Source organism: Brevundimonas sp. BR2-1, assembly GCF_037626195.1.
Classification (GTDB): Bacteria; Pseudomonadota; Alphaproteobacteria; order Caulobacterales; family Caulobacteraceae; genus Brevundimonas.
Genome location: NZ_JARKMV010000001.1, coordinates 1551314 through 1607870, shown reverse-complemented (window position 1 = coordinate 1607870; position 56557 = coordinate 1551314). Strand labels below are relative to the sequence as shown.

The window sequence follows — 56557 nt, the reverse complement described above, 5'->3', positions numbered from 1 at the left end:
GAAGAGCCGACCCGGCCGCTGAAGTCGTTGAAAGTGAAGACGGTGTCGTCGCGCCGCAGCTTGCCGCTCAGCCGATAGGGCGGGGTGTTGGGCGTGGTGATGCCGGTCAGCAGATAGATGTCGGCCAGATCGCGGCCGCGCAGGCTGAGGGTGGCGTTGAACTGGCCCAGATCGAACGGCCGGGTGATCGAGCCGTCCGCGATCAGGGTCGTGCCCACGCCCGAAAGCTCCGCCTTGAAGCCGTATGGCTTGTTGCGCTTGATGTTGATGAAGGGCCCGCCGCGCACCTCCAGCGTCAGCGGCGTGCCGTTGATCGTGCCGCGCCCGTCCAGGTGGAAGCCGGCGTTCCCGTCCGTGCCCTCTCGCGCGTTTATGGTCGCGTTCAGGCGGATGTTGCGGCCCTGTTCGTCCAGAAAGACGGCGCCGTCGCGGATGACCAGCCTGTTGATCGGCGGCAGTTTCATGGGGCCGGTATCGGGCTTGTCCGGGTCAAGAACCCAGCTCTTGCGGCCGTCGGCGGTCGAGATCAGCACGATCTCGGGCCGGGTGATCTCGACCAGCGGCATCTCGACCTGCCCCGACAACAGGGGCAGGAAGCGTACGGAGGCGAGGGCGTCCTCGACGACCAGCGTATCCTTCTCCTTCGCCCAGTCGGGACCGCCGACGCGGACGTCGCGGATGTGGGCCGAGGGGGTCCAGCTGAACAGCTTCACGTCCAGATCGCCCTGCAGCACGATCTCGCGGTCGTATTTCGCCGAGGCCCAGCGGCCGATGGGCCCGCGCAGCCAGTTCCACTCGAACAGCATCAGGAAGACGACGACCAGGGCGATCAGGACCAGGGTGACCGTCGCGGCGATCTGCTCGGGCCGGCCGGGGCGGCGCAAGCTGGTGTAGACGGGGTCGTTGGCCCTGATCCAGTCGCGTCTGTCCCTGGCCCACGCGCCCGCCGGGACCAGGGCGCGATCACGCACCACCAGCCAGTTCGGATGGTCTTTCAAGGGGTTGGGCACACGCGGTACTCCGTCGAACCCTCCACAACGCGCGAAGCGGCGGAAGGCTCAGGCGCGGCGGCGATTGCCGTTGCGGGCGGCAAAAAGGGCGCGCCCGTCGCGGACGCGCCCCTTCTGTCGTTCGACCTGTCTACTCGGCAGGGTGCAGATATTTGTCCAGCCAGCCGAACACCTCATTGTGCCACTGCAGGCTGTTGGCCGGCTTCAGCACCCAGTGGTTCTCGTTCGGGAAGAACAGCAGACGGCTCTCGATTCCCCGCCGCTGCAGGGCGGTGAATGTCGACAGGCCCTGAGAGGTGGGGATGCGGAAGTCGAGGTCGCCCTGAACCACCAGCATCGGGGTCTTCCACTGGTCGACGTGGTGGACCGGGTTGAAGGCCTCATAGCCGCGCGGATTGTCGTAGTGGGTGCCGCCGTATTCCCACTCGGTGAACCACAGCTCCTCGGTGCCGTAGGCCATGCCGCGCACGTCGAAGACGCCGTCGTGGTTGACCAGGCATTTGAACTCGTCGGACCAGCGGCCGGCGATCCAGTTGATCATGTATCCGCCGTACGAGGCGCCGAGGGCGCAGGCGTTGTCGCCGTCGAGGAAGCTGTAGCGCTCCTGGGCCGCGGCCCAGCCCTTCTGCAGGTCTTCCAGCGGGCGGTCGCCCCAGTGCTGGCTGATCGAGTCCGTGAAGGCCTGGCCGTAGCCGGTCGAGCCGTGGAAATCGATCATCACCACCGCATAGCCGGCGCCGGCGTAGGTCGCGGGATTCCAGCGGTACGACCAGCTGTTGCCGAACGAGCCCTGCGGCCCGCCGTGGATCAGGAAGGCGACCGGATATTTCCGGCCCTCGACGTAGTTGGCCGGCTTGATGACGTAGCCATGGACCGTCTCGCCGTTCCAGCCGGCGAAGCTGAACTGCTCGGGCTCGCCGAAGGCCTGATCGTCCAGCTGCGGGTTCACATTGGTGATCCGGCGCGGCATTTCGCGGCCGCGGAAGGTCTTGACGAACAGCTCGCTAGGACGCGTCAGCGTGTCCTGGGCGAAGACGAAGCCCGACGGCGTCTGGGCGAAGGCCGAGACGTGTCCCGGTCCCGTGACCGGCGTGACCACGCCGTTGCGCGCATCGATGGCGAAGATGCGGGTCTGGCCGATGTCGCCGGCGGTCACATAGACGGTGTTTCCGTTGGCCGACCATTGCAGGCTGTCGGCCGAGCGGTCCCAGTCCGCAGCGATCTGACGCGTCTGGCCCGTGGCCACGTCGCGCAGGAAGATGGCGAATTTGTCGGCCTCGAAGCCCGGGCGGGCCATGGCGCGATACGCCATCGTGCGTCCGTCCGGCGAGAACACCGGGCCGGTGTCCCAGGCGTCGTTTGCGTCCGTCAGGTTCTCGAACCTGCCGTCGCCCGACAGGCCGTTGGTGCGCCACAGGTCGAAATTGGTGCTCCACGGCTCGCTCTGCCCGGCGAGGCGGGCCGAGAAGATGATCGACTGGCCGTCCGGGGCAAAGGTGAATTCGCTCTCGTCGCCGAACGGCTTGGAAGGGGTGTCGCCGTCGAAGCCCCGGGTGACGTGGACCGGCGCCCCCGTGGCGCGACCGTCGGCGCCGATCGACTGGACGAAGAGGTGGTTCTGGGTCCCGTCGTTCCAGGTGTCCCAATGGCGCACGAACATCCGGTCATAGACCTGTCCGGTCGAGGGATCGTCGGCCACGGCCTTGGCCCGGTCCACGGTGCAGGCGAGGTCGCCGCAATCGGGGAAGACGGCCAGTGAGACCGCCACCCTGTCCGCGCCCGGGCTCAGCCGGTAGGCGTTGACGTCCAGCGGCAGGTCGGTGACCTGCACGGGATTGGTCCCGTCGGCGTCGGCGCGCCAGACCTGACTGGTCCCCGAACGTCCCGACAGGAAATACAGCCTGCCGTCCGACCCCCAGCGCGCGGTGTTCGCCCCGCCCTCGCTGATGGCCAGCCTGCGGCCGTCCCCGCCGTCGCGCAGGTCCATGACGTACAGGGAGCCCGCGCGCCGGTTGGCGGCGACGTCGGTCGTCGTCACGGCGTAGACGACCCAGCGGCCGTCCGGCGACACCTGCGGATCGGCCAGGCGGTTGGCCGGGATCATGTCCTTGTAGTCGAAGGCGTCGGCCGCCTGGGCCGGCGCGGGCGGCGCCTCGGCGAGGGCGGGAACGGCCGCGAACAGGGCCAGAGCGGCGCTGGCGCCGGCGAGCAGGGAACGGTGACGCATGGACGGTTTCCTCGGCAGCTTTGTCGTCAGTCTCGGCCGCTGGCGTAGCACCGCGCGACAGGAGGCGGAAGCCGCTTGCCGAGCGGGCCGCGAGCGGCGACAACCGGCGGAAATGACCCAGACCGTCGCCTTCACGCCGACCCGCCGGGAACCGCACGTCTGCGACGTGCTGATCGCCGAGCGCGCGCCGCGTCTGACCGGCTCGATCGCCTGGCCCCTGGTCCGGCCCGTTCTGTACAAGCTGCTGAACTACCGCGCCGCGGTCCGCATGGCCGATGCGGTCCGGCCGCTCTCCGGGGCCGGGGCGCTGGACTATATGAGCGACCTGCTGGACCTGAAGGTGGCCGTCATGAACCCCGAGCGGGTTCCGGCGACGGGCCGCTGCATCGTCGTCGCCAACCATCCGACCGGCATCGCCGACGGCATCGCCGTATTCGACGCCATCCGGGCGCGGCGGCCCGACGCCGTCTTCTTCGCCAACGCCGACGCCCTGCGCGTCTCGCCGCGGCTGGGCGAGACGGTCATCCCGGTCGAATGGGTGGTCGACAAACGCACCCGCGAAAAGACCCGCGCCACCCTCCAGGCCGCGAAAGAGGCCTTCGAGGCCGAGCGCTGCGTCGTCATGTTCCCCGCCGGACGGCTGGCGCGGGTGGCGAGGGACGGCTCGGTCACCGACCCGGAGTGGGCCCCCACCGCCGCCTCCCTGGCGCGCAAATACACGGCCCCCATCGTGCCGATCCACGTCGCCGGGCCGACCTCTCGCCTGTTCCACCTCTTCGACCGGATCTCGCCCGAGCTCAGGGACATCACCCTGTTCCACGAACTGTTGAACAAGCGCCGCAAGCCCTTCCAGCTCAAGGTCGGAAAACCCGTCCCGCCGACCCGGCTCGATATCGACGCGGTCAAGGCGACCTACGGCCTCAAGGCCTTCACCGAACGGGTCCTGCCGAGCCAGCCGGACGCCGACTTTGCCTGAGCCGGACGCCATCCGCCCCCCCCTGACTCTGGCCGACGCCGACGCCACCGCCCGTCTCGGCGCCGCCATCGCCCCGCGGCTCGCGCCCGGCGAGACGGTGCTGCTGTACGGGCCGCTGGGCATGGGCAAGTCGACGCTCGCGCGCGGCCTGATCCGCGCCCTGACCAGGCCCGACGAGGACGTGCCCTCGCCGACCTTCACCCTTGTGCAATTCTACGAGGGCGATCCGCCTGTCGCCCATTTCGACCTCTACCGCCTGACCCGGCCGGGGGAGGCGGCCGAGATCGGTCTGGACGAGGCTCTGGACGATGGCTGCGCCATCATCGAATGGCCTGAACGGCTGGGCGAAGATCCGGCCCGCTGGCTGGGTCCCGACATCCTGACCGTCACCCTCGCGGAAATGGGCGAAGGCCGGGTTGCGACCTTGTCGGGCGCGGGCGCATGGGAGACGAAACTGAAGGACCTTCATGTCTGACCGCGAACAGCAGCGTCTCGACTTTCTGAAAACGGCCGGCCTCGCCGACGCCGTCCGCACGCCGCTGGCCGGCGACGCCTCGACGCGCCGCTACGAGCGGCTGACCACTCCGGCGGGCGTCACCCTGATGCTGATGGATCAGCCGCCGGCGACGGAGTCCCAGCCCTGTGACCCGAGCTGGACGCCGGCCCAGCGGCATGCGGCTGGCTGGAACGCCGTGGCCCGGCTGTCGGCCGGCCGGATCGAGGCCTTCGCCGCCGTCGCCGATCATCTGCGGCACGCGGGCCTGTCCACGCCGGACATCATCGCCGTGGACGTCGAGAACGGCATGGCCGTGATCGAGGATTTCGGCGACGACCTGTTCGTTCGCGTCATCGACGAGGGGGAACCGCAGGCCCCGCTCTATATCGCGGCCGTGGACGCTCTGGCGCGGCTGCATCTGGCGGGCCTGCTGCCGGACGTCATGCCCGGTCCAGGCGGCGACTGGCCGCTGCTGACCTATGACGCGGTCGCGCTTCAGGGCGGGGCTGACCTGTTCGTGCAGTGGATGCCCAAACTCCATCCCGAGCTCGATTTCGGTCCGGCGGCGATCGACGAATGGCGGGCCATCTGGGCTCCGGTCACCGCGATGGGCGAGCAAAAGGCCTGGGTGACGGCGCATCGTGACTATCATGCCGAGAACCTGATCTGGCTCCCCGAGCGGCTGCATCAGCGCCGGGTCGGAATGATCGATTTCCAGGACGCGGTCCGGGCCCATCCGGTCTGGGACCTGCATTCGCTGCTGCAGGACGCCCGCCGCGACGTGCCGCCGGAACTGGAGGCGGTCTGCTTCAACCACTATTGCGATGTCATGATGGTGGACCGCGAAGTCTACCGGCGCGACTACGCCGCCCTCGCGACCCTCAATGAGGCGCGGATCCTCGGCGTCTTCGCGCGGCTGATCGCCCGCGACGGCAAGCCGCGCTACGCCGCCTTCATGCCGCGCGTCTGGGCCCATCTGAACTCCAATCTGAAGAAGCCGGGCATGGAGGTGGTCGCCGCCTGGTTCGACCGGCACGTGCCGTCGGAATTGCGGGGATGAGCGCTCCGAAGACCGCCATGGTGCTGGCCGCCGGCCTGGGCACCCGCATGCGACCGCTCACCGACGATCGGCCCAAGGCCCTGGTCGAGGTCGGCGGCCGGGCCTTGATCGATCACGTGCTGGACCGGTTGTACGACGCCGGCGTCGAGCGGGCCGTCGTCAATGTCCACTGGTTCGCCGACCGGCTCGAAAATCATCTCGCCGCGCGCGGCCGCGGCCCGGAGATCTGCATCTCCGACGAACGCGCCGAACTGCTGGAAACGGGGGGCGGACTGAAGAAGGCCTCGGCGCTACTGGGGTCTGACCCCGTCTTCGTGGCCAATATCGACAGCGTCTGGACCGACCCGCGCGGCGATGGGCTGAATCAACTCGCCCGGTTGTGGAATCCGTCAATCATGGACGCCGCGCTTCTTCTCGCGCGACGCGAAGGCTCGATCGGGTTCGAGGGCGACGGCGATTTCTTCCTCGCCGACGACGGAATGCTGACCTTCCGGGGCGACGCCCCTGCCGCGCCCTTCGCCTATATGGGCGTCCACATCTGCCGGCCCGACTATGTCGCCGACGGTCCCGACGGGCCCTTCTCGCTGAGCGGTTTCTGGCGCCGGTCGGCCGCCGCGGGCCGACTCTACGGCTGCGTGCTGGACGGCGACTGGATGCACGTCGGCGACCCGCAGGCCCGCGACGAGGCCGAGGCGAAACTGGCGGGCGGCGGATGATCGCATCGCGCCTCAAGCAGCGAGACGCCGCGCGTCGAGCGGTAGGCGCCACGTGACCCCGCGCTTCGATCCCTTCCTGCCCGCCGGTCCGCGATGGTACGCCATCGAGGCGCGCCGGCCCTTCCTCGAGGATCTGGCCGCCGGCGTGCTGGACTGGCTGGGCGACCATCCGCCCGAGGCCCTGTCCGACGCCGTCATCCTGCTGCCGAATCGCCGCGCCGCCCGCGCCTTCATCGCCGCTCTGTCGAAACAGGCGGGCGGCCGCCCCCTGCTGCTGCCCCAGGTTCGCCCGCTCGGCGATCTGGAGGAGGACGAGCCGCCCTTCGCCCCCGGCGAACTGGGCCTCGACCTGCCGCCCGCCATCGCGCCCCTGACCCGCCGCTTCGAGATGGCGCGGATGATCGTCGAGGATTTCCGCCCCGGCCTGTCGTCACTGCGCGCGCTGGAGATGGCCGACGCGCTGGGCGGCTTCCTCGATTCCTGCCAGCTGGAGGAGATCGGGGACCTGCACCGGGTCGCGACCCTCGTCGAGGGCGATCTGGCCGAACACTGGCGCGAGTCCGCCGAATTCCTCGCCCTCGCCGTCGAGGCCTGGCCGAAAAGGCTGGAAGCGATGGGGCTGGTCGATCCCGCCTGGCGACGCGCGCGCCTGCTGCGGCTGCTGGCCACGAGCTGGACCGAGCGGCCGCCGACCCGGACGGTCATCGCCGCCGGCTCGACCGGCACCGCCCCGGCCGCCGCCGACGTCCTGGCCGCCGTCGCCGCCGCGCCGCGCGGCTGCGTCGTCCTGCCGGGCCTGGACCGCGAGCTGGATTCCGCGGTCTGGGCCACGCTGGGCGATAACGAACAGCATCCGCAGAACGCCCTGTGGCGGTTGCTCGACGGCCGCGTCGAACGCGACGAGGTCCGCCCCTGGTTTCAGCCGGCGGAGCATCCCGTCGCCGGGGCGCGAGGTCGCGCCCGCCAGCGGCTGATCAACGAGGCGTTGCGCCCGGCCGACGCCACCGACGACTGGCGCACGGTCATCGGCGCCCTGCGCGCCGACGCCTTCCGCGAACAGTCCGCCGATCCGATCGCCCGGGGGCTCGAAGGCCTGTCGGTCGTCACGGTCCGCGCCGAGGAGGACGCCGCCGCCGCCCTCGCCCTGATGATGCGCGAGACGCTGGAGACGCCGGGGAAGACCTGCGCCCTCGTCACCCCGGACCTCGCCCTCGGCCGCCGCGTCGCCGCCCGGCTGGAGCGCTGGGGCGTCGCCGCCGACGTCTCCTCGGGCCAGCCCCTGTCGCGCATGCAGGCGGGCCGGCTGGTCGACCTCGCCGTCCGCTTCGTCGCCACGCCGCTCGATCCCCACGCCCTGCTGGGATTGCTGAAGCACCCGCTGGTCGGGCTGGACCTCGGCGGGACCGACTCCGACGCCGCCTTGCGGGCGCTCGAGCATCACGCCCTGCGCGGCCCGCGCCACCGCGACTGGGCCCGCCTGCGCCGCGCCCTGCTCAAGGCCGGCGAAACCCGCGACGACGGCAAGGCCCCGTCCGAGGGGGTCCGCGCCCGGCTGGCCGCCGCGGGGCGTCTGGCCGACCGGCTGGAGGCCCTGTCCGCCGCCGCCCTCGCGCCTTTCGCGCCCGAGGCGCCGCTGGACGACGCCGCCCGCGCCCTGGCCGCGCTGATCGAGACCCTGGCCGGTCAGGACGCCTGGGCCGGACCCGACGGCGAGGCCGCCGCCGCCCTGCTGTCGAGCCTGATCGAGGGCGGGGCGTCGCTGGGCGCCGTGACCCGGGCCGAGTTCGCCGATCTGGTCCGCGGTCTGCTGACCGAGGAGACGGTGCGCACCGGCGGCGCCACCCAGCCGCGCCTGCGCATCCTCGGCGCCATCGAGGCCCGGCTGGTGCGGGCCGACCGCATGATCCTGGCCGGGTTGGAGGAGGGGGTCTGGCCCAACGCCGCCCCGACCGATCCCTTCCTGTCGCGGCCCATGCGCCAGACCCTCGGCCTGCCGCCGCCCGAACGCCGTCTCGGCCAGACCGCCCAGGACTTCGTCCAGGCCGCCTGCGCCGACGAGGCCATACTGGTCCATTCCGAACGCCGCGGCGGTCAGCCCGCCGTCAAGTCGCGCTGGCTGTGGCGGCTGGAGATGCTGACCCGCGGCGCCCATGCCCCGTCCACTCCCATCGTCCTCGAACGCCCGTCCGCATCGCTCGACGCCGCCCGGGCGCTGGATGTCCCGCCGCCGGGACCGCCGCGCTACGAGCGCCGCCCGGCCCCGACGCCCCCGGTTCATCGCCGTCCGCGCCAGCTGCCGGTCACCGGCGTCGAACGCTGGGTGCGCGACCCCTACGCCGTCTACGCCCAGCGGATTCTCGGGCTTCAGAAGCTCGACCGCCCCGGCGCCTCGGCCGAGGCCATGGCGCGCGGCAACGCCGTCCACCGCGCCATCGAACGCGTGGTGGTCGCCTGGCCCGACGCCCTGCCCGAGGACTGCGCCGACCAGATCGAGACCTTCCTGCGCGAGGAGCTGGACGCCGCCGGCTTCGAGGACCACGCCATGGCCCGCGAGACGCCGCTGGCCCGCAACTGCGCCGTCTGGCTGGCCGGCTGGGAGCGCGAGCGCCGGGCGCGCGGGGCGACCCTGCTGATCGAGCAGACGGGCCAGATGACCTTCAGCGCCCCCTTCGGCCCCTTCACCCTGACCGCCAGGGCCGACCGGATCGAGCTGGACGCCGACGGCGCCGCCATCATCGACTTCAAGACCGGCTCCACCCCCAGCGCGAAACAGGTGGCGCAAGGGTTCGCGCCCCAGCTGACCCTGACCGCCGCCATCCTCGCCGACGGCGGTTTCGCCGACGCCCCGCCGACGCCGGCGTCAGAACTGCTCTACGTCAAGGTCACGGGCCGCAAGACGCCGGGCGAGGCCGTGGACGTCGGCAAGGTCACCCGCAGCCAGCCCCTGACCGCCGCCGAACTCGCCGAGCGCGAACTGGCCCGGCTGATCGACGGCGTCGCCGCCTTCGACGACGAGGCCCGGCCCTATGTCTCCTGGGCCGCGCCGCAGTTCATGGGCAATTTCGGCGGCAACTACGACCATCTGGCCCGCGTCTGGGAATGGCACGTCGTCGGCGGCGAGGACGAGGCGCCCGAATGACCCTCTCCCCCCTCGACCAGGCCCGCGCCCACCAGACCGCCGCCGCCGATCCCGGCCGGTCGGTCTTCGTCACGGCCAACGCCGGCTCGGGCAAGACCACGACGCTGGTGGACCGCGTGGCCCGGCTGCTGCTGCAGAAGGCCCCGCCCGGCGAAATCCTCTGCGTCACCTACACCAAGGCCGCCGCCGCCGAGATGCAGGCCCGGCTGTTCGACAAACTGGGCCGCTGGGCCGTGATGGACGACGCCGAGCTTTCGCGCGACCTGGCCCGCCTCGACGGCCGCAACCCCGCCGCCCTGAACCCCGGCGACCTGCGCGAGGCCCGCCGCCTGTTCGCCCGCGCCCTGGAGACGCCCGGCGGCCTGAAGATCCAGACCATCCACGCCTTCTGCGAGAAACTGCTGCGCCGCTTCCCCATCGAGGCCGGCGTCTCGCCCGCCTTCAAGGTGCTGGAGAACGAGGCCGCCGTCGCCCTGTCCCATCAGGCGCGCGAGGATCTGGCCCGCGAGGCGCTCAAGGATCCTGACGGGGTCGTCGGTCTGGCCTACTCCCATTTCGCGGTCGAGCTGGACTGGAAATCCTTCCACGCCCTTCTGGCCATGATCGAGTCCGAGCGCGGCAAGCTGGCCGGCTATATCGACCGGGTCATGTCGGGCGCCGCCCCCGGCCCGCACATCCTCGCCGGCGTGTCGGAGGACGACACGCCCGCCGCCATCGAGACCGGCTTCCTCAACTGGCTAGACCCCTCCGAATGGCGCGCCGCCGCCGACGGTTTCGCGACCGGCTCGGCCAACGACCAGAAGATCGCGGCCCAGATGCGCGAGGCGGTCCCGCCCCACTCCAGCCTCGCCGCCATGAAGGCGCTCTTCATCGACTCGAAAGGCGAGGCCCGCACGAAGTTCGGCACGAAGAGCGCCCCGCCCGCAGCCGCCGCCTACCTCGACTCGGTCTCGCTCAAATACTGCGCCGTCCTCGACCGCATGCGCGCCGCGAAGGTCGCCGACGATACGGTCAAGGCCTTGACCCTCGCCCGGGCCCACGCCGCCTTCTACGAGACCGCCAAGACGCGGCAGGGCGCGCTCGACTTCTCCGATCTCGTGGTCCGCACGGTCGACCTGCTGACGCAGCGCGCCACCGCCGCCTGGGTCCTGTTCAAGCTGGACGGCGGGATCGAACACGTCCTCGTCGACGAGGCCCAGGACACCGCCCCCGACCAGTGGGCCATCTTCAAGGCCCTGACCGAGGAGTTCTTCTCCGGCGAGGGCGCCACGCGCCGGGGCGACAGTCCGCGCATCCCCCGCACCGTCTTCGCCGTGGGGGACGAGAAACAGTCGATCTACTCCTTCCAGGGCGCGCGTCCCGAGCGGCTGCGGCAGGAGGCCCAGGCCTATGAGGCCCTGGCCCGCGGCGCCGGACGACCGTTCGAGGAGGTGCCGCTGGACACCTCCTTCCGGTCCACGGAAGAGGTGCTGGCCTTCGTCGACGCCGCCTTCGAGGGGCCGGAGCGGACCCGCGCCCTCGTCGGCGTTTCGGGCGACATCCCGACCCACCATCCGGCCCGCGTCGGCCAGCACGGCTCCATCGACCTGTGGCCCCTGTTCCGCGACCCCGCCACGCCCGACCGCGAGGCCTGGAACGCCCCGGTCGACAAGGAGGACGCCCGCAGCGGCCGCAAACAGCTGGCCCAGGCGCTGGCCCGCGACATCCGCAAACAGGTCCAGGCGGGGACCGCCGTTCACGACCGCGAGGCGCCCGGCGGCCTGCGTCCCGCGCGCTGGGGCGACTTCCTTGTGCTGGTCCGCCGCCGCGACGCCCTGTTCGAGGAAATCATCCGCGCCCTCAAGGCCGAGGCCGTGCCCGTCGCCGGCGCCGACCGGCTGAAGCTGAGCAGCCATATCGTTTTCGACGACCTGATCTCCGTCGCCCGTTTCGCCCTCTATCCGGACGACGATCTGAGCCTGGCCGAAGTCCTGCGCAGCCCCTTCTGCGACGTCACCGACTTCGGCGATTCGCACAGCCTGTATCCGCTGGCCGACAAGGAAGGCCGTGAGGGCCGGTCGCTGTGGCGCGAGCTGCGGCTCCGCGCCGACGAACAGCCGCAGTGGCGCCGGGCTCGCGACTTCGTCCAGGCCGCGCTGGACGCCCGCGACCGCGACCCCTTTGCCTTCTTCTCCAGCCTGCTGAACCGGATCGACGAGACCGGCGTCTCGGGCCGCGCCCGCATCCTGACCCGGCTGGGCCGCGAGGCCGAGGAGGCGATCGACGAAACCCTGGCCCAGGTCCTGGCCGCCGAGGACCGCGGCGGCGTCGATCTGGAGACCTGCGTCGCCCTGCTCGAAGCCGCCGACGTCGAGGTCAAACGCGAAATGGAGGGGGCCCGCAACGAGGTGCGGGTCATGACCGTGCACGGCGCCAAGGGCCTGGAGGCGCCCGTTGTCATCCTTCCCGACACCACCTCCCGCGCCAAGCCCCAGGGCCCGACCCTGATGCCCGCGGCGAACGGGGACGGCGAGGAAGGGGAGGGCTGGCTGATGTGCCCCGGCTCGGCGAAGGACGACTGCCCCGCCTCGAAGGCCGCACGCGAGGCCCGCGTGGCCCGCACCGACGCCGAATCCCTGCGTCTGCTCTACGTCGCCCTGACCCGCGCCCGGGACCGGCTGGTGATCATGGGCCGGGCGCTGCGGCGGCCCGAGGAAGGTTTCGAGGCCGGCAGCTGGTGGAGCGTCATCGCCGAAACCTTCCAGCGGCTGGGCGACGACGAGCCGCTGAACGTGCGCGACATCGGCGAAGGCGTGCTGCGCTTCGGGGTCGATCCGGAGACGCTCGCCGCAGCCCCCTCAACCGGGCGCGGCCTGGCGCCCGTTCCGCTCTGGGCCCGGCAGCCGCCGGCGCCGGACGGAGCGGCCCGCTTCGCTTCGCCGTCGAAGATGGAGGAGACGACCCGCATCCCCGCCCCGTCGCCGCTGGCGACCACCGCCGGGCCGGGCGCGCCGCTGGGCCGGTTCCGGCGCGGCGACCTGATCCACCGCCTGCTGGAGCGCCTGCCCGACATCGCGCCGGCCGACCGGGCTGACGCGGCGAGGCGCATCATGTCCCGGGAGCGAGACCTTGACGAGGCCGCCCGCGCCGAAATGATCGGGGCCGCCTTCCGCGTCCTGGATGACATCCGGTTCGCGCCGGTGTTCGGTCCGGGGTCTCGCGCCGAAGTCGCCCTGACCGGCTCGGTCGGGGATATCCCGGTCTCGGGACGCATGGACCGGCTGGTGGTCACCCCCGACCGGGTGCTGGTCGCCGACTACAAGACCAACCGTCCCGCTCCCGACCGGATAGAAGACGCCGATCCGGCCTATGTGCTGCAGATGGCGGTCTACGCCTCCGTCCTGGCCCGGCTCTATCCCGATCGCGCCGTCGAGGCGGCGCTGGTCTGGACCGACGGGCCGCGGCTCATGGCCGTACCCGCCGAACTGATGCAGGCGGCGCTGGCGGGCTGATCCCTGCGACGTTGATTTGCGCCGCGGAACATCCCACATCCTCGGCAACGAGCCGGAATCAGACCAGTCTGACGGCCGATCATTTTCGCGCCGCCCGGGCGGCGCCAGACAGGACTATATCGATATGGCCACCATCAAGGTCACCGACGACAGCTTCGACGCCGACGTTCTGAAGGCGTCCCGTCCCGTGCTGGTCGACTTCTGGGCCGAGTGGTGCGGCCCCTGCAAACAGATCGGGCCCGCCCTGGAGCAGATCGCCGACGATCTGGCCGGTCAGGTGACGATCGCCAAGGTCAATATCGACGACAGCCCCATGATCCCCTCGAAACTGGGCGTGAAGGGAATCCCGACCCTGATGCTGTTCCGGGACGGCCAGATGGCCTCGATGAAGGTCGGCGCCATGCCCAAGGGCAAGATTCTCGAATGGCTGGCCGAATCCGGCATCGGACAGGCCGCCGCCTGATCGGGCCGGGGTCGAACGGCCCCGGATTTGCCCCCGTCGGCGATCGGTGTTCTCCTGCGGTTGCAAAATCGCAGGAGTCTCACGCCATGCTGACCGCCGCACTCATCTCCGCCGCCCTGCTGGCCGGCGGCCAGGTGACCGTCATCGCCACGACCCCGGCCCCCGCCGAGGCCCGTCCGGCCAACGCCCCCGCGGGGCCCGAGGGCGACACCCGCCGCGTCTGCCGGCTTGAGCGCGCCACGGGATCGAACATGCAGCAGCGCGTCTGCCGCAACATCAGTCGCGCCAGCGCCGGCGCCCAGGACCAGCAGACCCGCGAATTCATGCGCAACCTGCAGCGCGTCCGCTTCCCGGACGAGGGCGCCGCCGCCACGCCCGGCGGCCCGAACGGGTGACGAGAATCTGTACGTGGAAGGCGACGCCTGATTGCCTCCGCGACGATGGATGATCTTCTCGATTGAGGTTGAATAACCCCGGAAGGCCAAGCCGATGCTGACTATCGTCCTGATCGCCGCCGCAGCCCTGTCTGTCGACACGGGACAGGCGGTTACCGTCATCGCTCCGACGTCGGGGCCCGCCCAGGCGCGTCAGCCCGCGGATCAGGGCTCGACGCGCCGGGTCTGCCGCCTTCAACGGGCGACCGGGTCCAACCTGCAGCAGCGGGTCTGCCGCGACATACCGATCGCGGGCGTTCAGGATCAGCAAACCCGGGAGTTCCTGCGCAACCTTCAGCGTGTTCGCGTCCCCGACGGAGGTTAGGTCCCTCCCGGGTCCCGGGGGCCTAGTCCGGCCAGGTTTCCCGCGCCGCGCCCAGCACTTCGCCCGCCAGATAGAGCGATCCGCAGATCGCCACCCGGCCCGCGCCCAGCCGCAGGGCCCGTTCCAGCGCCTCATCCACCGAGGTGCACGGCGTCGCGCCCAGGCCGTGGCCGCGCGCCACCGCCGCCAGCGCGTCCGGCTCCGCCGCCGCGCCGTCGAAGCGCACGGTGAAAACGGCCGCTCCCGAATCCTTCAACGCCTCGAAAAAACCGCCCGCGTCCTTGTTGGCCAGCATGCCGACGATCAGGGCCAGCGGCTGCGGCGCCTTCGCCTGGCGTTCGGCCAGGGCGTCGGCCAGCGCCCGCGCCGCGTGTGGATTATGCCCGCCGTCCAGCCAGAGTTCGGCGTCCGCCACCCGGGCAGCCTCGCCGACTGGCCCCGCGGTCAGCCGCTGCAGGCGTGCCGGCCAGCGCACGGCGCGCAATCCCTCCGCTATCGCCGCCTCGGGCAGATCGAGTTCCAGCGCCACGGCGACGGCGAGGCCGGCGTTGGCGATCTGGTGGGCCCCGATGAGCGCCGGCGCCGGCAGATCGAGGAACCGTTCCTGATCCTGAAAGGCCATGCCGCCGCGCTCGGCCCAGGCGTCGAAATCCACGCCCATGACGGTCAGGGGCGCATGGACGGCCTGCGCCGCCTTTTCGATGGCGGCCATCGCCTCTTCTGACTGTCGCGCGACCAGGCCGCGCGCGCCCGATTTCAGAATCCCCGCCTTTTCCGCCGCCACACCGGGCAGCGACGTGCCGAGAAACTCCGCATGGTCCAGATCGACGGGGGTGATGACGCTCAGCAGCGGACGTTCGATCACGTTCGTGGCGTCCAGAACGCCGCCCAGACCGACCTCGACGATGGCCAGATCGGCCGGCGTCTCGCTCATGGCCGTGAAGGCGGCGGCGGTCGTGCTTTCGAACACCGTCGCCTCGACATCCAGCGCCTCGATCCGGTCGAGGATGTCGTTGAGCGCGGCGTCCCCGATCAGCTCGCCGCCCAGACGAATGCGCTCGTTGAACCGAACCAGGTGCGGCGAGGTATAGGCATGGACCTTCAGGCCCGCCGCCTCGGCGATGGCGCGGATGAAGGCGACGGTCGACCCCTTGCCGTTGGTGCCCGCCACATGGATCACGGGCGGCAGGCGCCGCTGGGGATCGCCGAGCGCGGCGCACAGCACCTTCATCCGGTCCAGGGACAGGTCGATTCTCTGCGGGTGGCGCGCCCTCAGCCGTTCGGAGATGGGGTCCACGTCGCGGGCCTCAGCCTGCGGACAGGGGCGTGCTCTGCCCGAACGGAATCACCTTGACGGAGTCCGGCACGGCGCGGGGAGACGGAGGCCGCCCCCGTTCCCGCGTGCGGATCGCTTCCAGGATCCGGAGCATGACCACGCCATCGGGGCGATGGCCGCCGCCCACGATCGCGAAACTGGCGCCGCTCCGCCCGGCCTGACCGGCCAGGGCGTGGAGCGTCTGACCATGCGATAGGGGGACCACATCGTCGGCGAAACCGTGGATCAGGAACCATGGCGCGGTCCCCGTTCGCGCCCGATCCAGATTGCGATAGGCGTCGGGAACCATCGCCCGGGAGAGGCCCGAGACCATGTCCCGCAGACGGGTGAAGGTCCCGATGGTCACCAGGACGTCCGGCGCGTCTCTTTCCGCCAGGGCCATGGCTGCCCCGCCGCCAAGGCTATGGCCGACGATCCACACCTGACGGTCTCCGGCCAGAGCTCTCGCATGGGACAGGAAGGCGTCGGCGTCGGCGGCCAGACCCTGTTCGGACGGCTGGCCGGGGTTGCCGGAATATCCGCGATAATCCGCCGCCACCACGCTGTAGCCGGCGTCGATCGCCGGCGTGAACCAGTCGATCGCGTCCCTGGCGCTGGAGGCGTTTCCATGCAGGACGAGCAGGACAGGCCGATCCGGCAGTCCGGGCGCGACCATGCCGCGCAAATCCAGGCCGTCCCGCGTCCGAACGGAGATCACCTCGGCCGGCACGGTCAGACCGTCCGTGGTCAGCGGCGCCCGGGGCGCGGGATAGATGCGGTCGGTGACCGGGTCCGCCCGGACGGCGCCGGCGTGGATCAGACCGATCGCCAGAAGCAGGACGAACAGGCGGCTCATGGGTTCTGTCCTGTTCATCGGGATCAGGCCGCCCGACGCCGCCCGCCCATCAGCATCGACAGGATCTGGCCCAGCACCTTCGGCAGGTCCTCGCGCGCGACCACCCGGTCGACCATGCCCTTTTCCTGCAGATATTCGGCGCGCTGGAAGCCCGGCGGCAGTTTCTCGCGGATGGTCGCCTCGATGACGCGCGGACCGGCGAAGCCGATCAGGGCCCCCGGTTCGGCCAGATGCACGTCGCCCAGCATGGCGTAGCTGGCGGTCACCCCGCCCGTCGTCGGATCGGTCAGCACCACCACGAAGGGCAGCTGCGCCGCCTTCAGCTCCTGGATGGCCAGGGTGGTGCGCGCCATCTGCATCAGGCTGAGCGCGCCCTCCTGCATCCGGGCCCCGCCGGCGGCGGTGAAACAGACCAGCGGAACGCCCCGCTCGACGGCCGCCCGGGCCGCGGCGATGAAGGCCTCGCCCGCCGCCATGCCCAGCGATCCGCCCATGAAGCTGAAGTCCTGGACGATCACCACCGCGGGCGTGCCGTCCAGTTCGCCGAAGCCGATCGCCATCGTGTCCTTGCGGCCCGCGGCCTTGCGGGCGGCGGCCAGGCGGTCCTTGTAGGGTTTGCCGTCCGAGAATTTCAGCGGATCCTCGAGCACGTCGGGCGTGTCGATGGCCTCGAACGCGCCGTCGTCGAAGGTGTAGCGCAGCCGCTGGTCGGCGTTGATGCGCATGTGCCGGCCCGAGGGCGTCACCCACAGCGAGTTTTCCAGATCCGACCGGTACAGCATCTCGCCGGTGTCGGGGTCCTTGACCCACAGGTTTTCGGGCGTATCGCGCCGGCTGACGATCTTGCGCACGCCGGGGGCGAAGCGGCTCAGCCAGCCGCCGCGTTTTTCCTGGGGAGGTTTGTTCTTGTCGACCATGGCGGCGCTTTAGACGCTTTCTTTCAAGCGCGCACCCCGGACCGCATCGGCGAGGGACCGCACCCTGGCCAGAACGCGCGCCGCGGCGGGTTCGTTCGCCTCAAGCGCGGCCGCGACCTCGTCGACCAGGACCGAGCCGGCCACCACCGCATCGGCCACGCGGGCGATCTCGGCGGCCCGTTCCGGCGTCCTGACCCCGAAACCGACCGCGACCGGCAGGCCCGAGGCCCTGCGCACCCGTTCGACGGCCGGGGCCACCGACAGGGCCTGCGCCTCCTTGACCCCGGTCACGCCGGCGACCGAGACGTAATAGACGAAGCCCGAGGTCCGTTCGGCGATGATCTTCAGCCGCGCGTCGTCCGAGGTCGGGGTGGCCAGCCGGATCAGCGACACCGACGCCGCATCCAGCGCATCCGACAGTGGCCCGGCTTCTTCCGGCGGGCAGTCGACGACGATCAGGCCGTCCACGCCGCTGGCCGCCGCGTCGCGGGCGAAGGCGTCATAGCCATAGCGCTCGATCGGATTGAGATAGCCCATCAGGATCACCGGCGTGTCGGCGTCGCCGGCCCGGAATTCGGCGGCCAGCGCCAGCGTCCCCTTCAAGGTCAGCCCCGCCTTCAGCCCGCGCAGGGCGGCGCGCTGGATCGGCGGCCCCTCGGCCATAGGGTCGGAGAAGGGAAAGCCCAGCTCGATGATGTCGGCGCCCGCGCCCGGCAGACCGCGCAGGATGTCCAGCGCCTGCTCCCGCGTCGGATCCCCGGCCATGACATAGGCGACGAAGCCGGCCCGGCCCTCGGCCTTCAGCGCGGCGAAACGGGCGTCTATACGCGCGGTGGTCATTGCGCGGGCGGAACCGTCGTCGGGCCGGCCGGAGCGGCAGGCGAGGCGGCGCAGACGTCGCCGGGAATCGGGCCGAAGCCGAGATAGCCCAGGGATCCCGGACTGGCCGGGCCCGAGGTGTCGTAGAAGGCCTGCATCTGCAGGCCGTCGCAGCCGCCGGTGTCGCGGCGGCGCACAAAGACCACCCGGTTGTCGTCGCCGCCCGCCGGAAGCCAGCCCTTGGTCCCGAGGTCGGCGATATAGGCCTCGGCGAGGGCGCCGATGCCGGCCAGCGGCGCGCTGACGCAGAAGGCGCGGCCGGCCAGGTTGTACAAGCCGCCGCAATCCGGCGCCAGGGTCGCACCCGGCAGCACCAGGGCGTCCGGCGAGGTCAGGACCGGCGCCGGCGCCGCCGGATCCTGCGCCCAGGCGGGCGCGGCCATGAGAGCCGCCGCGGCGGCCAGTCCTGCGATCTTCATAGTCTACAACTCCACGCCCAGATGTTTCGCCACGGCGAAAATGTCCTTGTCGCCCCGTCCGCACATATTCAGCACGACATCGCCGCCCTTGCCCACTTCCTTCGCGATCTCGCCCACCCGGGCGAGCGCATGGCTGGGCTCCAGCGCGGGGATGATCCCTTCCAGCCGCGAACACAGCTGGAAGGCCTCCAGCGCCTCGGCGTCGGTCGCCGCGCGATACTCGGCCCGGCCGATGTCCTTCAGCCAGGCGTGTTCGGGACCGATGCCCGGATAGTCGAGCCCGGCCGAGATCGAATGGCCCTCCAGGATCTGGCCGTCGTCGTCCTGCAGCAGATAGGTGCGGTTGCCGTGCAGCACGCCGGGCCGTCCGCCCTGCAAACTGGCCGCATGGTCCGGGCCGTCCAGCCCGCGCCCGGCCGCCTCGACCCCGATCAGCCGCACCCCCGCATCCTCGATGAAGGGATGGAACAGGCCGATGGCGTTCGACCCGCCGCCGATCGCCGCCACGCAGGCGTCGGGCAGCTTGTCCTTGCGGGCCAGCATCTGGATCCGGGTCTCCTTGCCGATCACCGACTGGAAGTCGCGCACCATGGCCGGATAGGGATGCGGCCCCGCCGCCGTGCCGATCAGATAATAGGTGTCCTCGACATTGGTGACCCAGTCGCGCATCGCCTCGTTCATGGCGTCCTTGAGCGTCGCCCGTCCCGAGGTCACCGGCACGACCTCGGCTCCCAGCAGCTTCATGCGGAAGACGTTGGGCGACTGCCGCTCCACGTCCGTGGCGCCCATGTAGACGACGCATTTCAGTCCGAAGCGGGCGCAGACAGTCGCCGTCGCCACCCCGTGCTGTCCGGCCCCCGTCTCGGCGATGATCCGCGTCTTGCCCATCCGCATGGCCAGCAAAATCTGGCCCATGCAGTTGTTGATCTTGTGCGCGCCCGTATGGTTGAGCTCGTCGCGCTTGAACCAGATGTTCGCCGTCCCGTAGTGGGCCGTCAGACGCTCGGCCAGATACAGCGGGCTGGGCCGGCCGACATAGTCGGTCAGGAAGCCGTCCAGCTCGGCCTGGAACGTCGGGTCCGCCTTGGCCGCCTCCCAGGCCGCGTTCAGCTCGTGAACCAGCGGCATCAGGGTCTCGGCCACGAACCGTCCGCCATAGGGGCCGAAACGGCCTTCGGCGTCGGGCATGGCGTACTGGTTCGGGATAATGGCGGTCACGTCGGTAGCCTTCGCGCGGGGGAGCGGCGGAAATCAGGCCGACCGCACCGCCTCCAGAAACGCCGCGATCAGGGCCGGGTCCTTAACACCCGGCGCGGTTTCCACGCCAGAGGAGACGTCCATCAGGGGCGCGCCCGAGATCCGGATCGCCTCGCCGACGTTTTCCGGCGTCAGACCGCCCGCCAGGAACCACGGGTGACGGAAGGCCCGGTCCGCCAGCATGACCCAGTCGAACCGCGCCCCGACCCCGCCCGGCAGGTCCGAGCCCTCGGGCGGTTTCGCATCGAACATCAGATGATCGGCGAACGGCTCCCAGTCGTCGGCCGCGGCCAGATCCTCATGCGTCCGGATCGGCAGGGCCTTGATGATCCCGGCTCCGGTCAGCATCCGCACCCGTTCGGCCCGCGCGGGCGTCTCGGACCCGTGCAGCTGGATCAGGTCCGGCTTCAGGATCAGGGCGATTTCGGTCAGCAGGGCGTCGTCGGCGTCGACCGTGACCGCCACGATCCTCGCCTTGCCCGGACCTTGGCCCCGCGCCCGCTCGAACAGGGTGGCGGCGTGCAGCGGCGCGATGTGGCGCGGACTCTTCGGAAACACCACCGCGCCGACGAAGGCCGCGCCGCCCGCCAGGGCCGCGTCCAGCGCATCCGGCGTCGTCAGTCCGCAGATCTTGGCCTGGGTCATGGGGCGAAGATGGCGTCGATCCCGGCGGAGTCCAGCAGCCGCCATTCGCCCGGCGCCAGATCGTCCGGCAGGGCCAGCCCGCCGACCCGTTCGCGGTGCAGCGCCTCGACGTGGTTGCCCACCGCCGCGAACATTCGCCGCACCATGTGATAGCGGCCCTCGGTCACCGTCAGCCGCGCCTCCGTCGGCGACAGCACCTCCAGCACCGCGGGCGACAGCGGCTTGTCCTCGCCCTCCAGCACCAGACCGCCGGCGGCGAAGACGTCGCCCTCGCTCCCGTCCAGCGGCCGCGCCAGGGTCGCGCGATAGACCTTGGCCACATGCCGTTTGGGACTGATCACCCGGTGCAGCAGATCGCCGTCGTCGGTCAGCAGCAGCAGGCCCGTGGTCTGTTTGTCCAGCCGGCCGATGGTCGAGATGGCCGGATCACGCCGCTTCCAGCGCGGCGGCAGGACGTCATAGACTAGGGCCCCGTCCTCCTTGCGCGAACAGGTCATGCCCAGCGGCTTGTTCAGCATCATCACCAGACCCGGAACCGGATCCAGCGGCTCGCCGTCGATCTCCATCCGCGCCGGCAGGTCCGGCGTCACCGCGATCCGCTTCGACACATCGGTCAGATCCGCCCCGTCCAGCACGATCCCGCCGGCCTTGCCCAGCCGCGCCATCTCGGTCCGGGAGCCATAGCCCATCGAGCCCAACAGCCTGTCGACGCGGCTCGTCGGGGTTTTCACTTCACCGCCTCGAACACCTTGTAGCCGCCCGCGTCGGCGGCCATCCGTACGCGCTTGAAGGCCGCGTTCAGCTCGGCCTCATAGGGCAGGTGGCGGTTGGCCACGAGCCACAATACGCCGCCCTTGCCCAGCATCCCCGCCGCCTGCCGGATGAAGGCCTGACCCAGCCGCCTGTCCTCGGCCCCGCCGTCGTGGAACGGAGGATTGGTGACGATGAAGTCCAGATCGCCGGCCGCCTCGACCGTGCGCGCATCGGCCCATTCGAAGGTCGCGCGCGGGTCGGTCACATTCTCCTTCGCCGCCGCGATGGCGCGCCGGTCCAGATCGATCAGCCGCAGCGAGGTCACCGCCGGCGACCGCAACACCACCGTCGCCAGCGCCCCGTAGCCGCAGCCCAGATCGGCCCCCGCCCCCTTCAACGCCGGCGCCGTCTGCGCCAGCAGCAACGACCCCGCGTCGATCCGGTCCCAGGCGAAGACGCCCGGCTGCGACCAGGCCTCCAGCCCCTCGACCAGACGGGGCGCCCCCGCCGCGATGGCCTCGTCGATCCCGGTCAGGGTCTCCGGACGGACGACGACGCAGCGCCGGTGGTGCGCCTTGGCGCTCTCCCCGACCTCGAGGCCGAAGCCTTCCAGCTCCTTCTTCAGCCGCGACCCGCCCTTGTCCTTGGGGGCCATGGCGTCCAGCCGGCCGCCGGGCTTCAGCGCCTTCAGCGCCAGCGCCAGCGTATGCCGCCGCTCCAGCACCCCGGGCGGTGCGTAGATCATGATCTCGTCGGCCGAACCCTCGGCCACGTCCTCGAGCGGCTTCGAGCCGGGAATCAGCGGCGAAACCTGGGTCGCCGCCCCGGGCGGATCGAACACCGCCGGCGGGCGGCCATACAGAAGGGTGGTCATGGCCGGGGCTATAGCGGGAATGTAGGGGCGCAGGAAACGGGGCCGTCTCCACCGCTTCGCTCTCCCTCTCCCATTGGGAGAGGGCTTGAGCGCACGGCGGCGCAGCCGTCGTCCTTGCGCGAAAGGGTGAGGGTCGACTGTGAAGGGCGGCTTCGCCGCTTCGCCCGTCCGACCCTCATCCGGCCCTCCGGGCCACCTTCTCCCGACGGGAGAAGGATCAGGTTATAGATAGTCGCATTGGCGAGAAAACATCTCGCCCGATCAACCCCTTCCGCTTTTCCCAAACTGAATCCTCAGCCCCCCTCCCGGAGCCCTCATAATTCCCCCGTCCCGTCGCGGGGGAGGCGCAGAGGCCTTGCGATCTTTGGCGGCGGGATGTGGAGAAGCGGGGGCCCGGTTCCCGGCTGTTCAAGCAAGACAGCCAACGCCCGGGGCCTGATCGGTCGCACAGTCGCCGGTCAGGTGTCAGGGACGAGGGGGATACTCGTCCGGTCCGGGGACCGTGTCGCAAGCACGGCCCGCCCGCCGGAGGCGCTGCGGTAAGGCGATAAGACCGCCACCGGACGCAAGCTTCCGACCCAATCTCCGCGCGGAGCGTCTGTCTGCGTCGAAACGGTAACCCAAAACGAACTCCGGGCGCAGGCCCGGCGCTCCGCACGCCTTCCCTCAACCGCCTGCTCCACAGGCGGCGTTCCCGTGCGCCCAATTCCCCGCTGACAAACGAGAACAAATGAGGCACAAGCGCACCATGCTCGCGGATACAACCTTAGCGTCAGTCGCCCCGCCGTCGCTCGCCGACGCCCGCGCGACGCTGGAGCGGGTCTGGGGCCACGGCGACTTCCGCGGGCTTCAGGCCGACGTCGTGAGCGAAATCCTCGCCGGACGCGACGTGCTGGCCGTGCTGCCGACCGGCGGCGGCAAGTCGGTCTGCTACCAGATCCCGGCCATGCTGCGCCCGGGCCTCGGCCTGGTCGTCTCGCCCCTGATCGCCCTGATGACCGACCAGGTCGAGGCGCTGAAACAGCAGGGCGTGGCCGCCGCCCGGCTGGACTCCGGCGTCTCCATGGACGACCGCTCGGCCATCTGGCGTCAGGCGCGGGCCGGCGAGCTGGACCTGCTCTATGTCTCGCCCGAGGGCCTCGCCCAGCCGCATCTGATCGACCGGCTGCACGACCTGCCGCTCAGCCTGATCGCCATCGACGAGGCGCACTGCGTCTCCCAGTGGGGCCACGACTTCCGTCCCGACTACCGCACCCTGGGCCGACTGGCCGAACTCTTCCCCGGCGTGCCGCGCATCGCGGTCACCGCCACCGCCGACGCCCGCACACGCGAGGACATCGTCCGCTCGCTGCATCTGGAAGGCGCGAAGGTCGTCGTCGACAGCTTCGCCCGTCCGAACCTGCAGCTGTCGGCGGTGCGCAAGGAGAACGCCTCGCGGGCGAAGACCGACCTGGCCGTCATCGATCTGGTGCGTCAACGGCGCGGCAAGTCCGGCGTCGTCTACTGCGGCTCGCGCGACGGCTGCGAACGCGTGGCGCAGGCCCTCAAGGACGCCGGAACCAACGCCATCGCCTACCACGCCGGCATGGACGCCCGCGACCGCGACCGCCGTCTCGAACGGTTCCTCGCCGAGGACGGGGCCGTCATGGTGGCGACCATCGCCTTCGGCATGGGGGTCGACAAGGCCGACGTCCGTTTCGTGATCCATGCCGATCCGCCCGGCTCGCTGGAAGCCTACTGGCAAGAGATCGGCCGGGCCGGCCGCGACGGCGAGCCCGCCGAGGGCATCACCCTGTACGGCCCCTCCGACATCGCCTGGACCCTGAAACGCCTCGACGGCCGCCCCATGGCCGAAGAGGTCAAGGCCGTGCAGGTCCGGAAAGCCCGACAGCTGTTCGCCATGCTGGATGGCGCGACCTGCCGGCCGCAGACGGTGCGCCGCTATTTCGGCGAGACCCTGGCCCGGCCCTGCGGCGTCTGCGACATCTGCCTCGACCCGCCCGCCGTCTTCGACGCCACCGTCCACGCCCAGAAGGCGCTGGCCGCTGTCCAGAGGCTGGGCGAGCGTTTCGGCAAGACCCGCGTCAGCGACCACCTGCTGGGCAAGACGAAGGATGTCCAGCCGTGGGAGAGCGCCCTGTCGACCTGGGGCATCGGCGCCGACGTCGCGCTGCACACATGGCGCGACGTGGTCGATCACCTGATGTTCGAGGGCCTGCTGCTCGAGGACCCGAACGATGGCAAGCCGCTGGTCCGCATCGGCGAGCCCGAGGCCGTCCGCGCCGTCTATCGCGGCGAGCGCGTCGTCGAGGTCCGCCTGACGCCCGCCCGCGTGGTCGGCTCGAAGGAACGCGTCCGGACCGGACGCAACGCCGCGCTGGAAACCATGGACGCCGACGTCCGCGCCCGCTTCGAGACCCTGCGCGCCTGGCGCCGCGACCGCGCATCCGAACAGCGCGTGCCGCCCTACGTCATCTTCCAGGACAGGACCCTGCTCGAAATCGCCCTCGCCGAGCCCGGAAACCTCGAAACGCTGGGCCATATTTCCGGCGTCGGCCAGACCAAGCTGGACCGCTACGGCAAGGGCGTTCTGGCCGCTCTGGCACAGGCTGTGGATTGAAACCGGCGTTCGCGAGGTAAGGTTCGGTCAAGGTCTTGGAAGGGGCGCCTTAAACTTTCGCCGTCACAGTCCCTCGGTGATCCCGAACCGCGCCCCGATTCCGGTCGACAAACTCGCTCTGGCCGTTGTCCACGCGCCGGACCGCGCCATTCCCGCGCCCGCCGGGGCCCGCGAGGAATCGCTGCGCATCCTGCTTCAGACCGCCGCCGATTCCGGCGTGACCCGCGTCGCCACCCGCCCGGACGGCGACGGCGAACGCTGGCTGGGCCAGTCCTGGCCCTTCCCCTCGCCCTTCCAGGTCTCGGTCCGCACCGTGACGGTCAACGACGGCGTCGACCGCGTCGAGGCCCGCGCCCGCCGCTCGCTGGAGCGTCTCGGCCTGCCGCGCGGCGACGCCCTGCTGATCTCCTCCGCCTCGGATCTCGCGGGCACAGAGGGTCGCGCCCTCTGGGACAGGCTGCTGGCCCTCAAGGACCGCGGCCTGTATCGCCGCATCGGCTTCTGCGCCTCTGTCGAGGACGGCCCCGCCCTGCTGGCCCGCCGCTTCCAGCCCGATATCGTCCAGTTGAAATGCAATCTGCTGGACCAGCGCGCCCAGCACGCCGGCGTCCTGTCCGAACTGGCGTCTCTGGACGTGACCGTCCACGCCTCGTCGATCTTCGCCGATGGCCTGCTGTTCATGAACAGCGAGGCCCTGCCGGTCGAGATGCATCGCCACGCCCCGACCCTGTCGCGAATCCGCCGCCGTCTGGCCGAGGCTCGCGTCGATCCGATGCAGGCGACCCTCGCCTATGCCCTGGGCCTGCCGGAAGTCTCGGCCGTGGTCGCCAGCGTCGCCTCGGCCGCCGAACTGCGCGCCGTGGTCGCCGCCGCCCACGCCCCGACGCCGGCGCTGGACTGGGCCTCAATGCAGCTGGAGCCGGCGACGGCTTCCGCCGCCGGCCCCAATTCTCAAGGACGGGGCCGCATCAGTAGCGCAGCCTGACCCCGACATAGCCCGACCGTCCCGGCTCGCCGTAGCCGAACACCTGCTGATAGCGCTCGTCCGCCAGATTCTCGATCCGCGCCGTCAGCGTGACCTTGTCGGTCAGGGCATACGACCCGTTCAGATTGGCCGTGATGAAGGCCTCGCGCACCCCGCCGGCGTCGTCCTGATCGCCCTCGGCTCGCACGGTCAGGGCGCCCGACAGCCGCTGACCGGTCCAGCCCAGGGTCGCCGACCCCGCCTGCTCCGGCACGCGCAGCAGCCGCGCACCTGTCGTCTCGTCCCGGGCGTCGGTCCAGGCGTATGCCACCGTCAGATCGAACCCGCCGCCCAGCCGGCCGCGTCCCTCGAACTCGACCCCGTCCGTCGCTGTCTCGGCCACATTGACGTAGACGCTGTCGAAAGTGACCGGATCGAAGACGTAGGTGATCTGGTCCTCGACGTTCAGCCGGTACAAAGTCAGACGACCTCCGATCCGACCATCCGCCGATCCCCAACCGATCGCGCCTTCATACCCCTCCGCCGTCTCGGGCCGCAGCACCGGAAACGGCTGTGACGAGAAGCAGAAGTCGCACACCGCCTGGCTGATCGAGGGCGCCTTGAACCCCGTGCCGTACGCCGCCGACAGGATGAAGCCCGCGCCCGCTGCGAACGCGCCGGAAACCCGGCCCGTCGTCTTCGACCCGAAATCATCCGTATCGTCGAACCGCAGGGCCCCGGTCAGGCTGAGCCGCTCCGTCGGATCGATCCGCGCCGTCCCGAACACCGAGGTCGCGCCCAACTCCTCGGTCAGGCCCGTCGACAGGCTGCCCGCGGTGTCCTCGCGCTCGGCCCCGATGACGAAGTCGACGCCCGCCGCCGAGCCGTCGGCCTGCCAGCGGAAGACCTGCCGGTCCGCCTCGAACGCCGAAGGGAAGGCCGAGACGGTCTCGCGCGAGATGTCCGAGGCCGAAACGCTGAACTGATGCGCCAGCCCCAGGGCCTCCAGGCGCAGCCGCCCGAAGCCGGACCATTGCTCGCTGGACTGGGCATCCCGCGTGTCGGCCAGCACGAACGCTGGCGCGGCGTAGCCGTCGAGATCGACGTCGCTGTCGGTCCAGCGGACCGATCCGTCCACGGCGACGTCCGGCCTGAAGGCGTAGCGCCCCCGCGCCCCGATCGTCGTCGAGGTGAAGCCGTCGGCCTCGGTATTGCCGTCGGCCGCGTCGGCGGCGGAGATACCGTCCGTGTCGAAATGCGAAACCCAGGCGCCGAACCCGTAGCGTTCTGCGGAAACACCCGCCGCCAGCCGGCCGCGCAGGGTCTCATACGACCCGGCCTCCAGATCGGCTCCGAAGCCATCCAGTTCGCGTGTCGTGAAGGCGATCACCCCGCCAATGGCGTCGGATCCCCACAGCGACGACTGCGGTCCCGACAACACCTCGATCCGCTCGATATCCGACAGCTCCACGCTGGAAAAGTCGAAGGCTCCGTTCACCTCGGCCGGATCGTTGACCGGCACGCCGTCAATGAGAACCAGCGTCTTGCCGGGCGTCGCGCCGCGCATCCGCACCTGGGCGACGCCGCCGAAGGCGCCGGACCGCACCACCGACACGCCGGGCACGTCATGCAGGATGTCGGCGGCGAACACCGCCCCGCGTTGCTCGATGGCGGCGCGGTCGATGACCCGCGCGCCAGGCGTGTCGGCGACGATGGCCGGCAGGCGGGTGGCGGTGACCACCACCTCGGGCAAGGCCGCATCGGGATCGTCGGCCGATTGGGCGTGGGCGGACAGGGGAAACAGCACGGCGGCTGCCGTGGCGTAGAGGATGGATCGCGTCATGCGCGGGTCTCCGTCTGCCCCGCGCTGGCGCTGCGCGGCGGCGTGTGAAAGCGACCGACCCGTCCCCGACGAAGGGGTACGGCGCTGGGGTCGGGTCGCTTCGACGGAACGGCTTCCGCGCGAGCGGAAGGGTTGGCCCCACGCCTCTGTCTGGTCCCGGACAGCGGACGAGCGACGTCGGCGGCCAGGTCTCCTGGCTTGCGGGTCAAAAAACGGAGGTTCACGCCTTCCCGGTTGCCCAGTGACGCCGAAGCCGAAGCCCCGGAATGATCGTCCGTCTCGCCGCCTACAGTTGCGGGCACAGCCGCGGTTTCTCACCGCGTTCCCTAAACCGCCTGCCGGGCTTGTCGCAGTGCGGCGCAGCTTGCGCAAGACGCTTGAGGCCAAAGGCGCTTGAGACGGGGGCCGCAATCCTTCACCTTGCGCCCCTTCCATGAACGCCCCCCTCGTCCACCCCCCGAAAGCCGACGCGGTCCCGTCCAGCGAGGGGACGACGCCGGTCATGGCGCAATTCCTGGCGGCCAAGGCCAGCCAGCCCGACGCCATCGTCTTCTTCCGCATGGGCGACTTCTACGAGCTGTTCTTCAAGGACGCCGAGATCGCCTCCGCCGCCCTCGGCATCACCCTGACCAAGCGCGGCAAGCACCAGGGCGAGGACATCCCCATGGCCGGGGTGCCGGTGCATGCGCTCGACGGCTATCTGGCGCGGCTGATCCGGCAGGGCTTCAAGGCCGCCATCTGCGAACAGCTGGAAGCCCCCTCCGAGGCCCGCAAGCGCGGCTCCAAGGCCGTGGTCCACCGCGACATCGTCCGCGTTGTCACCCCCGGCACCCTGACCGAGGACAGTCTGCTGGACGCCCGCGGCGCCAACCGTCTGGCCGCCGTCTCGGTGCGCAAGGGCCGCGCCGCCGTGGCCGTGGTCGAACTGTCCTCCGGCTCGGTCGACGCCGTCGCCTGTTCGCTTGAGGATCTGGGCGCCACCCTCGCCTCCTTCCGGCCGTCGGAAGTCCTCGTTCCCGACCGCCTGTTTTCCGACGAAGCCACGAAGGCCGCGCTCGACGGCTCGGGCGGCGTGGTCCAGGCCCTGCCTCAGGCCCTGGCCGAACCGGTCGGCGCCCGGGTTCGGGTCGAGCGGCTGTACGGCGTCGCCTCGCTGGACGGCTTCGGTGCCTTCGAGGAGGCCGAGGTGTCGGCGCTGGGCCTCATCGCCGCCTATCTGGAGACCACCCAGGCCGGGAAGATTCCCGCCCTGTCGCCCCCGCGCCGCTCGGGCGACAGCGGCTTCCTCGCCATCGATCCGGCCACCCGGCTCAGCCTCGAGATCGACCGCACCCAGCGCGGCGAGCGCGAGGGATCGTTGCTGGCCTGCATCGACCGGACCGTGACCTCGGGCGGCGCGCGGGCCCTGGCCGAACGGATCGCCCGACCGCTGCGCGACACCGCCGCCATCAACCATGGACTCGACGCCGTGGAATGGCTGCTGGAGCGCCGCGACCTGCGCCGCGACCTGCGCGACGGCCTGCGCGCCTCGTCCGACGTCGCGCGGGCGACCTCCCGCCTCGTTCTGGGCCGGGGCGGTCCGCGCGACCTCGCCGCCATCCGCACGGGCCTGTCGATCGCCGAGGGACTGGCGGGCCTGTTCCCGCCGGCCCGCGATCCCCTGACCGGTCCGCCCGCCCGCATCGCCGCCGCCCTCGACCGGCTCAGCCTGTCTCCCGGGCTCGGCCGGCTGCTGGTCGATCTGGCCGAGGGTCTGGTCGCCGAACCGCCGCACCTGGCCCGCGACGGCGGCTTCGTCTCGGCCGGCTACCGCCCCGAGCTGGAGGAGGCCCGCCGCCTGCGCGACGACAGCCGTCGCGTCGTCGCCGACCTGGAGGCCCGCGCCGTGGCCGAGGCCGGCGTGCCGTTCAGGATCCGCCACAACGCCGTCCTCGGCTATTTCCTCGAGACCAGCGCCAAGGCGGCCGAACCCCTGCTGCGACCGTCGGGCGAAAGCCCCTTCATCCACCGCCAGACCCTGGCCAACCAGGTCCGCTTCACCACCGTCGAACTGTCCGAGCTCGACGCGAAGATCAGCCAGGCGGGCCACCGCGCCCTCGCCATCGAGGGTGAAACCTTCGAGACGTGGCGGACGACCGTGCAGTCGCTGGCGCAACAGCTTCAGGCCGTGGCCGAGGCCCTCGCCGAACTGGACGCCCATTCCGCCCTCGCCGAATGGGCCGAAGAGGTCGGCGCCGTCCGCCCGACCGTCGACGAAACGACCTGTTTCGAGGTCACGGCCGGCCGCCATCCCGTGGTCGAGGCGGCGGTGAAGGGGCAGGGCGATCCCTATACGCCCAACAACTGCAATCTCGACGGCTCGGGCGCGGCCTGCGCCCGCCTGTCGATCGTCACCGGCCCCAACATGGCCGGCAAGTCGACCTTCCTGCGCCAGAACGCGCTGCTGGTCGTGCTGGCCCAGGCTGGCGCCTTCGTCCCCGCTCGCGCCATGCGGCTGGGCGTCGTCGACCGGCTGTTCAGCCGGGTCGGCGCCGGGGACGATCTGGCCCGCGGACGATCCACCTTCATGACCGAGATGGTCGAGACCGCCGCCATTCTGACCCAGGCGACCGAACGCAGCTTCGTGGTGCTGGACGAGATCGGCCGCGGCACCGCCACCTGGGACGGCCTCGCCATCGCCTGGGCCGTCGCCGAGGCCCTGCACGACCGCAACCGCGCCCGCACCCTGTTCGCCACCCACTACCACGAGTTGGCGGGCCTCGAGACGCGGCTGGCCCACGTCTGCAACCTGTCGATGGTCGCGAAAGAGTGGAACGGCGATCTCGTCTTCCTGCACGAGGCCGCCCCCGGCGCCGCCGACCGCAGTTACGGCGTCCAGGTCGCCAAACTGGCCGGCGTACCCGCCGCCGTCGTCAGCCGCGCCCGCGAGGTGCTGGACCGGCTGGAGGGCGAGAAGAGCGCCGCCGTCAGTCTGGACGACCTGCCGCTCTTCGCCATGGCGGAGCCAGCCCCGCCGCCGCGTTCGTCCGCCGTCGAGGACGCGCTTCAGGCCATCGAGCCCGACGAACTGTCCCCGCGCGAGGCGCTGGAGGCCCTGTACCGGCTCAAGGGTCTGGGCCGCCGGTGAGCCCCGCTCCAGACGACCGGCTGATCGAGGCCGCGTCCGCCCCTGATGTGCGCAAGGCGGTCGCGGCGGTCCTGCGCGAAAGCTTCGAGGCGGCCCGCGCCAGGGCCGCCCGTCGACTGGAAGCCGGCGGCGACGGGGTCGAGGTCGCCCGGCTCTATTCCGCCGCCGCCGATGAGCTGCTGACGGCGCTTTGGGACTTCACCACCGGAACCCTCTATCCCGCCCACAATCCGACCGAGGCCGAACGGCTCAGCCTGATCGCGGTCGGCGGCTACGGCCGGGGCGTGCTGGCGCCTTTCTCGGATCTCGACCTGCTGTTCCTGCGTCCGTGGAAGCCGATCCCGCGCACCGAACAGGTCATCGAATTCATGCTCTACGTCCTGTGGGACCTGGGCGTGAAGGTCGGCCAGTCGGCACGCTCGGTCGACGAATGCCTCTCGCTGGCGAAGTCCGACATGGTCATCCGCACCACCCTGCTGGAGGCGCGGCCGCTGGCGGGCGACGAGCGGCTGGCGGAGGACTTCATTGCCCGCTTCCGCGCCTTCGTGACCCGGGCCGATCCGCGTCCCTTCATCGCCGCCAAACTGACGGAGCGCGACCTTCGTCACCAGAAATCGGGCGCGGTCCGTTATCGCGTCGAGCCCAACCTCAAGGACGGCAAGGGCGGCCTGCGCGACCTCAACACCCTGTTCTGGATTGCCCGTTCCCTGGCCCCTGAAAGCCCGCTCGGCGCTCGCGTGCTCGACGACCTGCTGACGGCGCGCGAGCGGCGGACGTTCGAGGAGGCCTTCGACTTCCTGTGGCGCACCCGGGCGCATCTGCACCTCACCGCCGGCCGGGCCGAGGAAAAGCTGACTTTCGACCTCCAGCCCGAGGTCGCCCGCCGCATGGGCTGGCGCGGGCGCGGCGACGAGCCCGCGGTCGAACGGTTCATGCGCCGCTATTTTCTCGTCGCCCGCGACGTCGGCGCCCTGACCCGCGCCATGTCGGCCAAGCTGGAGGCGCGCCAGCAGAAGCCGACCCTGAGCCTGTCGCGGCTGATCCCCGGCCGCAAACGCAAACTGGGCGTCGACGGCTTCATCGAGGAAGCCGGCCGCCTGTCGGTCAAGGGTCCCGAGGTCTTCGCCGCCGCGCCCGAGAAACTGCTGATGCTGTTCCGCACGGCGGACGAGCACGATCTGGACCTGCACCCCGACGCCTTCTCGGCCGTCAGCCGCTCGCTGTCGCTGGTGACGCCGTCCCTGCGCCGCGATCCGGAAGCGACGCGCGCCTTCCTCGACATCCTCGCCCACGGCCAGCGGCCCTACCGCGTCCTGACGCTGATGAACGAGACGGGCCTGCTGGGCCGGTTCCTGCCCGAATGGGGGCGGATCGTCGGCCAGACCCAGTTCAACATGTATCACGCCTATACGGTCGACGAGCATACCCTGCAGGCCATCGGCATCATCAACGACATCCAGCGTGGCAAGCTGAAGGCCGACCATCCGGCCTCGACCGAAATCGTCCACCGCATCGACGACTTCGAGGCCCTGATGCTGGCCATGCTGCTGCATGATGTCGGCAAGGGCGGAGACCGGGGCCAGCTGGAGGACGGGGCCATCGCCGCGCGCCGCGCCTGCGATCGCCTGGGGCTGGATCCGCGCCGCACCGAATTCGTCGTCTGGCTGGTTCGCAACCATCTGGCCCTCAGCGACTACGCCCAGAAGCGCGACGTCTCGGACCCGGAGACCGTGCGGGCCTTCACCAGACTGGTCGGCGACCCCGAGCGGCTGCGCACCCTGCTCATCCTGACCGTGGCCGACATCCGCGCCGTCGGGCCGGGCGTCTGGAACGCGTGGAAGGGCAACCTCATCCGCGACCTTTACCAGCGCACCGAGGGCGTGTTCCGGGGCGAGGACGTCACCCATGCCGATCCGCTGGACGACTATCCCGAACTGGTCGCCCGCGCCCGCGCCCGGGGGGCCGCCGCCGAGGTCGTGACCGTCGAGGAAAGCGAGGAGGACGAACGCGCCGCCACCCGCGTCGCCGTCGCCGCTCGCGACCGCCCGGGCCTGTTCGTCGACCTGGCCGACGCCCTCGCCGCCGCCGGGGCCGACGTCGTCGGCGCCCGGGTGGCCACCGCCCCGGACGGGACGGCCCTGGACGTGTTCGAGCTTCAGGACGGCGGGGGCGCTCCCTACGGTCAGGCCGAACCGCGCCGCCTGACCCGGATGATCGAAAGGCTGGAGACAGCCGCGCGCGGCGCCGCGCCCGCCGCCCCGCCCCCGACTGCTCCGCCCAATCCGCGCCGCGCCGCTTTCGACGTGCGGCCCACCGCCATGGTCGATCTGGACGAAAGCCCAACGGCCGCCGTGGTCGAGGTCTCGGGCGCCGACCGCCCCGGCCTGCTGGCCGATCTGGCCCGGGCCTTCGCCATTCACCGCCTGTCTATCCGCTCGGCCCATATCGCCGGTTTCGGCGAGCGCGCGGTCGACAGCTTCTACGTCACCGACGCGGCGGGCAAAAAGCCGAAGCCCGGACCGAAGCTGGACGCGCTGCGCGCCGATCTGGAGACCGTGCTCGACTTCACCGAACGCGCCGGCCGCGGCGTCTCGCCCCCGGTCCGGGCCAGCCTGCGCGACGTCTCCGAGGTCGGCCGTCGCCGCCCGGCGCAGGAGCCCGTATCGCGCGCGCCGGAACCACGCTAAGGCGCTGACATGTCCAGAAAGACCGACATCGAGGCCCAACCGGTCGAAGCCGCCCCGCCCGTGCCATCGGCAACCGCGACGACCGATCCTATGATCCAGCCGCCGGCCTCCGGCACGACCTCCCGCAAGGGTGGCGGCATGATGCGCTCGTCGGCGATCTTCAGCGCGCTGACCCTCGTCAGCCGCTTCGTCGGCTTTGCGCGGGACGTCGTCATTTCGGCCGCTCTGGGCGCCTCGGTCGGACCGGCGGCGGACGCCTACAACACGGCCCTGAACTTCCCCAATCTGTTCCGGCGCATCTTCGCCGAAGGGGCCTTCGCCGCCGCCTTCGTGCCCGCCTACGCCAAGACCCTGGAAACCGAGGGCGAAGCCGTCGCTGACAAGGTCGCCACAGACGCCCTTGCCGCCGTGGCCTTCGCCACCATTGCCCTGACCATCGTCGCCCAGCTGGCCATGCCGTGGCTGATGACCGTGATCAACGTCGGCTTCCTGGACGATCCCGCGCGCTTCAAGCTGGCGGTCGTCCTGACCCAGATCACCATGCCCTATCTGCCCTGTATGGCGGTGGCGGCCTTGCTCAGCGGCGTGCTGAACGCGCGCGGCCGGTTCATCGTCTCGGGCGCCTATCCGGTCCTGCTCAATGTCATCATGCTGGTCGCCGTGATACCGGCCCAGGGCGGCCAGATCGGCGCCGCCTACGCCGCCTCCTGGGCCGTGCTGGTCGCGGGGATTTCGCAGGCCGGACTATGCTGGTGGGCCGCCCGCCGGGCCGGCGCCGACATCCGTCCGGCCCTGCCGCGGCTGACCCCGGCGGTCAAGGCCATCATCATCACCGCCATTCCCGCCGCCATCGGCAATTCGGCGACCCAGATCAACGTCTTCATCTCGGGCAACCTGTCCAGCTTCGTGGCCGGCGGACGGACCTGGCTGGCGACGGCCGACCGCCTGTACCAGCTGCCCCTCGGACTGGTCGGCGTCGCCATCGGCATCGCCCTTCTGCCCCGTCTGTCCCGGGCTGTGGCCTCCGAGGATCACGGCCAGCAGCAGGCCTCGATGGACGAGGCCCTGACCCTGTCCATGGCCCTGACCCTGCCGGCCGCGGCGGCCCTGATGGCCATGCCTTATTTCCTGATCGACGCCTTGTTCACCCGCGGCGCCTTCCTGGAGGTCGACGCCGTCAACACCGCGCATGCCCTGTTCCAGTTCGGCTGGGGCGTGCCGGCCTTCGTCCTGATCCGAATCCTCGCCCCGGCCTTCTTCGCCCGCCGCGACACGCGTACGCCGATGGTGTTCGCCCTCGTCTCCGTCGCCGTGAACGCGGCCCTCGCCATCGGCCTGTTCAATCTCGGCTGGGGCATCGCGGGCATAGCGGCCGCCGTTTCCGCGGCGGCCTGGACCAATGTCATCCTGCTGGCCGCGACCCTGTGGCGCCGGGGACTTTACCGGCCCAGCCCGCAAGCCGTGTCCCGCCTGACCCGCATCGGCCTGTCCGCCGCGGGACTGGCCCTGATCGTCGGCCTGGCCGCCGCCAGCCGGTCCCTGATCGAGACGCCGGTGGCCGACGCCCTCGGGATGATCGGCCTGGAGGTCGGCGCCAAGGAGGCCGCGCTGCTGCTGGTCACCGCCGCCGGAGGTCTGGCCTACATCGCCCTGGCCTTCGCCACCCGCGCGATCACCATGGCCGAGGTGAAGGGTCTCTTGCGCCGCGCAGGCAAGTAACGGCTTGCTCCTTCGGCGCCGGTCGGGCATTGCGCCTCGACATGACCGACGCCTCACCCGCCGTTCCCGCCTACCAGGGTCCCCGCCGCGTTCTCAGCGGCATCCAGGCCTCCGGGGCCCTGCATCTGGGCAACTATCTGGGCGCCCTGAAGCGGTTCACCCAGCTTCAGGCTGCGGGCGCGCCCTGCTTCCTGTTCGTCGCCGACCTGCACGCCATCACCGTCTGGCAGGATCCGGACAAGCTGACCGCCCAGACGCGCGAAATCGCCGCCGCCTATCTGGCGTCCGGCCTCGATCCGTCACGCTCGATCATCTGGCCCCAGTCGGCCGTGCGCGGCCATTCCGAACTGGCCTGGATCCTGAACTGCGTCGCCCGCCTCGGCTGGCTGGACCGCATGACCCAGTTCAAGGAGAAGTCTGGCAAGCACAAGGAGCGCTCGTCCGTCGGCCTCTACACCTACCCCGTGCTCCAGGCCGCCGACATCCTGCTCTACAAGGCCACCGAGGTGCCGACCGGCGAGGACCAGAAGCAGCATCTGGAACTGACGCGCGACATCGCCCAGAAGTTCAACACCGACTTCAACGCGCCCGGCTTCTTCCCCCTGCCCGAACCCCTGACCCAGGGCCCGGCGCCGCGGGTCATGAGCCTGCGCGACGGCGCGGCCAAGATGAGCAAGTCCGATCCGTCGGACCAGTCGCGCATCAACCTGACCGACGACGCCGACGCCATCGTCGCCAAGATCCGCAAGGCCCGCACCGATCCCGACGCCCTGCCCGAGACCCTGGAAGGCCTCGAAGGCCGCGCCGAGGCGAAGAACCTCGTCACCATCTACGCTGCGCTGGCCGACATGACCCGCGAGGCCGTGCTGGCCGAGTTCGCGGGTCAGGGCTTCGGCGCCTTCAAGCCGAAGCTGGCCGACCTCGCGGTCGCCTCCATGGCCCCGGTCACCGCCGAGATGCGTCGCCTGATGGCCGACCCGGCCGAGATCGACAGGGTCCTCGCGGACGGCGCCGCCCGCGCCGCCGCCATCGCTGATCCGGTGGTCGACGAGGTCAAGAAAATCGTCGGCTTCTGGCGGGCGTGAAGGCGGGTTTCGGACGCAGCGCTTCACCGCCTCTGGCGAACGGCCCCGCTTGCACTAATTCAGGCGGATGAGCCTCGCCCATCCTCTCGACCGTCCGGTGTGGAGCGCCCTCAACACGCGCCTGGCGCCGCTGGCGATCCGCCGCGAGCAGGGCGAGGGGGCGGCCGTACGGCTGGACCCGGACGTCGGGGTCTTCGTCGCGGCCGCCGACGGCTCGCCGGAGAGCCGCGCCCTGCTGACCGCCCTCAGCCGCGAACACCCCGGCGCCGGCATGGTCGAGCCGGAAGGGACGCCGATCGAGGCGGTGCTGCCCGACACGCCGGTCATTTCCCGCGCGCCCTGCGTGCAGATGACCGCTGCGGTCCTGACCGCCGGACAGGCGGCCGACGTCGACTTCCATACGCTCGGCGAGGCGGACGCCGACGAGATGCTGGCGCTGGCCACCCTGACCCGACCCGGCCCGTTCCGGCGCGGGACCCTGCGGCTGGGAGGCTTCATCGGCGTGCGGCGCGACGGCCGGCTGATCGCCATGGCCGGCGAGCGGATGAAGGTCGAGGGCTACAGCGAGCTGAGCGGCGTCTGCACCCATCCCGACTTCCGCGGCCAGGGTCTGGCCGGAGCGCTCAGCCGCGTGGTCGTCTCGCGCATTCTGGAGCGCGGCGAGAAGGCCTTCCTGCACGCCTATGCCGAACACGCGGCCACGGTCGCCTTCTACGAGAGCCTTGGATTCGCCGTCCGCGCGCGGATGACCTATACGGTCCTGGCCTGAATCCTAGGCCTGGGCGACCCGGTCCAGACGGGCGACGAAGAAACCGTCCACCCCGCCTTTTTCCGCCCACATCGACGGCAGGATGCGCAGCCAGCCCTCGGCCGTCAGCGCCTCGGCCGGCGCGCCGACGGCGGCCGGATCGGCGGGGGCCGTTTTGAACGCGGCGTTGCGGCGCAGGAAGGCGATGATCTGGGTCTCGCCCTCCTCGCGCTCCAGCGAACAGACGCAATAGACCAGCCGACCGCCCGGCTTCACCCGTTCGGCGGCGGCGTCCAGCAGCCTGTGCTGCACATCGGCCAGCTTGGCGACGTCCGCCGGCTTTGTGGCCCGCAGGACCTCCGGATTGCGCCGGAACGTCCCCGTCGCCGTGCAGGGCGCGTCCAGCAGGACGGCGTCGAACATGCGGCCGTCCTCCCAGTCCTCGGCGGGGGTGGCGACCACCTCGGCCCGCAGGCCGGTGCGTTCCAGATTGTCGGTGAGCCGTTTCAGCCGCACCGCCGATCGGTCCAGCGCCACGACGCTGGCCCCCGACGCCGCCAGCTGCAGCGTCTTGCCGCCGGGAGCCGCGCACAGGTCGATGACCGTTTCGCCGGCCCTGGGCGCCAGCAGTCGGCCCGGCACCGCGGCCGCCGCGTCCTGAACCCACCACACGCCGTCCTCGAAGCCGGGCCAGGTGGCGACGTCGCCGCGCCGGCCCGTGCGGATCGAACCGCCCGGCAGGACCTCGCCTTCGACCGCCTCGGCCACCGCCGCCGCATCGACGTCCGGCTTGACGCTGAGGTCCGTCGCCGGCTCCTCGCGCGCGGCCAGCGCCAGTCCGACCAGCGTGGCATCGCCATAGGCGGCGCGCCAGCGGGCGGACAGCCATTCGGGCAGATTGCTCTCGGCCGTGGTCAGACCCGGGCCCTCGCGGTCGATGCCGCGCAGGACGGCGTTGACCAGATTCTTGTAGGGCCGCGTCTTCGGCTCGCGCTCGGCCAGTTTCACCGCCGTCGACACCGCCGCGAAGGCCGGCGTTTCGAGGATCAGCATCTGGGCCAGTGCGACCCTCAGTATGGTGCGCACCGCCAGCGGCGGGCCCTTCTGCAGTTTGCGGTCCAGGATCTGGTCGATCTCGCCCAGCCGGCGCAGCGCGGCCATGGCCACGGCGCGGGCGAAGGCCCGGTCCGGCCCCGGCAGGCTGGAGACCTCACGGAACGACAGGGCGGCGTCCAGCCCGCCCCGACCTTCCAGCGCCGCATTCAGCAGGACGCCCGCCGCGATCCGCGCCTCGACGCCGATGTCGGCGCTGTCGTCACGCACGTCGATCTTCGGCGCGCGCGCGGGCCGGGTTCCGGCGCGCGCCTTGTCGGCCATGCGGCGGCCGCGGGCGGCCGAGCTGCGGCCCTGCTCGGGCGGGCGGCTCACACCGCCACCTGGGCGCCGAGCTCGACCACCCGTCCGGGCGGGATGTGGAAGAAGTCGGTGGGATTGGCCGCGTTGCGGGTCAGGAAGATGAACAGCCTGTCCTGCCACAGCGGCATGCCCTGGGTCGCCGAGGCGATGACCGAGCGGCGGCCGAGGAAGAAGCTGGTCGACATGATGTCGAACTTCAGACCCTGTTTGCGGCACACGCCCAGCGCCTTGGGCACGTTCGGCTGTTCCATGAAGCCGTAGCTGATGGTCAGCTTCTTGAAGTCGTCCGAGATCGGCTCGATCGACACCCTCTGGTTCTCGGGCACGCGAGGCCGGTCCGTGGTGCGCACGGTGAGGATGACGTTCTTCTCGTGCAGCACCTTGTTGTGCTTGAGATTGTGCATCAGGGCGACCGGCGCGACGTCCGGGTCGCTGGTCAGGAAAATGGCTGTGCCGGGGGCGCGGTGCGGCGGACGGGCGCGCAGCATCTCGATCAGATCGGTCAGCGGCAGACTGTCCTTGCGGGTCTTGTCGGACAGGATCTGGGTGCCGCGCACCCAGGTCCACATCAACACGACCAGGGCCGCGCCAAGCACCAGCGGGAACCAGGCGCCCTGCGGAATTTTCAGCATGTTGGATGTCAGGAAGACCAGGTCCAGCGCCACCAGGGGGCTGATGGCGGCCAGCGACAGGGGCATGCTCCATTTCCACAGTCTGCGGACGATGAACCAGGCCAGCAGGCTGTCGACGAACATCGAGCCCGTCACGGCGATACCATAGGCGGCGGCCAGGTTGGTGGAGGTCTGGAAGGTCACCAGCAGGGCCAGCACTCCAACCATAAGCATCATATTGACCGAGGGGACGAAGATCTGTCCCGCCTGGCTTTCAGAGGTGTTCCGGATATCGATACGCGGCAGAAGGCCCAACTGGACCGCCTGCTGGGTGACCGAGAAGGCTCCGGTGATGACCGCCTGCGAAGCGATCACGGTGGCGATCGTGGCCATGATCAGGACCGGCCAGTAGACGATCTCCGGAACCATCATCCAGAACGGATTGGCCGCGGCGGCGCGGTTGTCCAGCACGAGAGCTCCCTGGCCCAGATAGTTCAGGGTCAGACACGGCAGCACGAACCACAGCCAGCCCATGCGGATCGGCGCCTTTCCGAAATGGCCCATGTCCGCATAGAGCGCCTCGGCGCCTGTCACGGCGAGGAAGACGCTGCCGAGAATGACGAAGCCGAGGAAGCCGTTGTCGAACAGGAACAGCACGCCATAGTGCGGCGACAGGGCGCGCAGGATCGAGACGTCATCGAAGATGTGCCAGAGGCCCAGGCCCGCCAGAATCAGGAACCACACGGCGGTCAGGGGGCCGAAGAACCGCGCCACGCTGGCGGTGCCGCGCGACTGGATCATGAACAGGGCGATCAGAATGCCGGCGGCGATGGGTACGACGTACGGACTGAGCGCGTCGCCCATGCCCGGCGCGTCGCGGAGACCTTCCACCGCCGACACGACGGAAATGGCGGGCGTGATCACGCCGTCGCCATAGAACAGGGCGGCGCCGCAGACGCCGAGGATGAAGATCAGACCCGAGCGCCGCCCGATGGCGTGCTGGGCCAGGGCCATCAGCGCGAGGGTTCCGCCTTCGCCCTTGTTGTCGGCCTTCATGAGGAAGACGACGTATTTCAGGGTCACGACCAGCAACAGAGCCCAGAACACCAGGGAAACGACCCCGAGCACCGCCAATTCGGCGGCCCCGCCGCTCCTGGAATGATGCAGGGCCTCGCGCATGGCGTACAGCGGGCTGGTGCCGATGTCGCCGAACACCACGCCGATGGCGCCGATGATCAGGCCCCATTTCCCGGCCTTGACGTGACCGCCTTCGCCGGCCGCCGCGGGATGCGGGTGGGCCGGTGCGACGGACTTGTCGGAGTGGGTCTGGGAGTTTGAGGCGGCGGCGCCGGCGCCGTCTTCACCTTGGGGAGAGGCCCCGGCCATAGAGTTCCTCCGGGACCCCGCACAGCGCGGTTCCCATCAAAAGAGCGGCGAGCCTTTAGGCTCTTTCATTCGGCGGTTCAATCGTGCTGCGGATGCGAAGGTTGCATGACCGCCCGCCCTGAAGTCGACTGGTTTGTGAAAGAGGCTGGCAACGCCTATCTTGGAGGCTGCACCATGTCAGACAGCCAACGTTTCCCCGTCGCCGCCCACACCCTGGCCTATCTGGCCCACAAGGGCGCCTTCTCGCCGGCCGACGCGGCGGCGAGCGCGATTCTGGCCGCCTCCATCCCGACCAATCCCGTCGTCGTGCGGCGCGTGACCGCCCTGTTGGCCAAAGCCGGGCTGATCGCCACCCGTCCCGGCGCCTCCGGCGGGGCCTGGCTGCTGCACCGGCCTGAGGATATCTCGCTGGAAACCGTGCTGCGCGCCGTCAACGGCTGCGCCCACCTCGGCTCTCCCCCCGCTGGCGCCAAGGGCTGCCCGGTCAGCGAACACATCCCCCGTCAGGTGGCCAAGGCCCTGACCGCCGCCGACGAGGCCGCCGGCGCGGCCCTGTCGAAGATCACCATCGCCGACCTGCTGGACCATGACCCGGCCTCGCTGGCGGCCTACGCCCCGCATTCATCCTGCCCGGTCGCCGCCTGAGATGAGTCTGCCGTCACGGCCGCGTCCGGTCGTGCTGGTCACCGGCGCCTCCGCCGGCATTGGCGCTGCCCTGGCCCGGGTCTATGCGGAACATGGCTGGGATCTGGTGCTGACGGCCCGCCGGGAAGCCCCGCTGGAAGCTCTGGCGGAGGAGCTTTCGCACACCAGCGCGGCCTCCACCGTCCTGACCGAAGACCTCGCCGACCCCGCCGCGCCGCGCCGTCTGTTCGGCGCCCTGCAGGACCGCGGCCTGCACATCGACGGCCTGATCAACAACGCCGGCTTCAGCCGAACGGCGGGCTTCCTCAATACCGATCCGGCCGCCCACGCCGCCATGATCCGCGTCATGCTGGCCGCGCCCGTCGAACTGGCCCGGCTGTTCGCCCCGGCCATGGTCGAGCGCGGCTACGGCCGAATCCTGAACGTCGCCTCCCTCGCCGGCCAGATGCCCGCGACCGGCGGCGACACCCTGTACGGCCCGATCAAGAGCTTCCTGATCAAGGCCTCGCAGGGCCTTCATCTGGAGCTGCGCGGGACCGGGGTCCACGTCACCGCCCTGTGCCCCGGCTACACCCTGACCGAGTTCCACGACGCCAACGGCACGCGCGAACAGGTCTCGACCGCCTATCCCGCCTGGATGTGGCAGACCGCTGACCATGTCGCCCGCGTCGGCTACGCCGCCTGCGAGGCCAACCGGCCCAGGGTCACCCCGGGGGCGGTGAACAACCTGCTCGCCGGGCTGGCCAAGCACCTGCCGGACGCCATGGCCCTGAACATGGTCGGCGGACATGCGAAGCGGCTGAAGCGTATCTGAATCCTCGGCTTCTCTCGATCCTTCGAACCGGTCCGATTTCAGTGTCCGCCTTCCGGATACGGCGTCGTCACCGCTCCGGAAATCATGCCCGGAATCGCTTCCGACAGGCCCAGCAGGACGAATTGGATGGCAAGGGCGCACAGGATCAGGCCCAGCACCCGCACGATGATCGACATGCCGATATCGCCGAGGATGCGGCTGATCGGCCCCGTCAGGGCGAAGCACAGGAAGGTGGCGATACAGGCCGCGACGATGGCGACCATGCCGGCGACCTGGCCCTGATAGCCGATCTTCGACGCCTCGCCCGCCTGGATGATGATGGTCGAGATGGCCCCCGGCCCGATCATCAGGGGCATGGCGAAGGGCACCACCAGCCGCTGGAAGCGCCGTCGCGCATAGCCGCGCACGTCCAGCGGATCGCTGTCCGCGTCATTGTCGGCGAAGGATTTCAGGAAGTCCCCGCGCGTCATGTCGAGGCCCAGCAGCAGCAGCAGGATGCCGCCGGCGATCCGGAACGCGGCCAGCGAAATCCCGAAGAACTGCAGCAGCCCCAGGCCGGTGAAGAAGAAGAAGGCCAGGAAGGCCGCGGCGAACAGGCAGATCAGGAATGACACCGACAGCCGCTGACGCACGCTGGCGCCCGCCGTCGCGGCGGCGAAGATCGGGATGTTTCCGATCGGGTCCACCAGGGCGAACAGGGCCACGAACAGGTTGACCCCCAGATCGACCGCGTCCATGTGCTGACCTCGCCCCCAATTGAAACGAACGCATAAGGGCCGACGCGATCGCGCGCGTCCACCCCCCGCGTCGGAACGGAGACGTCATGACGGCTGCGAAGAACGACCCCCGCCTGATCGTCGGCCTGGACCTTCCCTCCGTCGACGCCGCCCGGGCCATGGTCGACCGGCTGGGCGACGGGGTCAGCTTCTACAAGGTCGGCCTGACCCTTCTGGCCCGCCCCGGCGGGGTCGCCTTCGCCCACGCCCTGCGGGCCGGGGGCAAGCAGGTGTTCCAGGACTGGAAGCTGCACGACATCGGGGCCCAGGTCGAAGGGGCGGCCCGCTCCGTGGCCGAGGGCGGCTGCGACCTGCTGACCGTCCACGCCGAACCCCAGGTCATGCGCGGCGCGGTCAAAGGCCGGGACGCGTCCGGCTCGCATACGAAACTGCTGGCCGTCACCGTCCTGACCAGCCTGTCGGACGCTGACCTGGTCGAGCTCGGCTACGGCTTCTCCGCCCCGGATCTGGTCGAACGCCGGGTGCGGCAGGCGCTGGACTGCGGCGTCGACGGCGTGGTCTCCAGCCCGCTGGAAGCCGCCCGCGTGCGCGAGATCGCCGTCGCCGCCGGACGGCCCGACTTCCTGATCGTCACCCCGGGGGTTCGTCCCGCCGGCGCCGACAAGGGCGACCAGCAGCGCGTGGCAGCGCCCGCCGACGCCCTGCGTTCGGGCGCCAGCCATCTGGTCGTCGCCCGGCCCGTGGTCGGGGCCGACGATCCGGTTCAGGCGGCTGCGGCCATCGTCGCCGGGATGAGCGCCGTCTAGCCGCGCTCGCCGGGTTCCTGGCTGTAATACTGCCGGGGCGGAGGCGCTTCACCGCCGATGCCGTAATACTGGTTCGGCGTCATGGGCGCTTCATAGACCGGCGCGGGCGGAGGCTCGGGCGCATGGCCGTAGGGCGCGGGCTCATAAGGTTCGCCGTCATGGCCGTCGGCCCGGCAGTCGCAGTCGCGCCGCCCGTCCATATAGCCGCGGTCGTACTCGCGGGCCCCGTATTCGACGTCGTAGCCGCCCCGATCCTCGTAGCGCTCCTCGCGGCGCCCGTAGTCCGCCTCGCGGTAGACGACGCCGGCTTCGAACGAGCTGTATTCCTCGCGGGATTCGTACCGGCTCGCTTCGTAGCTGTCCCGCCGCTCGCTGTAGCCGTAGCGGCCGCCCCGGTCGGCATCCTCATAGTACCGGGTCCCGCATACGGGGGCGTGGCGCTCGTCCCGTCCGAACCCGCCCAGAACATAGCCGAACGGCGCCGGCGCACAGGCGCGGCCTTCGTAGGGCGCCTCGTTGTAGTAGACAGCCCCGCCGTAATAGCCGCCGACATCCCCGCCATAGCCGCCGCCGACATAGACCGAGCCGCCGCCGACCACGCCATGGGCGCCGCCGACATTGTAGGTGCGGGCGTTCAGGTACGAGCGGGCGGAAGCGCTCGCGGACGCGCTGGCGTTCGCATTGACGTTGACATTGATATTCCGGCTGCCCCCGCCGTGACAGCCTCCGCAGCTCGGCCGTCCGCCACCGGGATGGCCGCCGCCCGTGGGGCCGCCCGCCAGGGCAGGGCCGGCGGCGAGGATCAGGAAGGCGGCTCCGACCGCCAGGTTAAGCATACGCATGAGACAGGCTCCGGTGTTGGAGCCATCCTAAGTCTCTGGAAAGAAAAGGGTTCGGATTACACCGGAGGGGTGAAAGCGAGGCGCGGACTTTCCCCTGACGCCCTTCAATTTAACCCTGTTCCTGTATTTCGGCCCGATCAGCGGTCGTAAAAATAGACATCGGCGCAACCGCAGCCGCGATCATCCCGGTAGCGATAGGTCTGATCGCTCCGTCCTCGCCAGACCGGCGGGCGGTCATCCTGGTAACCCCACTCATCGCGATAGCCGGGCCGGGACGGCGGATCGTAGCGGCGGCTGTCATGGCGGTGGCCGTACCGATGGCCGCCGCCGTATCCGTAGGAGCCGTAGCCCGCCTGGCGATAGCTGGAACCGTAGCTCGCATACGGCCGTCCATATCCGGGCGCGGGGACATAGGCCCGCGGCCGGTCGGAGTAGCCGTCCGCCCGGCGGCCGGTCCCGACATAGGACCGCGTCTCCACCTCCGATAGCGGCGTCCCGCCCACAGGCCGGCCGTACGCATTGAGATAAACCGGCTGGCCGTAGGTCTGGGCCGAGGCCGTTCCGGCGAGGGCAAGCGTAGCGAGGGCCGCGGCGGCGGCGAGGGTGCGAAACATGGGCGGCGTCTCCTGAACGAAAGGGTTAACGCCGTTCGTCCGCCTTCGTTCTGCCGCTCCCGGACGGGTTCAGAAATCGATCGCCAGACCCTTCTTCTCCCAGTCGCCATAGCGGGTCGGCTCGGGCCCGCGCGGGCCGCCATGTTCGGCTGGCGGCTCGGCTTCGATCGCGGCGGCGCGGCGTTGGGCGGCTTCCAGCAGGGCGCGGCGCGCGGCCTCGCTCAGCGGCCGGTCGGGCGTGGCGTGCGGCACGTCCCCGTTGAGGGCCGGCGGGGCCCCCGTTTCGATTACGGCTTCGGGGGTGGGATGATCGGTCACAGCGGCCTCGCCTTGAGCCTGGGCGTTGAACTCCACAAGTTAGGGCTTAGCCCCCGGCGCAGCCAGACGTGATCCAGTAAAACGCATGAACCACCTGAAGACCTTCACCCTGCTGGCGGCCCTGACCGCCCTTTTCGTCGGCATCGGCTATCTGCTCGGCGGAACGACGGGCATGCTGATCGCCTTCGTCGTGGCGGGCGGCATGAATCTGGTCAGCTACTGGAATGCCGACAAGATCGTTTTGAAGATGTACCGGGCCCAGCCGGTCGACGAGCAGCATCCCAACGCCGTGGTCCGCGCCTATGTCGCCGACGTGGTCCAGATGGCGCAGGGCGCCGGCCTGCCCCGGCCCGTCATCGCCATCATCCCCAACGACCAGCCCAACGCCTTCGCCACGGGCCGCAATCCGCAGAACGCCGCCGTCTGCGCCACCACCGGCCTGCTGGACATGCTGACCCGCGACGAGATCCGCGGCGTCATGGCGCACGAGCTGGCCCATGTGAAGAACCGCGACACCCTGACCATGACGGTCACCGCCACCGTCGCCGGCGCCATCGCCGCCCTGGCCAATTTCGCGATGTTCTTCGGCGGCGGGAACGACGACGAGGAGCGGCCCGGCGGCATTTTCGGAACCCTGGCCCTGATGATCCTGGCCCCCATGGCGGCGGGCCTGGTGCAGATGGCCATCAGCCGGGGCCGCGAATACGAAGCCGACCGCGTCGGCGCCGAAATCGCCGGCGACCCCGGGGCCCTGGCCTCGGCGCTCCAGAAGATCGACGCCTCGGCCCGCCGCATCGTCAATCCCACGGCCGAGCGCAATCCGGCCTCGGGCCAGTTGTTCATCATCAATCCGCTGGCGGGACGCGGCGCCGACAACCTGTTCTCGACCCATCCGGCCACCGGCAATCGCGTCCGCGCCTTAATGGAACTCGGCGCGACGATGGGAATCGCGCCGCGCCGCCCGGTCTTCGCCGAGGCCGCGCCGCAACCCGTGACAACTAGTGTCCCCACCACGCCCAAGCTCAAAAGCGGACCGTGGGGATGATGGAGACTTTAAATTAGATTTGGTGTGGCGCTCCGGGGTTCTCTGTTGGGAACTACCGTTCCATCCGGCCCCCATTCGGACCCGTCGGAATTTTCGGCCGCCAGTAAATCTTCTCGCGTGAACTCGAGCTCAGACGGGAAACTGAAACCATCCAAATCGACACCCATGGCAACAAGGAGTTGTCTACACGCCCTAATTTTCGATTTGCATAGATAGTTGTAGAAATATTTTGTGTGCAGATCTGTCACTGTCATTGCCACAAGCTTATCTATTGCTCGATCAATATCTCCGAACATAATATTCATTGAAGACACGCGAAGCATATCTGATGAACTTATGAGATGTTCGTAAGACACATTCGATATAAGTGATTTTGATACCGCCCAGTCGTTTTCATATGCTCTCTTGAAAGCGGCGTATGATCCGATCCTATTCATCGAAGCGAGCGATTTTTCGTAGAAGAGGAAGGCCGCTTTGACCGCGCTAAGAGCAGCGTCCCGTTTGGCTTTCTGAGCGCCCAATTCCTGACGCACTTGGTGTTCGAACACTTCTCGTTGAATGGCGGCCTGCGCCTCCAAGGCCCGTCTCGATCGTCTACCTTCCACACCTGAAATGTAGGCTGTGCTTGCCAGCGCTGCCAAAGCGCCGATCGCCTGTGCCCAACCCGACAGCTCATCGTTTGCAACCAGCCAAGTGGTAATCGGGTCAATCTGAGCTCTGACAATCAACCAAATTAAACCGAGCAGGGGAGCTGAGAAGGCCAGCCATGGAATAAGCGAAAAGGACGGCTCTTTTTGATGCATCGGATTTCTCACCTTCAGGTGGAAATCAATAAACGCATCAGGAGAACAGTCACAATCCCGCCCTTGCATCGCGGGGCGTCTGGTCCTTTAAGCGCGCCCAACGCCGCCGAACGCCTCCCCGCGTTCCACGAAGGATCCCGCATGACCCAAGCCGCGCCCAAGAAGGCCCCGACCAAAGTGGTTCTCGCCTATTCCGGCGGCCTCGACACCTCCATCATTCTGAAATGGTTGCAGACCGAATACGGCGCGGAGGTCGTCACCTTCACCGCCGACCTGGGTCAGGGCGAGGAACTGGCGCCGGCGCGCGAGAAGGCGCTGAAGATGGGCATCAAGCCCGAGAACATCTTCATCGACGACCTGCGCGAGGAGTTCGTGCGCGACTACGTCTTCCCCATGTTCCGGGCCAACGCCCTGTACGAGGGCCAGTATCTGCTCGGCACCTCGATCGCCCGTCCGCTGATCGCCAAACGCCAGATCGAGATCGCCCGTATGGTCGGCGCGGACGCCGTCTGTCACGGCGCCACCGGCAAGGGCAACGACCAGGTCCGGTTCGAGCTGGGCTACTATGCGCTGGAGCCCGACATCCGCGTCATCGCCCCGTGGCGCGAATGGGCGTTCAAGTCGCGCGAGCACCTGCTCGACTTCGCCGAGAAGCACCAGATCCCGATCGCCAAGGACAAGCGGGGCGAGGCTCCGTTCAGCGTTGACGCCAACCTTCTGCACTCGTCCAGCGAGGGCAAGGTGCTGGAGGACCCGTCGGTCGAGGCCCCCGAGTTCGTGCACCAGCGCACCCTGTCGCCCGAGGACGCGCCGGACGTCGCCACCGTCATCACCATCGGCTTCGAAAAGGGCGACCCCGTCTCGATCAACGGCGAGGCGATGTCGCCGGCTGCGCTGCTGACCGCCCTGAACCAGTACGGCCACGACAACGGAATCGGCCGCCTCGACCTGGTCGAGAACCGCTTCGTCGGCATGAAATCGCGCGGCGTCTATGAAACCCCCGGCGGGACCATCCTGCTGGCCGCCCACCGCGGCATCGAGTCGATCACCCTCGACGGCGGCGCCATGCATCTGAAGGACGAGCTGGCGGTCAAATACGCCCATCTCGTCTACAACGGCTTCTGGTTCTCGCCCGAGCGCGAGATGCTGCAGGCGGCCATCGACCATTCGCAGGCGAAGGTCTCGGGCACGGTCCGGGTCAAGCTCTACAAGGGCAACGCCACGGTCATCGGCCGCGAGAGCGCCGAGAGCCTGTACGATCAGGAACTGGTCACCTTCGAGGACGGCGCCGTCGCCTATGACCAGAAGGACGCCGCCGGCTTCATCAAGCTGAACGCCCTGCGTCTGCGTGTTCTGGGCAAGCGGGACGCGCGCGATCGGGACTAGTCGGGCCGGGCTATCCTGAGAATGGCCGCGCTGCGATCGTCCGCGATCCAGATCGAGCCGTCGCGCGCCACCGCGAGGCCGGCCGGGGACCCTTGCGGATGCCGGCCCGGCCGCACGTTCCAGCCCGGAGTCAGGATTTGGGCGCGCGGCGCGGGCGCATCGGCGGGATAGGGGCGGGACCCGCGCGGATAGATGGCGTAGTGCGCGCTGCGGTCGGTCAGCGGGGCGCCTGACGCGTCCGTCTCGATGACTGCGATCCGCCCGGCGGTGCGGCGATAGCCGTGCCAGCTCATCAGCATCCGCCCGCGCAACTCGGGGAACATAGCCCCGTCGTAATAGAGCATGGCCAGCGGCGCGGCGTGCGGCGGCAGCAGCGAGACCGGCGCCGTCCGTTCGCCGCAGCGCGCGGGCCGGGCGGTCCAGCCGGGCAGGGCGGTCGCCATGTCGGTGCAATAGGGCCAGCCGTAGTGGCCTCCCGGCGTCAGCCGGTTGATCTCGTCGAACGGCCGGTCGGGCGTCGTCAGATCGACGGAGTTCTCGGCCTGGAACACCGCGCCCGACGAATGCCGGACCATGGCCACCGAATTGCGCAGGCCGGCGGCGAACACCGTCCAGTCCCGGCTCCATCGGCCGGGCGCCGTGGCGGCGTAGCGCCGCACCATCGCCTGTTCAGCCGTCTCGGCGCACTGCCCGTGCGCTTCCGTGATGGGCGCGCCCGTCGCTGTCAGGCACCGGTCCGAGGGTGCTCCGACATTGACCAGCAGGGCCCCGTCGCCGTCGAACACAAAGCTGGAAAGGGGGTGCCGATTCTCATGCAGCCTGTTGTCCGGCAGGCCTTCGATCACGGCCACAGCCGCGTCCGGCCGGGCCGGGTCGAAGGCGAGGATGCGGCTCATCTCGGCGACATAGATCCGTCCGTCAGGGCCGCGCGCGATCGCGTGGGGCATCGACAGGCCGCGGATCAGTCGGACCCATCGCACGCCGCCGCCGTGCTGCGGCGACATCCGCCACACGGCGCCCCGGCCGGCGTCCCACGATCCCAGGTCGGTGACCAGCCAGTCGCCGCCGGGGAGTTCGAGCAGGCCGCGCGGCATCCGCGGCCCCGCGTCGCCCGCCCGCTGCCAAACCCGGCCCATGCAATAGCCGTCGGCCATCGCGACCAGTGTTCGAGGGCGGCCGCCGCACTCGCCCTGGACCGCATAGGCCCGTCCGGCGCCCTGCCCCGGGCCTTGGCCGGCGGCCGGAGCGGCGAGACCCGCGAGAAACAGTACGGCGAGGACGAGGCGGCGGATCATCGGCGGAACCCTTGAGACCTGACACGCTAGCCCGGACCGGGCTTTCGACAAATTCTCCCGGGCCGGCGCCTGTTGGCGGCGCACTGTGATAAGGAGCAGTCGCCTCTTCCCGCAGCAGGAACCCGTCATGCCTATCCGTTTGGTCCTCGCCGCATCGGCCGCCCTGGCCTTCGCCGCGCCCGCCCTCGCCCAGGTGCCCCCCGGCGCCCCGCCCGCGCCCGCGCCCGAGGCGGCGGCTGCCGAGGCCGAGGCCGCGTTCGAGGCCAAGGGTGAAGCCTTCGAGGCCGCCATCGAGTCCATGACCCGCGAAATGCAGGCCGCCGCGACCGCCGCCGGCGCCGACACGGCGAAGGCCAACGCCGATCTGGACGCCATCGCCGCCCGCTATCAGCCTCAGGCCGACGCCTTCGCGGACGATCTGGAGGCCTTCATCGCCTCGCAGCTGCCCTCGATGCCGGCCGAGGCCCAGGCCCAGATGGCCCAGATGGGTCCGATGCTCCGCGGCCAGATCACGGGCGTCCCCGCCGCCACCAAGGCCAGGGTGCTGCAGGCAGCCGCGAGTGCGGCCGCTCCGGCCACGCCGCAGTAAGTCGTTGAAACGAAAGGCGGCGGGTTCGGACCCGCCGCCTTACCGCGATTTCACTTGAGGCCGGACGGCATTGGGCGGATTTTGAGCTGCACGCCCATGGAGCCACCCGATGATCAAGGCCCTCTCCCTCGCCGCCGCCCTGGCCCTCCTGCCCCTGTCGACCGCCGTCGCCGCTGAAGTGCGCGGCCCGTCCGAAGACGCCCTTGAAGCCGCCGCTGAAGCCTTCGAGGCTCGGATGGAGTCCTTCGGCGAGCGCGCCGAGGCCATCGGCGAGGACAAGAGCCTCACCGAGACCCAGCGCGAGCTACGCATCGCCGCCCTGTGGACCGAGTATCAGCCTGACGTGACCGCGTTCACTGAGGTCGCGGCCCGGCACGCTTCGGCCATCGCCGCCGAGGCCCTGGCCAATATCGACATCGACGCCATTGTCACCGAGGCCCTGACCGAGGTTCAGGCTTCGGGCGCCCTGGCCGCCGCGCAGGGCATCGCCAGCAACGGCGCCTGGGCCTCGAACGACCCGGAACACATGGCCACCTACGGCCTGATGGCGGAATACGCCGTCGGCGAAGCCCTGGACTCCATGGACGAAGTCGAGGTCCACATCGCCGAGGCCAACACCGCGGTCGCCGAGGCCATCGCGGAGGCCAACGCCGAGGCCGCCCAGCCTGAGAAGTCCGACGAGGACTGACCGGGAGGGGCCGGAGCGCCGGCGCAACACCTCTCCCTCGACCCGCGCCCGCCGCGCCGGCCGGGCTTGACCGTGGCCGGCGACTGCCGGACAGGACGGCATGGCCAGCCTGCCCGTTGATCCGCACCTGTATCTGACCTTCCTGGGGGTCATGATGGTGATGGCGATCACCCCGGGGCCCGCCAACGTCTTCTCGGTCGCAAACGGCGTCCAGCGCGGCAAGGCCGGGGCGCTGCTGGGCGTGGTCGGCATGAATGCGGCCACCCTCGTCTGGTTCGGCGCTGCGGCCCTGGGCCTGGGCGCCCTGGTGGTGGCCTTTCCCCAGGTCTTCCGGCTGATCTCGATCGGCGGCGCCCTCTATGTGGCGTGGCTGGGGATCAAGGCCATGCGCGGCGCCTTCCGCACCGCGGCCGATCCCGACGCGCCCACCGTCCAGATGGGACGCAGCGCCCTGGTCGACGGCTTCATGGTCCAGATCGCCAATCCCAAGGCGGTGCTGTTCTTTACCGCCGTCCTGCCGCCCTTCCTCGATGTGAACCGTCCGGCGGCGCCCCAACTGGCCCTGTTCGCCCTCGCCACGATCGGCATGGACGTGCTGACCATGTCCGCCTACGGTCTGGGTGGGGCGGCCCTCGCGCGGCGCATGGGCGAGCCGCGTTTCCGCACGGGGTTCGCGCTCATGACCGGCGTTCTTCTTCTGAGTGCATCGATCCTTATTGTTACGCGTTTATAAGGGCTTGTGTCAGGGCGGAACGACGCTGTTCATGTCCCGTTCAGCAGGCAGGGCGCGTCATGTCGCGTCAAGGAGAGTTCCCATGAGATATCGGTTCCTCAGGCCCGTGCTTCTGGCGGCGACGGCGGCTCTGGCCCTGTCCGCCTGCGCCACGGCCACCCCCTATGGCCCGGCCGGCGAAGGCAGCCGCTACGGCTATTCCGAACAGCGTGTCGACGCCGACCGGTATCGCGTCAGCTTCTCGGGCAATTCCGTGACCTCACGCGAACAGGTCGAGATGGGCCTGTTGCTGCGCGCGGCCGAGGTCACCCGCGAGAACGGCTACGACTGGTTCGCCACCGTCAATCGCGCCGTCGACCGCGACGTGCGTCTGCAAGCCACTCCCGATCCCTTTTATTATGACCGGTACAGCCCCTTCTGGGGTCCGTCGTGGCGCTACTACCGCCGCGGCTACTGGAGCCCGTGGGGCGACCCCTTCTGGGGCAGCCGCGACTTCGACGTGCGCGAGATCGACCGTTTCGAGGCCACGGCCGAGATCGTCATGGGCCGCGGCGCCAAGCCGGCCGGCGATCCGAACGCCTTCGACGCCGGCGAAGTGATCTCCAACCTCGGCCCGCGCGTCACCCGGCCGATGTGATGCCTGACCTCCCCGCGGCGGCGGGGAGGGTTCAGCCCACGCGCGGCGACTTGAGCCGGCGCTTGTTGACGTGGGTCTCGGGCGCCGTGCCGAGATCCTCGGGGATCTCGCCCTTGAAATAGTAGCGCTGCCACGCCTCCTTGGCCGCGTCGGGATCGCCGGAGGCCAGCCGTTTGTTGAAATCGGTGCGGGCCCGGTTCCAGGCCTCGAACTGGCCGTGCATGACCGGATTGGATTCCAGCGAGCGGATCACCGGCTGCATGGTTTCGACCTTGCGGTGCTCGATCGGGGTGATGAAGCAGAAGGGCTCGCCCTTCTCGAACTTCACCCGGCCCGGACGGGTGAACAGCCAGTTCATGGTGAAGGGGAAGGGCAGCCAGTCGGTCTCGATCAGCCCGACCAGAGGCTGGATGCCGTCCTTCATATGGTTGGGCGACCCGCCAGCCAGCAGGCCCCAGCCCGGAGGCGTGCGGAACAGATACTGCGGATGCATGGTCAGAACCCCGCGCGAGAAATGCGAGGTCACGACATGGGTCAGGTCGGCATTGTGTCGTTCAGGCGTGATGACGATGTCCGCCTGACTGGGGCCGCCGTTCCATTCGGCGGTGAAGGTCAGCGGGCACAGGATCTCCCAGCCCGTGGTGTTGGCCATGTTCAGCGGCAGGCAGCGATAGGGATGCCGGCTGGCGAAGGCGTCCATCCAGTTGCGCGACTGCCGGCCGGGCACCAGGTCCGGCGGCGTTTGCGTCATCGGATAGCATTCGAGTTCCACGACGATCTCCGGGCGACTAGGCGGGGCAGATCATCTTCCCTAGCTTCGGCGGATGACCGAAGACAAGCCGACGCCGCCTCCCGCCTTCAACCGCGACCGCCTTCTGGCGTGGATGGCCGACAAGGGCGTTGATCAAACGACCCGGGACCACCCCGCCGTCTTCCGCGTCGAGGAAGGGCTGGAGCTCAAGGCCGCCATGCCCGGCGCCCACACCAAGAACCTGTTTCTCAAGGACAAGAAGGGCCGTCTGTGGCTGATCTCCGCCCGTCAGGACACGGTCGTCGATCTGAAGCGCGCGCCCAGGACCATCGGCTCGGACAAGCTGTCCTTCGGCGCCGAGGCCCTGCTGTACGAGACGCTGGGCGTGCGCGGCGGGTCGGTCACCGCCCTGGGGCTGATCAACGATCCGGACCGGCGGGTGACCTTCGTCCTCGACAAGGCCCTGTGGGACGCCGACATCGTCAACTTCCACCCCCTGACCAATACGGCGACGACAGCGCTGGCGCAGGCGGCGTTCCGGCGGTTCCTGTCGCTGATCGGGCGCGAGCCGATGGTGGTGGATTTCGCCCGGCTGGGCGAATGACCTAGGCCGCCGTTCCCCGGGACCGCAACGACAGGCAGTAGAGGAAGGTCACGGCTATCCCGGCGATCACCGCGCCGCATCCGACAATCAACGCCACCTCAAGCGGGGCGAAGGCCCAGAGCGCCGCATAGATCAGTCCGCTCAGCGCCATCGACCAGCCGGCGACCCGGGTGGCCTGGCGGGCGCGGGCGCTCGGGACGAACGCCTTGGGCATCCGGTTTCCGAACCAGGCGACCATCAGTCCGATGGCGGTCAGGACGATGCGGGTGGTCGTATCGGCGTCGATATAGCCCTGCTGCCGCGCGAAACTCGCGACGAGGCCCAGGCCGATCAGGCCGCCGGCCCAGGCGAGGCTTCCAACCAGATCCTTGTTCATTTCGCAGTCTCCTTTTTGGGCCCAGGCGTTTCCGCGCCGAGGTTGAATGAACCGACGAAGCCCAGCAGCGCCTCTTCCAGCACCGAGAGCTTCAGGTGATAGATGACGGACTTGCCGGCCTTCTCGGCGTGCACCAGATCGGCCTCCTTCAGCACCGCGAAATGCGCCGACATCGTCGGTTTGGAGACGTCGAACTGATCGCTCAGATCTCCTGCGCTCATCGGCCCGTTCTGCAGCAGTTGCAGAACGCGGCGCCGCGTCGGATCGGAAAGGGCCTTGAAAACCTGACTCATGATGAGACAATTAGCTAATCGTCGAAATGAGTCAAGGACGTTCTATCCCGGCGCGACTGATGCTAGAGGCGGCGCGTCTCCCCGACCCCCACGCCAGATACGGACGCCGCCATGCCCGCCGCTCCCGATTTTCCTCCCGCGCCCGACCGCGTGGCGCCGATGCGCGCCCTGATCTCCCTGTCCGACAAGACCGGACTGGAGGAGGCCGCCCGCACCCTGCACGACCTCGGCGTCGAACTGGTCTCGACGGGCGGCACCCGCGCCGCCATCGCCGGCTTCGGCGTGCCGGTGAAGGACGTCGCCGATCTGACCGGCTTCCCCGAGATGATGGACGGCCGGGTCAAGACCCTGCACCCCGTGGTCCACGGCGGCCTGCTGGGCGTGCGCGGCGCGGCCGACCACGCCGAGGCCATGACCACCCACAACATCGGCCCGATCGATATCGTCTGGGTCGACCTCTATCCGTTCGAGGCCACGGTGGCGTCCGGCGGCGGTTTCGACGCCGTGGTCGAGAACATCGACATCGGCGGCCCGGCCATGATCCGTTCCGGCTCCAAGAACCACGGCTATGTCGCCGTCTGCGTCGACCAGACCTCCGTCGCCGAACTGCTGGAGGCGCTGAAGACCGAGGGGGCGACCACGCTTGAGCTTCGCAAACGCCTCGCCGCCCGCGCCTTCGCCCGCACCGCCGCCTATGACGCCGCCGTCTCGGGCTGGTTCGCCGGTCAGGTCGAGGACGCCGCCCCCGCGCGCAAATCCATCGCCGGCTCCCTGGCCCAGACCCTGCGCTACGGCGAGAACCCGCATCAGACCGGCGCCTTCTACCGCACGGGTGATGCGCGCCCCGGCGTCGCCCACGCCCGCCAGCTGCAGGGCAAGGAGCTGGGCTACAACAACATCGCCGACGCCGACGCCGCATACGAACTGGTCGCGGAGTTCGAGGCCCCCGCCTGCGTCATCGTCAAACACGCCAACCCCTGCGGTGTCGCTGTGGGCGCCGACCTGTCGACCGCCTATGCCCGCGCGCTGGAATGCGACGCCGTCTCGGCCTTCGGCGGCGTGGTCGCAGTCAACCGGCCCCTCTCGGGCGCGGATGCGAAACTGATCACCGACATCTTCACCGAGGTGGTCATCGCCCCCGGCGCCGACGAGGAGGCGCAAGCCATCTTCGCCGCCAAGAAGAACCTGCGCCTGCTGCTGACCGACGGCCTGCCCGACCCGCTGGCGGCCGGCGAGGTGTTCCGCTCGGTGGCCGGCGGCTTTCTGGTCCAGTCGCGCGACCGCAGCCGCATCGCCCCCGCCGACCTGAAGATCGTCACCCGCCGCCAGCCGACGCCGCAGGAGATCGAGGACATGCTGTTCGCCTTCACCGTGGCCAAGCACGTCAAGTCGAACGCCATTGTCTATGCGAAGGACGGACAGACCGCCGGCATCGGCGCCGGCCAGATGAATCGCCGCGACTCGGCCCGCATCGCCGCCATCCGCGCCCGCGAAGCCGGCGAGGCCAAGGGCCTGGCCCATTCGCTGGCCCAAGGCAGCGCCTGCGCCTCCGAAGCCTTCTTCCCCTTCGCCGACGGTCTGCTGGAAGCGGTCGCGGCCGGGGCGACGGCGGTGATCCAGCCCGGCGGTTCGATCCGCGACGACGAGGTCATCGCCGCCGCCGACGAGGCCGGCGTGGCCATGGCCTTTACGGGAGTGCGGGTCTTCCGGCACTAACGGGCGGCCGGATACGGATTGCGCCCTGACGGGCTCCTTCCAATCTTGGCCATATGCAGAACCGACCGACCTCCCTTCCGGATCGCGCCCGCAAATGGGTCCGTCGCCAGACCGCCCGGATGCGGCTGGCGAGGCGGGTCAGGGCCCGCTGGCTCGCCCGGGCGGAATACGAGGCGGCAGTCCGCAATAGGCACAGGCCTCCGAGGCGGCGCGACGGTTCGGTGGATTGGGCCGCCATCGACGACTACGTCCTGCTGTCGAACTCGGCGTATTTTGACATGCCGTGGACGCTGAAGGACCTCATGGCCGGGCCGATGGCCCGGTTCATCGAGCTGGGCGAGGACACCTCGGTCAACATCCGCGTCCGCGCCCGGCAGATGGAGTTCGCCCGGGGCGTGGCGGCCGGC

Annotated in this window: 51 protein-coding genes and 1 riboswitch (2 of these 52 cut by a window edge); of the genes, 28 read left to right on the top strand and 23 right to left on the bottom strand. The window is 70.0% G+C overall.

The features are described from left to right. Both BrevBR_RS08035 and BrevBR_RS08030 read right to left on the bottom strand, forming a co-directional pair. Positions 1-1010, bottom strand: partial view of an AsmA family protein gene (locus tag BrevBR_RS08035; RefSeq protein ID WP_340000542.1) — the 5' end (the start) only. It extends 1033 nt beyond the left edge of the window; the window shows 1010 of its 2043 coding nt (coding positions 1-1010); its start codon is at positions 1008-1010; the stop codon falls past the left edge of the window. 130 nt (positions 1011-1140) lie between these two features. After that, a complete protein-coding gene (locus BrevBR_RS08030; protein WP_340000541.1) occupies positions 1141-3237 on the bottom strand; it encodes a S9 family peptidase in 2097 nt (698 codons plus the stop codon). Between the two features lie 112 nt (positions 3238-3349). Here BrevBR_RS08030 and BrevBR_RS08025 point away from each other — a divergent pair, with 112 nt between their 5' ends. The 9 genes from BrevBR_RS08025 to BrevBR_RS07985 all read left to right on the top strand — a co-directional run bounded on the left by BrevBR_RS08025 (position 3350) and on the right by BrevBR_RS07985 (position 14337). Beyond that, the gene (locus BrevBR_RS08025) at positions 3350-4213 is read left to right on the top strand and encodes a GNAT family N-acetyltransferase (RefSeq protein WP_340000540.1); all 864 of its coding nucleotides are present in this window, start codon (positions 3350-3352) and stop codon (positions 4211-4213) included. Beyond that, entirely contained in the window at positions 4206-4688 is a 483-nt protein-coding gene (tsaE, locus tag BrevBR_RS08020; protein ID WP_340000539.1) for a tRNA (adenosine(37)-N6)-threonylcarbamoyltransferase complex ATPase subunit type 1 TsaE, read from the top strand. Before BrevBR_RS08025 ends, tsaE begins: the two co-directional genes overlap by 8 nt. Then, positions 4681-5769, top strand: a complete 1089-nt coding sequence (amgK, locus tag BrevBR_RS08015; RefSeq protein ID WP_340000538.1) for an N-acetylmuramate/N-acetylglucosamine kinase AmgK — start codon at positions 4681-4683, stop codon at positions 5767-5769. Before tsaE ends, amgK begins: the two co-directional genes overlap by 8 nt. Next, positions 5766-6485: an N-acetylmuramate alpha-1-phosphate uridylyltransferase MurU gene (gene murU / locus BrevBR_RS08010; RefSeq protein ID WP_332638855.1), complete on the top strand. Its 720-nt coding sequence runs from the start codon at positions 5766-5768 to the stop codon at positions 6483-6485. The genes amgK and murU overlap by 4 nt, the downstream gene beginning before the upstream one ends. A gap of 52 nt (positions 6486-6537) precedes the next feature. Then, complete coding sequence (gene addB, locus BrevBR_RS08005) at positions 6538-9624, top strand: double-strand break repair protein AddB (RefSeq protein WP_340000537.1); 3087 nt, start codon at positions 6538-6540, stop codon at positions 9622-9624. Beyond that, on the top strand, positions 9621-13115 hold the full coding sequence (addA, locus tag BrevBR_RS08000; RefSeq protein ID WP_340000536.1) for a double-strand break repair helicase AddA: 3495 nt from the start codon (positions 9621-9623) through the stop codon (positions 13113-13115). The genes addB and addA overlap by 4 nt, the downstream gene beginning before the upstream one ends. Positions 13116-13239: 124 nt before the next feature. Continuing rightward, positions 13240-13578 carry a thioredoxin gene (gene trxA / locus BrevBR_RS07995; RefSeq protein WP_332638851.1) on the top strand — a complete coding sequence of 113 codons (339 nt, stop codon included), beginning with the start codon at positions 13240-13242 and terminating at the stop codon, positions 13576-13578. 86 nt (positions 13579-13664) lie between these two features. Continuing rightward, a complete protein-coding gene (locus BrevBR_RS07990) occupies positions 13665-13973 on the top strand; it encodes a hypothetical protein (protein WP_332638850.1) in 309 nt (102 codons plus the stop codon). 94 nt (positions 13974-14067) lie between these two features. Continuing rightward, positions 14068-14337, top strand: a complete 270-nt coding sequence (locus tag BrevBR_RS07985; RefSeq protein WP_332638849.1) for a hypothetical protein — start codon at positions 14068-14070, stop codon at positions 14335-14337. A gap of 22 nt (positions 14338-14359) precedes the next feature. Here the strand turns inward: BrevBR_RS07985 and BrevBR_RS07980 are convergent, their stop codons facing one another. The 9 genes from BrevBR_RS07980 to BrevBR_RS07940 all read right to left on the bottom strand — a co-directional run bounded on the left by BrevBR_RS07980 (position 14360) and on the right by BrevBR_RS07940 (position 22252). After that, entirely contained in the window at positions 14360-15634 is a 1275-nt protein-coding gene (locus BrevBR_RS07980; protein WP_340000535.1) for a bifunctional folylpolyglutamate synthase/dihydrofolate synthase, read from the bottom strand. Positions 15635-15644: 10 nt separating this feature from the next. Beyond that, positions 15645-16508, bottom strand: coding sequence for an alpha/beta hydrolase (locus BrevBR_RS07975; RefSeq protein ID WP_340000534.1), 864 nt, complete (start codon positions 16506-16508; stop codon positions 15645-15647). Between the two features lie 23 nt (positions 16509-16531). Next, positions 16532-17425: an acetyl-CoA carboxylase, carboxyltransferase subunit beta gene (accD, locus tag BrevBR_RS07970; RefSeq protein WP_340000533.1), complete on the bottom strand. Its 894-nt coding sequence runs from the start codon at positions 17423-17425 to the stop codon at positions 16532-16534. A 9-nt stretch (positions 17426-17434) separates the two neighbouring features. Further along, positions 17435-18265, bottom strand: a complete 831-nt coding sequence (trpA, locus tag BrevBR_RS07965) for a tryptophan synthase subunit alpha (RefSeq protein WP_340000532.1) — start codon at positions 18263-18265, stop codon at positions 17435-17437. Further along, positions 18262-18723 carry a hypothetical protein gene (locus tag BrevBR_RS07960; RefSeq protein WP_332638844.1) on the bottom strand — a complete coding sequence of 154 codons (462 nt, stop codon included), beginning with the start codon at positions 18721-18723 and terminating at the stop codon, positions 18262-18264. Before BrevBR_RS07960 ends, trpA begins: the two co-directional genes overlap by 4 nt. A 3-nt stretch (positions 18724-18726) precedes the next feature. After that, the gene (trpB, locus tag BrevBR_RS07955) at positions 18727-19911 is read right to left on the bottom strand and encodes a tryptophan synthase subunit beta (RefSeq protein ID WP_340000776.1); all 1185 of its coding nucleotides are present in this window, start codon (positions 19909-19911) and stop codon (positions 18727-18729) included. Between the two features lie 63 nt (positions 19912-19974). After that, positions 19975-20625 carry a phosphoribosylanthranilate isomerase gene (locus tag BrevBR_RS07950; RefSeq protein ID WP_340000531.1) on the bottom strand — a complete coding sequence of 217 codons (651 nt, stop codon included), beginning with the start codon at positions 20623-20625 and terminating at the stop codon, positions 19975-19977. Continuing rightward, positions 20622-21314, bottom strand: a complete 693-nt coding sequence (locus BrevBR_RS07945) for a pseudouridine synthase (RefSeq protein ID WP_332638884.1) — start codon at positions 21312-21314, stop codon at positions 20622-20624. The genes BrevBR_RS07950 and BrevBR_RS07945 overlap by 4 nt, the downstream gene beginning before the upstream one ends. 38 nt (positions 21315-21352) lie before the next feature. Continuing rightward, positions 21353-22252 (bottom strand): class I SAM-dependent methyltransferase, encoded by a 900-nt coding sequence (locus tag BrevBR_RS07940; protein ID WP_340000530.1) that lies wholly within the window; start codon positions 22250-22252, stop codon positions 21353-21355. A gap of 748 nt (positions 22253-23000) precedes the next feature. Here BrevBR_RS07940 and recQ point away from each other — a divergent pair. Together recQ and BrevBR_RS07930 are read left to right on the top strand one after the other, a co-directional pair. Beyond that, positions 23001-24872: a DNA helicase RecQ gene (gene recQ, locus BrevBR_RS07935; protein WP_340000529.1), complete on the top strand. Its 1872-nt coding sequence runs from the start codon at positions 23001-23003 to the stop codon at positions 24870-24872. Between the two features lie 76 nt (positions 24873-24948). Next, positions 24949-25857, top strand: a complete 909-nt coding sequence (locus BrevBR_RS07930) for an aldo/keto reductase (RefSeq protein ID WP_340000528.1) — start codon at positions 24949-24951, stop codon at positions 25855-25857. Here BrevBR_RS07930 and BrevBR_RS07925 read toward each other — a convergent pair. After that, positions 25841-27679 carry a TonB-dependent receptor plug domain-containing protein gene (locus tag BrevBR_RS07925; protein ID WP_340000527.1) on the bottom strand — a complete coding sequence of 613 codons (1839 nt, stop codon included), beginning with the start codon at positions 27677-27679 and terminating at the stop codon, positions 25841-25843. The two genes, BrevBR_RS07930 and BrevBR_RS07925, sit on opposite strands and share 17 nt — an antisense overlap. A 166-nt stretch (positions 27680-27845) precedes the next feature. Then, positions 27846-28029, bottom strand: a riboswitch (cobalamin riboswitch). A gap of 83 nt (positions 28030-28112) precedes the next feature. Between BrevBR_RS07925 and mutS the strand changes: the two genes are divergently transcribed. From mutS to BrevBR_RS07900, 5 genes are all read left to right on the top strand, one after another. After that, entirely contained in the window at positions 28113-30806 is a 2694-nt protein-coding gene (mutS, locus tag BrevBR_RS07920) for a DNA mismatch repair protein MutS (protein WP_340000526.1), read from the top strand. After that, the gene (gene glnD / locus BrevBR_RS07915; RefSeq protein ID WP_340000525.1) at positions 30803-33493 is read left to right on the top strand and encodes a [protein-PII] uridylyltransferase; all 2691 of its coding nucleotides are present in this window, start codon (positions 30803-30805) and stop codon (positions 33491-33493) included. Before mutS ends, glnD begins: the two co-directional genes overlap by 4 nt. A 9-nt stretch (positions 33494-33502) precedes the next feature. After that, positions 33503-35212 (top strand): murein biosynthesis integral membrane protein MurJ, encoded by a 1710-nt coding sequence (gene murJ / locus BrevBR_RS07910; RefSeq protein ID WP_332640292.1) that lies wholly within the window; start codon positions 33503-33505, stop codon positions 35210-35212. Between the two features lie 41 nt (positions 35213-35253). Continuing rightward, positions 35254-36297 carry a tryptophan--tRNA ligase gene (trpS, locus tag BrevBR_RS07905; RefSeq protein ID WP_332640291.1) on the top strand — a complete coding sequence of 348 codons (1044 nt, stop codon included), beginning with the start codon at positions 35254-35256 and terminating at the stop codon, positions 36295-36297. Between the two features lie 67 nt (positions 36298-36364). Next, positions 36365-37066, top strand: coding sequence for a GNAT family N-acetyltransferase (locus tag BrevBR_RS07900; RefSeq protein WP_340000524.1), 702 nt, complete (start codon positions 36365-36367; stop codon positions 37064-37066). A gap of 3 nt (positions 37067-37069) precedes the next feature. Here the strand turns inward: BrevBR_RS07900 and BrevBR_RS07895 are convergent, their stop codons facing one another. Both BrevBR_RS07895 and BrevBR_RS07890 read right to left on the bottom strand, forming a co-directional pair. Next, entirely contained in the window at positions 37070-38473 is a 1404-nt protein-coding gene (locus BrevBR_RS07895) for an RsmB/NOP family class I SAM-dependent RNA methyltransferase (protein ID WP_340000523.1), read from the bottom strand. Next, a complete protein-coding gene (locus BrevBR_RS07890; protein WP_340000522.1) occupies positions 38470-40458 on the bottom strand; it encodes a potassium transporter Kup in 1989 nt (662 codons plus the stop codon). Before BrevBR_RS07890 ends, BrevBR_RS07895 begins: the two co-directional genes overlap by 4 nt. A 174-nt stretch (positions 40459-40632) precedes the next feature. Here BrevBR_RS07890 and BrevBR_RS07885 point away from each other — a divergent pair, with 174 nt between their 5' ends. Both BrevBR_RS07885 and BrevBR_RS07880 read left to right on the top strand, forming a co-directional pair. Then, entirely contained in the window at positions 40633-41103 is a 471-nt protein-coding gene (locus BrevBR_RS07885) for an Rrf2 family transcriptional regulator (RefSeq protein ID WP_332640287.1), read from the top strand. A 1-nt stretch (position 41104) separates the two neighbouring features. After that, on the top strand, positions 41105-41917 hold the full coding sequence (locus BrevBR_RS07880) for an SDR family NAD(P)-dependent oxidoreductase (RefSeq protein ID WP_340000521.1): 813 nt from the start codon (positions 41105-41107) through the stop codon (positions 41915-41917). A gap of 38 nt (positions 41918-41955) precedes the next feature. Here the strand turns inward: BrevBR_RS07880 and BrevBR_RS07875 are convergent, their stop codons facing one another. Further along, positions 41956-42654, bottom strand: a complete 699-nt coding sequence (locus BrevBR_RS07875) for a MarC family protein (protein ID WP_332640285.1) — start codon at positions 42652-42654, stop codon at positions 41956-41958. Positions 42655-42740: 86 nt separating this feature from the next. Between BrevBR_RS07875 and pyrF the strand changes: the two genes are divergently transcribed. Beyond that, positions 42741-43460, top strand: coding sequence for an orotidine-5'-phosphate decarboxylase (gene pyrF / locus BrevBR_RS07870; protein ID WP_340000520.1), 720 nt, complete (start codon positions 42741-42743; stop codon positions 43458-43460). Here pyrF and BrevBR_RS07865 read toward each other — a convergent pair. The 3 genes from BrevBR_RS07865 to BrevBR_RS07855 all read right to left on the bottom strand — a co-directional run bounded on the left by BrevBR_RS07865 (position 43457) and on the right by BrevBR_RS07855 (position 45234). Then, a complete protein-coding gene (locus BrevBR_RS07865; RefSeq protein ID WP_340000519.1) occupies positions 43457-44302 on the bottom strand; it encodes a hypothetical protein in 846 nt (281 codons plus the stop codon). The genes pyrF and BrevBR_RS07865 overlap by 4 nt on opposite strands. Before the next feature lie 137 nt (positions 44303-44439). Beyond that, positions 44440-44916 (bottom strand): hypothetical protein, encoded by a 477-nt coding sequence (locus BrevBR_RS07860; RefSeq protein ID WP_340000518.1) that lies wholly within the window; start codon positions 44914-44916, stop codon positions 44440-44442. A 69-nt stretch (positions 44917-44985) separates the two neighbouring features. Next, positions 44986-45234 (bottom strand): DUF1674 domain-containing protein, encoded by a 249-nt coding sequence (locus BrevBR_RS07855; protein ID WP_445214747.1) that lies wholly within the window; start codon positions 45232-45234, stop codon positions 44986-44988. Between the two features lie 85 nt (positions 45235-45319). Between BrevBR_RS07855 and htpX the strand changes: the two genes are divergently transcribed. Beyond that, the gene (htpX, locus tag BrevBR_RS07850) at positions 45320-46279 is read left to right on the top strand and encodes a zinc metalloprotease HtpX (protein ID WP_340000517.1); all 960 of its coding nucleotides are present in this window, start codon (positions 45320-45322) and stop codon (positions 46277-46279) included. 8 nt (positions 46280-46287) lie between these two features. Here the strand turns inward: htpX and BrevBR_RS07845 are convergent, their stop codons facing one another. Beyond that, the gene (locus BrevBR_RS07845) at positions 46288-47151 is read right to left on the bottom strand and encodes a hypothetical protein (protein WP_340000516.1); all 864 of its coding nucleotides are present in this window, start codon (positions 47149-47151) and stop codon (positions 46288-46290) included. Positions 47152-47223: 72 nt separating this feature from the next. On the opposite strand from BrevBR_RS07845, the gene BrevBR_RS07840 reads away from it, so the two are divergent. After that, positions 47224-48468 carry an argininosuccinate synthase gene (locus BrevBR_RS07840; protein ID WP_332640280.1) on the top strand — a complete coding sequence of 415 codons (1245 nt, stop codon included), beginning with the start codon at positions 47224-47226 and terminating at the stop codon, positions 48466-48468. Here the strand turns inward: BrevBR_RS07840 and BrevBR_RS07835 are convergent. Further along, entirely contained in the window at positions 48465-49763 is a 1299-nt protein-coding gene (locus BrevBR_RS07835) for a PQQ-dependent sugar dehydrogenase (RefSeq protein WP_340000515.1), read from the bottom strand. The genes BrevBR_RS07840 and BrevBR_RS07835 overlap by 4 nt on opposite strands. Positions 49764-49890: 127 nt before the next feature. Here BrevBR_RS07835 and BrevBR_RS07830 point away from each other — a divergent pair, with 127 nt between their 5' ends. From BrevBR_RS07830 to BrevBR_RS07815, 4 genes are all read left to right on the top strand, one after another. Next, on the top strand, positions 49891-50352 hold the full coding sequence (locus tag BrevBR_RS07830; protein WP_332640278.1) for a translation initiation factor IF-2: 462 nt from the start codon (positions 49891-49893) through the stop codon (positions 50350-50352). Positions 50353-50461: 109 nt separating this feature from the next. Next, a complete protein-coding gene (locus BrevBR_RS07825; protein WP_340000514.1) occupies positions 50462-51040 on the top strand; it encodes a hypothetical protein in 579 nt (192 codons plus the stop codon). A 100-nt stretch (positions 51041-51140) separates the two neighbouring features. Next, a complete protein-coding gene (locus BrevBR_RS07820) occupies positions 51141-51773 on the top strand; it encodes a LysE family translocator (protein WP_332640276.1) in 633 nt (210 codons plus the stop codon). A gap of 82 nt (positions 51774-51855) precedes the next feature. Continuing rightward, positions 51856-52410 (top strand): CC0125/CC1285 family lipoprotein, encoded by a 555-nt coding sequence (locus tag BrevBR_RS07815; protein ID WP_340000513.1) that lies wholly within the window; start codon positions 51856-51858, stop codon positions 52408-52410. A gap of 31 nt (positions 52411-52441) precedes the next feature. Here BrevBR_RS07815 and BrevBR_RS07810 read toward each other — a convergent pair whose 3' ends face one another. Next, on the bottom strand, positions 52442-53182 hold the full coding sequence (locus BrevBR_RS07810; RefSeq protein ID WP_332640274.1) for a DUF6065 family protein: 741 nt from the start codon (positions 53180-53182) through the stop codon (positions 52442-52444). A 52-nt stretch (positions 53183-53234) separates the two neighbouring features. On the opposite strand from BrevBR_RS07810, the gene BrevBR_RS07805 reads away from it, so the two are divergent. Then, entirely contained in the window at positions 53235-53765 is a 531-nt protein-coding gene (locus tag BrevBR_RS07805) for a prolyl-tRNA synthetase associated domain-containing protein (RefSeq protein ID WP_442881326.1), read from the top strand. 1 nt (position 53766) lies between these two features. Here BrevBR_RS07805 and BrevBR_RS07800 read toward each other — a convergent pair whose 3' ends face one another. Next, positions 53767-54141 carry an ammonium transporter gene (locus tag BrevBR_RS07800; RefSeq protein ID WP_332640273.1) on the bottom strand — a complete coding sequence of 125 codons (375 nt, stop codon included), beginning with the start codon at positions 54139-54141 and terminating at the stop codon, positions 53767-53769. Further along, on the bottom strand, positions 54138-54434 hold the full coding sequence (locus tag BrevBR_RS07795) for an autorepressor SdpR family transcription factor (RefSeq protein ID WP_332640272.1): 297 nt from the start codon (positions 54432-54434) through the stop codon (positions 54138-54140). Before BrevBR_RS07795 ends, BrevBR_RS07800 begins: the two co-directional genes overlap by 4 nt. A gap of 111 nt (positions 54435-54545) precedes the next feature. Here BrevBR_RS07795 and purH point away from each other — a divergent pair, with 111 nt between their 5' ends. Then, the gene (purH, locus tag BrevBR_RS07790) at positions 54546-56150 is read left to right on the top strand and encodes a bifunctional phosphoribosylaminoimidazolecarboxamide formyltransferase/IMP cyclohydrolase (protein ID WP_340000512.1); all 1605 of its coding nucleotides are present in this window, start codon (positions 54546-54548) and stop codon (positions 56148-56150) included. Between the two features lie 53 nt (positions 56151-56203). Next, a protein-coding gene (locus BrevBR_RS07785) for a hypothetical protein (protein ID WP_340000511.1) crosses the window boundary here: on the top strand, positions 56204-56557 show its 5' portion. 150 nt of this gene lie beyond the right edge of the window; 354 of the gene's 504 nt are visible here — the first part of the coding sequence; the start codon lies at positions 56204-56206; the stop codon falls past the right edge of the window.

Coding starts and splice junctions, on each gene's coding strand:
- BrevBR_RS08030 (WP_340000541.1), bottom strand. CDS start 3,237: ATGCGTCACCGTTCCCTGCTCGCCGGCGCCAGCGCCGCTCTGGCCCTG.
- BrevBR_RS08025 (WP_340000540.1), top strand. CDS start 3,350: ATGACCCAGACCGTCGCCTTCACGCCGACCCGCCGGGAACCGCACGTC.
- amgK (WP_340000538.1), top strand. CDS start 4,681: ATGTCTGACCGCGAACAGCAGCGTCTCGACTTTCTGAAAACGGCCGGC.
- murU (WP_332638855.1), top strand. CDS start 5,766: ATGAGCGCTCCGAAGACCGCCATGGTGCTGGCCGCCGGCCTGGGCACC.
- addA (WP_340000536.1), top strand. CDS start 9,621: ATGACCCTCTCCCCCCTCGACCAGGCCCGCGCCCACCAGACCGCCGCC.
- trxA (WP_332638851.1), top strand. CDS start 13,240: ATGGCCACCATCAAGGTCACCGACGACAGCTTCGACGCCGACGTTCTG.
- BrevBR_RS07990 (WP_332638850.1), top strand. CDS start 13,665: ATGCTGACCGCCGCACTCATCTCCGCCGCCCTGCTGGCCGGCGGCCAG.
- BrevBR_RS07985 (WP_332638849.1), top strand. CDS start 14,068: ATGCTGACTATCGTCCTGATCGCCGCCGCAGCCCTGTCTGTCGACACG.
- BrevBR_RS07975 (WP_340000534.1), bottom strand. CDS start 16,508: ATGAGCCGCCTGTTCGTCCTGCTTCTGGCGATCGGTCTGATCCACGCC.
- accD (WP_340000533.1), bottom strand. CDS start 17,425: ATGGTCGACAAGAACAAACCTCCCCAGGAAAAACGCGGCGGCTGGCTG.
- trpA (WP_340000532.1), bottom strand. CDS start 18,265: ATGACCACCGCGCGTATAGACGCCCGTTTCGCCGCGCTGAAGGCCGAG.
- BrevBR_RS07960 (WP_332638844.1), bottom strand. CDS start 18,723: ATGAAGATCGCAGGACTGGCCGCCGCGGCGGCTCTCATGGCCGCGCCC.
- trpB (WP_340000776.1), bottom strand. CDS start 19,911: ATGCCCGACGCCGAAGGCCGTTTCGGCCCCTATGGCGGACGGTTCGTG.
- BrevBR_RS07950 (WP_340000531.1), bottom strand. CDS start 20,625: ATGACCCAGGCCAAGATCTGCGGACTGACGACGCCGGATGCGCTGGAC.
- BrevBR_RS07945 (WP_332638884.1), bottom strand. CDS start 21,314: ATGGGCTATGGCTCCCGGACCGAGATGGCGCGGCTGGGCAAGGCCGGC.
- BrevBR_RS07940 (WP_340000530.1), bottom strand. CDS start 22,252: ATGACCACCCTTCTGTATGGCCGCCCGCCGGCGGTGTTCGATCCGCCC.
- recQ (WP_340000529.1), top strand. CDS start 23,001: ATGCTCGCGGATACAACCTTAGCGTCAGTCGCCCCGCCGTCGCTCGCC.
- BrevBR_RS07925 (WP_340000527.1), bottom strand. CDS start 27,679: ATGACGCGATCCATCCTCTACGCCACGGCAGCCGCCGTGCTGTTTCCC.
- mutS (WP_340000526.1), top strand. CDS start 28,113: ATGAACGCCCCCCTCGTCCACCCCCCGAAAGCCGACGCGGTCCCGTCC.
- murJ (WP_332640292.1), top strand. CDS start 33,503: ATGTCCAGAAAGACCGACATCGAGGCCCAACCGGTCGAAGCCGCCCCG.
- trpS (WP_332640291.1), top strand. CDS start 35,254: ATGACCGACGCCTCACCCGCCGTTCCCGCCTACCAGGGTCCCCGCCGC.
- BrevBR_RS07900 (WP_340000524.1), top strand. CDS start 36,365: ATGAGCCTCGCCCATCCTCTCGACCGTCCGGTGTGGAGCGCCCTCAAC.
- BrevBR_RS07890 (WP_340000522.1), bottom strand. CDS start 40,458: ATGGCCGGGGCCTCTCCCCAAGGTGAAGACGGCGCCGGCGCCGCCGCC.
- BrevBR_RS07885 (WP_332640287.1), top strand. CDS start 40,633: ATGTCAGACAGCCAACGTTTCCCCGTCGCCGCCCACACCCTGGCCTAT.
- BrevBR_RS07880 (WP_340000521.1), top strand. CDS start 41,105: ATGAGTCTGCCGTCACGGCCGCGTCCGGTCGTGCTGGTCACCGGCGCC.
- BrevBR_RS07875 (WP_332640285.1), bottom strand. CDS start 42,654: ATGGACGCGGTCGATCTGGGGGTCAACCTGTTCGTGGCCCTGTTCGCC.
- pyrF (WP_340000520.1), top strand. CDS start 42,741: ATGACGGCTGCGAAGAACGACCCCCGCCTGATCGTCGGCCTGGACCTT.
- BrevBR_RS07865 (WP_340000519.1), bottom strand. CDS start 44,302: ATGCGTATGCTTAACCTGGCGGTCGGAGCCGCCTTCCTGATCCTCGCC.
- BrevBR_RS07860 (WP_340000518.1), bottom strand. CDS start 44,916: ATGTTTCGCACCCTCGCCGCCGCCGCGGCCCTCGCTACGCTTGCCCTC.
- htpX (WP_340000517.1), top strand. CDS start 45,320: ATGAACCACCTGAAGACCTTCACCCTGCTGGCGGCCCTGACCGCCCTT.
- BrevBR_RS07845 (WP_340000516.1), bottom strand. CDS start 47,151: ATGCAAGGGCGGGATTGTGACTGTTCTCCTGATGCGTTTATTGATTTC.
- BrevBR_RS07840 (WP_332640280.1), top strand. CDS start 47,224: ATGACCCAAGCCGCGCCCAAGAAGGCCCCGACCAAAGTGGTTCTCGCC.
- BrevBR_RS07835 (WP_340000515.1), bottom strand. CDS start 49,763: ATGATCCGCCGCCTCGTCCTCGCCGTACTGTTTCTCGCGGGTCTCGCC.
- BrevBR_RS07830 (WP_332640278.1), top strand. CDS start 49,891: ATGCCTATCCGTTTGGTCCTCGCCGCATCGGCCGCCCTGGCCTTCGCC.
- BrevBR_RS07825 (WP_340000514.1), top strand. CDS start 50,462: ATGATCAAGGCCCTCTCCCTCGCCGCCGCCCTGGCCCTCCTGCCCCTG.
- BrevBR_RS07820 (WP_332640276.1), top strand. CDS start 51,141: ATGGCCAGCCTGCCCGTTGATCCGCACCTGTATCTGACCTTCCTGGGG.
- BrevBR_RS07815 (WP_340000513.1), top strand. CDS start 51,856: ATGAGATATCGGTTCCTCAGGCCCGTGCTTCTGGCGGCGACGGCGGCT.
- BrevBR_RS07805 (WP_442881326.1), top strand. CDS start 53,235: ATGACCGAAGACAAGCCGACGCCGCCTCCCGCCTTCAACCGCGACCGC.
- BrevBR_RS07800 (WP_332640273.1), bottom strand. CDS start 54,141: ATGAACAAGGATCTGGTTGGAAGCCTCGCCTGGGCCGGCGGCCTGATC.
- BrevBR_RS07795 (WP_332640272.1), bottom strand. CDS start 54,434: ATGAGTCAGGTTTTCAAGGCCCTTTCCGATCCGACGCGGCGCCGCGTT.
- purH (WP_340000512.1), top strand. CDS start 54,546: ATGCCCGCCGCTCCCGATTTTCCTCCCGCGCCCGACCGCGTGGCGCCG.